Source organism: Nonomuraea sp. NPDC047897 (assembly GCF_043204415.1).
Lineage (GTDB): Bacteria > Actinomycetota > Actinomycetes > Streptosporangiales > Streptosporangiaceae > Nonomuraea.
This window is the reverse complement of record NZ_JBIDCC010000004.1, coordinates 332,294-387,631: the sequence shown is the minus strand read 5'-3', so window position 1 is coordinate 387,631 and position 55,338 is coordinate 332,294. Positions and strand designations below refer to the sequence as shown.

Annotated in this window: 58 protein-coding genes (2 of these 58 only partly in view); 35 read left to right on the top strand and 23 right to left on the bottom strand. The window is 71.5% G+C overall.

Annotated features, from left to right (window positions below; genetic code table 11):
* The 3 genes in view from ACGF0J_RS11850 to pyrE are tightly spaced (at most 48 nt apart) and all read left to right on the top strand, a layout consistent with a single transcriptional unit that may run on beyond the window.
* Positions 1-1,161, top strand: partial view of an MFS transporter gene (locus tag ACGF0J_RS11850; RefSeq protein ID WP_393144669.1) — the 3' portion only. Its footprint begins 306 nt before the window's first position; 1,161 of the gene's 1,467 nt are visible here — the last part of the coding sequence; its start codon lies beyond the left edge, outside the window; the stop codon is at positions 1,159-1,161.
* A gap of 48 nt (positions 1,162-1,209) precedes the next feature.
* A complete protein-coding gene (locus ACGF0J_RS11845; RefSeq protein ID WP_393144667.1) occupies positions 1,210-2,358 on the top strand; it encodes a cytochrome P450 in 1,149 nt (382 codons plus the stop codon).
* Between the two features lie 20 nt (positions 2,359-2,378).
* On the top strand, positions 2,379-2,912 hold the full coding sequence (gene pyrE / locus ACGF0J_RS11840; protein ID WP_393144665.1) for an orotate phosphoribosyltransferase: 534 nt from the start codon (positions 2,379-2,381) through the stop codon (positions 2,910-2,912).
* Positions 2,913-2,915: 3 nt separating this feature from the next.
* Here pyrE and ACGF0J_RS11835 read toward each other — a convergent pair whose 3' ends face one another.
* Both ACGF0J_RS11835 and ACGF0J_RS11830 read right to left on the bottom strand, forming a co-directional pair.
* Positions 2,916-3,338 (bottom strand): hypothetical protein, encoded by a 423-nt coding sequence (locus ACGF0J_RS11835; protein ID WP_393144663.1) that lies wholly within the window; start codon positions 3,336-3,338, stop codon positions 2,916-2,918.
* Positions 3,339-3,370: 32 nt separating this feature from the next.
* Positions 3,371-4,081 carry a DedA family protein gene (locus ACGF0J_RS11830; RefSeq protein ID WP_393144661.1) on the bottom strand — a complete coding sequence of 237 codons (711 nt, stop codon included), beginning with the start codon at positions 4,079-4,081 and terminating at the stop codon, positions 3,371-3,373.
* 158 nt (positions 4,082-4,239) lie between these two features.
* On the opposite strand from ACGF0J_RS11830, the gene fbaA reads away from it, so the two are divergent.
* The 3 genes from fbaA (at position 4,240) to ACGF0J_RS11815 (ending at position 7,090) form a co-directional block, all read left to right on the top strand.
* On the top strand, positions 4,240-5,262 hold the full coding sequence (fbaA, locus tag ACGF0J_RS11825; RefSeq protein ID WP_393144659.1) for a class II fructose-bisphosphate aldolase: 1,023 nt from the start codon (positions 4,240-4,242) through the stop codon (positions 5,260-5,262).
* Positions 5,263-5,296: 34 nt separating this feature from the next.
* On the top strand, positions 5,297-5,707 hold the full coding sequence (locus ACGF0J_RS11820; protein WP_393144657.1) for a DUF3151 domain-containing protein: 411 nt from the start codon (positions 5,297-5,299) through the stop codon (positions 5,705-5,707).
* Between the two features lie 99 nt (positions 5,708-5,806).
* Positions 5,807-7,090, top strand: coding sequence for an adenylosuccinate synthase (locus ACGF0J_RS11815; RefSeq protein WP_393144655.1), 1,284 nt, complete (start codon positions 5,807-5,809; stop codon positions 7,088-7,090).
* Positions 7,091-7,153: 63 nt separating this feature from the next.
* On the opposite strand, the gene ACGF0J_RS11810 is transcribed toward ACGF0J_RS11815, so the two are convergent.
* Positions 7,154-7,804, bottom strand: coding sequence for a GNAT family N-acetyltransferase (locus ACGF0J_RS11810; RefSeq protein WP_393144653.1), 651 nt, complete (start codon positions 7,802-7,804; stop codon positions 7,154-7,156).
* A 202-nt stretch (positions 7,805-8,006) separates the two neighbouring features.
* Between ACGF0J_RS11810 and ACGF0J_RS11805 the strand changes: the two genes are divergently transcribed.
* The 6 genes from ACGF0J_RS11805 to ACGF0J_RS11780 all read left to right on the top strand — a co-directional run bounded on the left by ACGF0J_RS11805 (position 8,007) and on the right by ACGF0J_RS11780 (position 11,998).
* Complete coding sequence (locus ACGF0J_RS11805) at positions 8,007-8,912, top strand: glycerophosphodiester phosphodiesterase family protein (RefSeq protein WP_393144651.1); 906 nt, start codon at positions 8,007-8,009, stop codon at positions 8,910-8,912.
* Positions 8,913-9,161: 249 nt separating this feature from the next.
* Positions 9,162-9,392 (top strand): hypothetical protein, encoded by a 231-nt coding sequence (locus ACGF0J_RS11800; protein WP_393144649.1) that lies wholly within the window; start codon positions 9,162-9,164, stop codon positions 9,390-9,392.
* A 124-nt stretch (positions 9,393-9,516) separates the two neighbouring features.
* Complete coding sequence (gene tnpA / locus ACGF0J_RS11795) at positions 9,517-9,939, top strand: IS200/IS605 family transposase (protein ID WP_393144647.1); 423 nt, start codon at positions 9,517-9,519, stop codon at positions 9,937-9,939.
* Complete coding sequence (locus ACGF0J_RS11790) at positions 9,932-11,113, top strand: RNA-guided endonuclease InsQ/TnpB family protein (RefSeq protein WP_393144645.1); 1,182 nt, start codon at positions 9,932-9,934, stop codon at positions 11,111-11,113. The genes tnpA and ACGF0J_RS11790 overlap by 8 nt, the downstream gene beginning before the upstream one ends.
* A 219-nt stretch (positions 11,114-11,332) precedes the next feature.
* Positions 11,333-11,803, top strand: a complete 471-nt coding sequence (locus ACGF0J_RS11785; protein WP_393144643.1) for a hypothetical protein — start codon at positions 11,333-11,335, stop codon at positions 11,801-11,803.
* A gap of 9 nt (positions 11,804-11,812) precedes the next feature.
* Positions 11,813-11,998 (top strand): hypothetical protein, encoded by a 186-nt coding sequence (locus ACGF0J_RS11780; RefSeq protein ID WP_393144641.1) that lies wholly within the window; start codon positions 11,813-11,815, stop codon positions 11,996-11,998.
* A 4-nt stretch (positions 11,999-12,002) separates the two neighbouring features.
* Here the strand turns inward: ACGF0J_RS11780 and corA are convergent, their stop codons facing one another.
* A complete protein-coding gene (corA, locus tag ACGF0J_RS11775) occupies positions 12,003-13,064 on the bottom strand; it encodes a magnesium/cobalt transporter CorA (RefSeq protein ID WP_393144639.1) in 1,062 nt (353 codons plus the stop codon).
* Positions 13,065-13,407: 343 nt separating this feature from the next.
* Here corA and purD point away from each other — a divergent pair, with 343 nt between their 5' ends.
* From purD to ACGF0J_RS11755, 4 genes are all read left to right on the top strand, one after another.
* Entirely contained in the window at positions 13,408-14,628 is a 1,221-nt protein-coding gene (gene purD, locus ACGF0J_RS11770) for a phosphoribosylamine--glycine ligase (RefSeq protein ID WP_393144637.1), read from the top strand.
* The gene (locus ACGF0J_RS11765) at positions 14,625-15,461 is read left to right on the top strand and encodes a phosphoribosylaminoimidazolesuccinocarboxamide synthase (protein ID WP_393144635.1); all 837 of its coding nucleotides are present in this window, start codon (positions 14,625-14,627) and stop codon (positions 15,459-15,461) included. Before purD ends, ACGF0J_RS11765 begins: the two co-directional genes overlap by 4 nt.
* Before the next feature lie 79 nt (positions 15,462-15,540).
* Entirely contained in the window at positions 15,541-16,806 is a 1,266-nt protein-coding gene (gene murA / locus ACGF0J_RS11760) for a UDP-N-acetylglucosamine 1-carboxyvinyltransferase (protein WP_393144633.1), read from the top strand.
* Between the two features lie 201 nt (positions 16,807-17,007).
* Positions 17,008-18,297 carry a GTP cyclohydrolase IIa gene (locus tag ACGF0J_RS11755; RefSeq protein WP_393144631.1) on the top strand — a complete coding sequence of 430 codons (1,290 nt, stop codon included), beginning with the start codon at positions 17,008-17,010 and terminating at the stop codon, positions 18,295-18,297.
* 248 nt (positions 18,298-18,545) lie between these two features.
* Here ACGF0J_RS11755 and ACGF0J_RS11750 read toward each other — a convergent pair whose 3' ends face one another.
* Positions 18,546-19,004, bottom strand: coding sequence for a rhodanese-like domain-containing protein (locus ACGF0J_RS11750; RefSeq protein ID WP_393144629.1), 459 nt, complete (start codon positions 19,002-19,004; stop codon positions 18,546-18,548).
* Between the two features lie 165 nt (positions 19,005-19,169).
* On the opposite strand from ACGF0J_RS11750, the gene ACGF0J_RS11745 reads away from it, so the two are divergent.
* From ACGF0J_RS11745 to ACGF0J_RS11735, 3 genes are all read left to right on the top strand, one after another.
* Positions 19,170-20,141 (top strand): EamA family transporter, encoded by a 972-nt coding sequence (locus tag ACGF0J_RS11745; protein ID WP_393144627.1) that lies wholly within the window; start codon positions 19,170-19,172, stop codon positions 20,139-20,141.
* Positions 20,142-20,212: 71 nt separating this feature from the next.
* Positions 20,213-20,797: a TetR/AcrR family transcriptional regulator gene (locus ACGF0J_RS11740; RefSeq protein ID WP_393144625.1), complete on the top strand. Its 585-nt coding sequence runs from the start codon at positions 20,213-20,215 to the stop codon at positions 20,795-20,797.
* On the top strand, positions 20,794-21,171 hold the full coding sequence (locus ACGF0J_RS11735; protein WP_393144623.1) for a hypothetical protein: 378 nt from the start codon (positions 20,794-20,796) through the stop codon (positions 21,169-21,171). The genes ACGF0J_RS11740 and ACGF0J_RS11735 overlap by 4 nt, the downstream gene beginning before the upstream one ends.
* Positions 21,172-21,202: 31 nt before the next feature.
* Here the strand turns inward: ACGF0J_RS11735 and hisC are convergent, their stop codons facing one another.
* The 6 genes from hisC to ACGF0J_RS11705 all read right to left on the bottom strand — a co-directional run bounded on the left by hisC (position 21,203) and on the right by ACGF0J_RS11705 (position 29,213).
* Positions 21,203-22,261 (bottom strand): histidinol-phosphate transaminase, encoded by a 1,059-nt coding sequence (hisC, locus tag ACGF0J_RS11730; protein ID WP_393144621.1) that lies wholly within the window; start codon positions 22,259-22,261, stop codon positions 21,203-21,205.
* Between the two features lie 187 nt (positions 22,262-22,448).
* Positions 22,449-23,114, bottom strand: a complete 666-nt coding sequence (locus ACGF0J_RS11725) for an NUDIX domain-containing protein (RefSeq protein WP_393144619.1) — start codon at positions 23,112-23,114, stop codon at positions 22,449-22,451.
* 141 nt (positions 23,115-23,255) lie between these two features.
* On the bottom strand, positions 23,256-25,046 hold the full coding sequence (locus ACGF0J_RS11720) for a DUF4434 domain-containing protein (RefSeq protein WP_393144617.1): 1,791 nt from the start codon (positions 25,044-25,046) through the stop codon (positions 23,256-23,258).
* 43 nt (positions 25,047-25,089) lie between these two features.
* Positions 25,090-26,178, bottom strand: a complete 1,089-nt coding sequence (locus tag ACGF0J_RS11715; RefSeq protein ID WP_393144615.1) for a glycosyltransferase — start codon at positions 26,176-26,178, stop codon at positions 25,090-25,092.
* 19 nt (positions 26,179-26,197) lie between these two features.
* Positions 26,198-27,460: a nucleotide sugar dehydrogenase gene (locus ACGF0J_RS11710; RefSeq protein WP_393144613.1), complete on the bottom strand. Its 1,263-nt coding sequence runs from the start codon at positions 27,458-27,460 to the stop codon at positions 26,198-26,200.
* Positions 27,461-27,575: 115 nt separating this feature from the next.
* Complete coding sequence (locus ACGF0J_RS11705) at positions 27,576-29,213, bottom strand: glycosyltransferase family 4 protein (RefSeq protein WP_393144611.1); 1,638 nt, start codon at positions 29,211-29,213, stop codon at positions 27,576-27,578.
* A gap of 101 nt (positions 29,214-29,314) precedes the next feature.
* Between ACGF0J_RS11705 and wecB the strand changes: the two genes are divergently transcribed.
* Complete coding sequence (gene wecB, locus ACGF0J_RS11700; protein WP_393144609.1) at positions 29,315-30,445, top strand: non-hydrolyzing UDP-N-acetylglucosamine 2-epimerase; 1,131 nt, start codon at positions 29,315-29,317, stop codon at positions 30,443-30,445.
* 67 nt (positions 30,446-30,512) lie between these two features.
* Positions 30,513-32,549, top strand: a complete 2,037-nt coding sequence (locus ACGF0J_RS11695) for a glycosyltransferase (protein ID WP_393144607.1) — start codon at positions 30,513-30,515, stop codon at positions 32,547-32,549.
* A gap of 19 nt (positions 32,550-32,568) precedes the next feature.
* On the opposite strand, the gene ACGF0J_RS11690 is transcribed toward ACGF0J_RS11695, so the two are convergent.
* Complete coding sequence (locus tag ACGF0J_RS11690; protein WP_393144605.1) at positions 32,569-33,240, bottom strand: hypothetical protein; 672 nt, start codon at positions 33,238-33,240, stop codon at positions 32,569-32,571.
* Between the two features lie 310 nt (positions 33,241-33,550).
* On the opposite strand from ACGF0J_RS11690, the gene ACGF0J_RS11685 reads away from it, so the two are divergent.
* Positions 33,551-35,500 carry an NAD(P)-binding protein gene (locus ACGF0J_RS11685; RefSeq protein ID WP_393144603.1) on the top strand — a complete coding sequence of 650 codons (1,950 nt, stop codon included), beginning with the start codon at positions 33,551-33,553 and terminating at the stop codon, positions 35,498-35,500.
* Positions 35,501-35,546: 46 nt separating this feature from the next.
* Here the strand turns inward: ACGF0J_RS11685 and ACGF0J_RS11680 are convergent, their stop codons facing one another.
* Complete coding sequence (locus tag ACGF0J_RS11680; RefSeq protein ID WP_393144601.1) at positions 35,547-36,350, bottom strand: SDR family NAD(P)-dependent oxidoreductase; 804 nt, start codon at positions 36,348-36,350, stop codon at positions 35,547-35,549.
* Positions 36,351-36,505: 155 nt separating this feature from the next.
* On the opposite strand from ACGF0J_RS11680, the gene ACGF0J_RS11675 reads away from it, so the two are divergent.
* Genes ACGF0J_RS11675 through ACGF0J_RS11660 form a run of 4 tightly spaced genes read left to right on the top strand, consistent with a single transcriptional unit; the run spans position 36,506 to position 40,080 of the window.
* Positions 36,506-38,752 (top strand): nitrate- and nitrite sensing domain-containing protein, encoded by a 2,247-nt coding sequence (locus ACGF0J_RS11675; protein WP_393144599.1) that lies wholly within the window; start codon positions 36,506-36,508, stop codon positions 38,750-38,752.
* The gene (locus tag ACGF0J_RS11670; protein WP_101789944.1) at positions 38,749-39,156 is read left to right on the top strand and encodes a roadblock/LC7 domain-containing protein; all 408 of its coding nucleotides are present in this window, start codon (positions 38,749-38,751) and stop codon (positions 39,154-39,156) included. Before ACGF0J_RS11675 ends, ACGF0J_RS11670 begins: the two co-directional genes overlap by 4 nt.
* Positions 39,153-39,527, top strand: a complete 375-nt coding sequence (locus ACGF0J_RS11665; RefSeq protein WP_393144597.1) for a DUF742 domain-containing protein — start codon at positions 39,153-39,155, stop codon at positions 39,525-39,527. The genes ACGF0J_RS11670 and ACGF0J_RS11665 overlap by 4 nt, the downstream gene beginning before the upstream one ends.
* Positions 39,508-40,080 (top strand): ATP/GTP-binding protein, encoded by a 573-nt coding sequence (locus tag ACGF0J_RS11660; RefSeq protein ID WP_393144595.1) that lies wholly within the window; start codon positions 39,508-39,510, stop codon positions 40,078-40,080. The genes ACGF0J_RS11665 and ACGF0J_RS11660 overlap by 20 nt, the downstream gene beginning before the upstream one ends.
* 10 nt (positions 40,081-40,090) lie before the next feature.
* Here ACGF0J_RS11660 and ACGF0J_RS11655 read toward each other — a convergent pair whose 3' ends face one another.
* The 6 genes from ACGF0J_RS11655 to ACGF0J_RS11630 all read right to left on the bottom strand — a co-directional run bounded on the left by ACGF0J_RS11655 (position 40,091) and on the right by ACGF0J_RS11630 (position 45,774).
* On the bottom strand, positions 40,091-40,468 hold the full coding sequence (locus tag ACGF0J_RS11655) for a DUF742 domain-containing protein (protein WP_393144593.1): 378 nt from the start codon (positions 40,466-40,468) through the stop codon (positions 40,091-40,093).
* Entirely contained in the window at positions 40,465-42,717 is a 2,253-nt protein-coding gene (locus tag ACGF0J_RS11650; RefSeq protein ID WP_393144591.1) for a nitrate- and nitrite sensing domain-containing protein, read from the bottom strand. The genes ACGF0J_RS11655 and ACGF0J_RS11650 overlap by 4 nt, the downstream gene beginning before the upstream one ends.
* A 63-nt stretch (positions 42,718-42,780) precedes the next feature.
* On the bottom strand, positions 42,781-43,467 hold the full coding sequence (locus ACGF0J_RS11645; protein ID WP_393144589.1) for a DUF998 domain-containing protein: 687 nt from the start codon (positions 43,465-43,467) through the stop codon (positions 42,781-42,783).
* A gap of 197 nt (positions 43,468-43,664) precedes the next feature.
* Positions 43,665-45,095: a xylulokinase gene (gene xylB / locus ACGF0J_RS11640; protein ID WP_393144587.1), complete on the bottom strand. Its 1,431-nt coding sequence runs from the start codon at positions 45,093-45,095 to the stop codon at positions 43,665-43,667.
* Positions 45,096-45,182: 87 nt separating this feature from the next.
* Positions 45,183-45,371: a hypothetical protein gene (locus tag ACGF0J_RS11635; RefSeq protein WP_393144585.1), complete on the bottom strand. Its 189-nt coding sequence runs from the start codon at positions 45,369-45,371 to the stop codon at positions 45,183-45,185.
* A gap of 115 nt (positions 45,372-45,486) precedes the next feature.
* On the bottom strand, positions 45,487-45,774 hold the full coding sequence (locus ACGF0J_RS11630) for a hypothetical protein (RefSeq protein WP_393144583.1): 288 nt from the start codon (positions 45,772-45,774) through the stop codon (positions 45,487-45,489).
* 452 nt (positions 45,775-46,226) lie between these two features.
* Between ACGF0J_RS11630 and ACGF0J_RS11625 the strand changes: the two genes are divergently transcribed.
* The 3 genes from ACGF0J_RS11625 (at position 46,227) to ACGF0J_RS11615 (ending at position 48,088) form a co-directional block, all read left to right on the top strand.
* Positions 46,227-46,850, top strand: a complete 624-nt coding sequence (locus ACGF0J_RS11625) for an XRE family transcriptional regulator (RefSeq protein ID WP_393144581.1) — start codon at positions 46,227-46,229, stop codon at positions 46,848-46,850.
* Complete coding sequence (locus tag ACGF0J_RS11620; RefSeq protein WP_393144579.1) at positions 46,847-47,341, top strand: NUDIX domain-containing protein; 495 nt, start codon at positions 46,847-46,849, stop codon at positions 47,339-47,341. The genes ACGF0J_RS11625 and ACGF0J_RS11620 overlap by 4 nt, the downstream gene beginning before the upstream one ends.
* A 237-nt stretch (positions 47,342-47,578) precedes the next feature.
* Positions 47,579-48,088 (top strand): VOC family protein, encoded by a 510-nt coding sequence (locus ACGF0J_RS11615; protein ID WP_393144577.1) that lies wholly within the window; start codon positions 47,579-47,581, stop codon positions 48,086-48,088.
* Between the two features lie 129 nt (positions 48,089-48,217).
* On the opposite strand, the gene ACGF0J_RS11610 is transcribed toward ACGF0J_RS11615, so the two are convergent.
* Positions 48,218-48,865 carry a winged helix-turn-helix transcriptional regulator gene (locus tag ACGF0J_RS11610; protein WP_393144575.1) on the bottom strand — a complete coding sequence of 216 codons (648 nt, stop codon included), beginning with the start codon at positions 48,863-48,865 and terminating at the stop codon, positions 48,218-48,220.
* Positions 48,866-48,956: 91 nt separating this feature from the next.
* Here ACGF0J_RS11610 and ACGF0J_RS11605 point away from each other — a divergent pair, with 91 nt between their 5' ends.
* On the top strand, positions 48,957-49,244 hold the full coding sequence (locus ACGF0J_RS11605) for a DUF4287 domain-containing protein (protein ID WP_393144573.1): 288 nt from the start codon (positions 48,957-48,959) through the stop codon (positions 49,242-49,244).
* 133 nt (positions 49,245-49,377) lie between these two features.
* Here ACGF0J_RS11605 and ACGF0J_RS11600 read toward each other — a convergent pair whose 3' ends face one another.
* Positions 49,378-49,878, bottom strand: a complete 501-nt coding sequence (locus ACGF0J_RS11600) for a CGNR zinc finger domain-containing protein (RefSeq protein WP_393144571.1) — start codon at positions 49,876-49,878, stop codon at positions 49,378-49,380.
* Between the two features lie 117 nt (positions 49,879-49,995).
* Between ACGF0J_RS11600 and ACGF0J_RS11595 the strand changes: the two genes are divergently transcribed.
* The 5 genes from ACGF0J_RS11595 (at position 49,996) to ACGF0J_RS11575 (ending at position 53,225) form a co-directional block, all read left to right on the top strand.
* Complete coding sequence (locus ACGF0J_RS11595; protein ID WP_393144569.1) at positions 49,996-50,850, top strand: alpha/beta fold hydrolase; 855 nt, start codon at positions 49,996-49,998, stop codon at positions 50,848-50,850.
* A 131-nt stretch (positions 50,851-50,981) separates the two neighbouring features.
* Positions 50,982-52,070 carry a serine hydrolase domain-containing protein gene (locus ACGF0J_RS11590; protein ID WP_393144567.1) on the top strand — a complete coding sequence of 363 codons (1,089 nt, stop codon included), beginning with the start codon at positions 50,982-50,984 and terminating at the stop codon, positions 52,068-52,070.
* Positions 52,071-52,246: 176 nt separating this feature from the next.
* Complete coding sequence (locus ACGF0J_RS11585; protein WP_393144565.1) at positions 52,247-52,486, top strand: hypothetical protein; 240 nt, start codon at positions 52,247-52,249, stop codon at positions 52,484-52,486.
* A gap of 95 nt (positions 52,487-52,581) precedes the next feature.
* Positions 52,582-52,707 carry a hypothetical protein gene (locus tag ACGF0J_RS11580; protein WP_393144563.1) on the top strand — a complete coding sequence of 42 codons (126 nt, stop codon included), beginning with the start codon at positions 52,582-52,584 and terminating at the stop codon, positions 52,705-52,707.
* On the top strand, positions 52,677-53,225 hold the full coding sequence (locus ACGF0J_RS11575; protein WP_393144561.1) for a MarR family winged helix-turn-helix transcriptional regulator: 549 nt from the start codon (positions 52,677-52,679) through the stop codon (positions 53,223-53,225). The genes ACGF0J_RS11580 and ACGF0J_RS11575 overlap by 31 nt, the downstream gene beginning before the upstream one ends.
* Here the strand turns inward: ACGF0J_RS11575 and ACGF0J_RS11570 are convergent.
* Entirely contained in the window at positions 53,173-54,282 is a 1,110-nt protein-coding gene (locus ACGF0J_RS11570; RefSeq protein ID WP_393144559.1) for a hypothetical protein, read from the bottom strand. The two genes, ACGF0J_RS11575 and ACGF0J_RS11570, sit on opposite strands and share 53 nt — an antisense overlap.
* 94 nt (positions 54,283-54,376) lie before the next feature.
* Positions 54,377-55,338 carry the 3' portion of an amino acid permease gene (locus tag ACGF0J_RS11565; protein WP_393144557.1) on the bottom strand. 448 nt of this gene lie beyond the right edge of the window, so the window shows 962 of its 1,410 coding nt (coding positions 449-1,410); its start codon lies beyond the right edge, outside the window; it ends in the stop codon at positions 54,377-54,379.

Genomic DNA, 55,338 nt, shown 5'->3' with positions numbered 1-55,338 from the left:
TCGGCCGGTTGCGGGCTGGCGCCGAACCCCGGCGCGCTGGTCGGCATGCGCGTCGTGCAAGGGCTGGCCGGCGGGCTGATGATCCCGCAGGTGTTCGGCATCATCCGCGCGTCGTTCGAGCCGGCCGCCCGCGCCAAGGCGCTGGGCGCCTACGGCGCCGTGCTCGGCATGGCCTCGGTGGCCGGACCGCTGCTCGGCGGGATCCTGGTCGAGACCGACCTGTTCGGTCTCGGCTGGCGGGCGATCTTCTGGGTCAACGTGCCGATCGCCCTCATCGCGTTGGCCGTGGGGGCCCGCGCCCTGCCCGAGTCCCACGCGCCGGGCCGCTCCCGGCTCGACCTGACGGGCGCGCTGCTCGCCGCCGTCGCCGCGGTGCTCCTGCTCCTGCCCCTGATGCAGGGACGCGAGTGGGGCTGGCCCTGGTGGGGCTTCGCCATCCTGGCGCTCTCGGTCCCCGTGGCGGCGCTGTTCCTCGCCCGGCAGAAGCGCCTGGCCGCCCACGGCGCGCAGCCCATCCTCGACCCGGCCCTGCTTCGCGTCCGAGCCTTCGCCGGCGGCCTGGCGGTCTCGCTGCTGTTCTTCGGGGCGATCGGCTCCTTCTTCCTCCTGCTCTCCCTCTACCTGCAGCTCGGGGCCGGGTACACCGCCCTCGACACCGGGCTGGTGATCCTGCCGTACGCCATCGGCTCGCTCGTCACCTCCGGGATCGGGGTCCAGTTCGCGCACCGTTTCGGCCGGGTACTGCTCGCCGGCGGCGCGCTGACCCTGGCCGTGTCCCAGGTCGTGCTGCTCCTCGTCCTCGGCGACGGGACCGAACCCGCCTACTGGAGCTTGGCCGCGCCGCTGTTCCTGGGCGGGCTCGGCCTGGGACTCACCGCCCCGTCCCTGATCAACGTGATCCTCGCCGGGGTGCCCGTCAGGGACGCTGGCGCCGCGGGCGGCGTCCTCACCACCGTCACCCAGATCGGCAACGCGCTCGGAGTCGCCGTCCTCGGCGTCGTGTTCTTCACCCGGCTCGACGACTCCCTCGCGGCCGGCGCCGCGAGCCTCCCCGCCCACGGCGACGCCCTCGCCGCGATCCTGCTCTGGCAGATCGTCTGCTACGTCGGCGCAGCGGCGCTCATGTTCCTGCTCCCCCCGCGCGCCGCCTCCCATGAGTGACACCCGCCTCGCCGCCCCGTTCCGGAGACCACCCGTCAGGAGACCGAGATGACCGACGCGCCCATCGCCACCACCGACCCGTTCGCCGTCACCGTCCGCGGGATCGGCGAGCCCCATCCCGCCCGTGCCGCCCTGCGCGCCGCCGGCCCCCTCGTCCGGGCCGAGGCCCCGGCCGGTGGCCCGGCGTGGATCGTCACCGATGACGCCCTGGCCAGGGAGGCCCTCGTACACCCCCACATCGTGAAGGACCCCGCCTACGCGCCGGCGCACTGGGACCGGCGGACCGCGGGCCTGGAGCCCACCGCCGCCGAGCAGCCGTCGCTGACCACCTTCGACGGCGCCCCGCACGCCCGGCTGCGCCGGGCGCACGCTCCGCTCTTCACCGCCCGCCGGATGCAGGACTACACCGGACGGATCACGGAGCTCGCCCGCGACCAGCTCGCGGACGTCGCCGCGACGGGCGGGGCGGTCGACCTGATGACCGACTTCACCACCCGGTTCCCGCTCACCGTGGTGTGCGACCTGCTCGGCGTGCCCCTCGACCGGATCGACCAGGCCATCGCGGCCTGCCGGGGCATGCACGGCACCGAGGCCGAGGTGGGGGCGGCGATGGCCGCCTTCGGGCAGTTGGCCGCCGCCGCGCTGGAGGAGGACCGGGACGGCCTGGCCGCCGAGCTGCGCGCCAGGGTCCCCGACGAGATCACCGAGACACAACTGCACTATCTGATCTTCACGCTGATCTACGCCGGGCAGCTCACCACCGACCCTTCGCTCGGCTTCCTCCTCGCCCATGTCCTCAACGCGCCCGCCTCGGCGGAGACCACGGCCGAGGAGGTCGTCCGGGAGACGCTGCGCCTGCACGCGCCGGCGCCCTTCACCCTCTGGCGGTTCACCGCCACCGAGCTCGATCTCGCCGGGGTCCGGCTGCCCGCCCGCTCCCCCCTGCTCATCGACATCCAGGGGATCAACACCGATCCGGGCCGGTCGATCGGGCCGGACCTCACCTTCGGCGCCGGCCCCCACTACTGCACCGGCGCGCACCTCGCCCAGCTCGAACTGCGCGCGATCGTCGAGGTTCTGCGGAGCGACTTCCCCGGCGCGCGCCTCGCGGTGCCGTTCGCCGAGCTCCGGCAGACCGACCTCGGCGGCATCCAGGGGAGCCGGCTGACCGCTCTCCCGGTGCGCCTGCGGGACTGAGGGTCCATAAGCTTGGGCGCATGACGGATCGCGACAACCTGCTGGCCGAGATCAAGAAGAAGGCCGTGGTGCACGGCAAGGTCGTGCTCTCCTCGGGACGGGAGGCGGACTTCTACCTCGACCTGCGCCGCATCACGCTCGACGGCGCCGCCGCGCCCCTGGTCGGCCGGGTCATGCTGGACCTGACCGAGGACCTCGCCTTCGACGCGGTGGGCGGGCTGACGCTGGGCGCCGACCCGGTGGCCGCCGCCATGCTGCACGCCGCCGCGGCGCGGGGGCGCGAGCTGGACGCGTTCGTGGTGCGCAAGGCGCAGAAGGCGCACGGGCTGCAGCGCAGGATCGAGGGTCCGGACGTCGCCGGGCGGCGCGTGCTCGTGGTGGAGGACACCTCCACGACCGGGTCGTCCCCACTGACCGCGGTGGAGGCGCTGCGTGAGGCGGGTGCGGAGGTCGTGGCGGTGGCCACGATCGTCGATCGGGGGGCGGCGGAGCGCATGGCCGGCGAGGGCCTCGACTACCGCAGCGCGTACACCCTGGCGGACCTCGGTCTGTGAGCGTCAGGGGCCGCGGACGGTGAACGCCTCGCGTTCGCCGGGGTCGCCCGGGGGGCGCGGCGTGCCGTTCTCGGTGACGCGGACCGTGGCGGCGTCGGCGAGCACCACGTCGAGCTCGGGCTCGAAGTAGCGGACCTCCTCGCCCCGGCCCATGTCGCGATGGTGCAGCACGTCTCCGCCCGGCACGCGGACCGTGACGAGCGGGCAGGTGTCGGCCACGCACTCGATGCGGACGGTCGGCACCTGCGCGCCGGCCGAGGGGGCCTGCGTGGCGGCGGCGGTCCGGGCTCCTGGCCGCTCCGGCGTGCCGGACGTCGTGAACAGCGCGCGCCCGCCGACGACCAGCAGCGTGACCACCACGGCGGCTGCCAGGACGGCGAGCGCGAGGCGGGCGAGGCCCATCGGATCTGACCTGTGGCGTCCCACACAGGGGAGGGTACCGCGCGCGCGGGCCCGCGCTAGGGGTTCTCGGGGCCCGCCGGGAGGCGGCCGTGCTCGCCGGTGGGCACCAGGACGGCCTTGGGCGCCCGGCGGCGCTTGACGACCTCGACGAAGATCGGGATGACCGAGACGATCACCACGAGGAGGACGCCGGGCAGGATGTACGCGTCGATGCGCCGGGGATCGACCCGGTTGCCGAGATAGTGGCCGAGCACGATCAGGCCCTCGGTCCAGACCACGCCGCCGACGACGTTCCACACGAGGAAGCGGCGGCTCGTCATCTCCAGCACGCCGGCCACCGGGTTCATGAACGTGCGGACGATCGGCACGAACCGGGCCAGCACCACCGCCTTGGCCGGGCCGAACCTCTCGAAGAACTCCTCCGCCCGGTCGACGTGCTCCCGCCTGAACAGCCGCGAGTCGGGCCTGTCGAACATCCGGCGCCCGAAGCGGGCTCCCAGGAAGTGGCCGAGCTGGGCGCCCGCGATCGCGCACAGCGGCGTGCCGAGCAGCAGCACCGGCAAGGAGAGCGGCTCGATGCCCATGCCGTACGCCACGGACGCCGAACTGAAGATCCCCGCGGCCACCAGAAGCGAGTCGCCCGGCAGGAAGAAGCCGAGGAGCAGACCCGTCTCGGCGAAGACGACGGCCAGGACGCCGACCGTCGCGAACGCGCCGAACAGGGTGAGCCACCACGTCGGGTCGAGGACATTCAGCAGCCAATCCACAGGCCGAGCCTACCCGTCACACAGCGTGACCAACGGTCAGCGCGCTGGTGGTCGTGGCGGGTGTCGGGGAGCACCCCGGCGGGCGTTGTGTCTACCACACGGGGTACCGGACGGGGATACTGGGCTGCGCGGAGCCTTACTTCACAGGGAGACGAATCATGCCGATAGCCACTCCAGAGGTTTACGCCGAGATGCTCGACCGGGCCAAGTCGGGCGGATTCGCCTACCCGGCCATCAACGTCACCTCCTCCCAGACCCTCAACGCGGCGCTGCGCGGCTTCGCCGAGGCCGAGAGCGACGGCATCGTCCAGGTGTCCACCGGTGGCGCGGAGTTCCTGTCGGGCGCCTCGGTCAAGGACATGGTGACCGGCGCCACGGCGCTGGCGGAGTACGCGCGCGTGGTGGCCGCCAAGTACCCGGTGACGGTGGCGCTGCACACCGACCACTGTCCGAAGGACAAGCTGGACGGCTTCATGCGGCCGCTCGTCGAGATCTCCCTCGAACGGGTGGCCAAGGGGCTCGACCCGCTGTTCCAGTCGCACATGTGGGACGGCTCGGCCGTACCCCTGGAGGAGAACCTGGAGATCGCCCAGGAGCTGCTCGACAAGTGCGCCCGCGCCCGGATCATCATGGAGATGGAGATCGGCGTGGTCGGCGGCGAGGAGGACGGCGTCGTCGGCGAGATCAACGAGAAGCTCTACACCACCACCGACGACGCGCTGGCCACGGCCGAGGCGGTGGGGCTCGGCGAGCGGGGCCGCTACCTGCTGGCGGCCACGTTCGGCAACGTGCACGGCGTCTACAAGCCCGGTCACGTCAAGCTGCGCCCGAGCGTGCTGAAGGAAATCCAGGAGGCGGTCGCCGCCAAGCACGGCCAGGACAAGCCGTTCGACCTGGTCTTCCACGGCGGGTCCGGCTCGACGCTGGAGGAGATCCACGAGGCGATCTCCTACGGCGTGGTCAAGATGAACATCGACACCGACACCCAGTACGCCTTCACCCGGCCGATCGCCGACCACATCTTCCGCAACTACGACGGTGTGCTGAAGGTCGACGGCGACGTCGGCAACAAGAAGACCTACGACCCCCGCTCGTACGGCAAGGCGGCGGAGGCCGGGATGGCGACCCGCGTACGGGAGGCGTGCGAGCACCTCAAGAGCGCCGGGACGAAGATCTCCTAGCCACGCTCGGGGCCCGGCGGGTATGACTTGTCCTATGGATAACCTTCTCGCCGGGCCGCCCCCGACGCACCTGCCGGATCTGCCCGAGGCCAGGGAGGCGCTCGAATCCGGCGCCAAGGCCTCCGACGTGGCCGCCCGCTTCCCCGCCTATCCGGCGGCGTGGGCGGCGCTCGCCGAGGAGTACTTCGCGCAGGGGCACGCGGTCACCTCCTACGCCTTCGCCCGCACCGGCTACCACCGCGGGCTCGACCAGCTACGCCGCAGCGGCTGGAAGGGGCACGGGCCGATCCCGTGGGCGCACGAGCCCAACCGCGGCTTCCTGCGCTGCCTTTACTCCCTGGCCAGGGCCGCCCAGGCCATCGGCGAGAAGGACGAGGCCGAGCGGTGCGTGCAGTTCCTCAAGGACAGCGACCAGGCCGCCTATGACGCGCTCGCGGGGGACTAGCCCTTGGGACAGATAGGCACAGTCGGGTAGTCTCTGCACGCAAGAGCCCCTGTCGCGCTTGCGCCAGGGGTTTACTTTTGTGCTCGGGAGACTAGAACCATGCCGGCTGTCGTTCTCGTGGGCGCCCAGTGGGGCGATGAGGGCAAGGGCAAGGCCACCGACCTGCTCGGTGGCGACGTCGACTACGTCGTCCGCTATCAGGGTGGCAACAACGCGGGCCACACCGTGGTCATCGGCGACCAGAAGTACGCGCTTCATCTGCTTCCCACGGGAATCCTGTCGCCCGACGTGGTGCCGGTGATCGGCAACGGCGTGGTGATCGACCCGCGTGTGCTGCTGGAGGAGATCGACGGGCTCGCCGCCCGCGGCATCTCCGCCGAACGGCTGCTGATCTCGGCCAACGCGCACCTGATCATGCCGCACCACCGGGCGCTGGACAAGGTCAGCGAGCGCTACCTCGGCAAGGCCAAGATCGGTACGACCGGCCGGGGCATCGGCCCGGCGTACGGCGACAAGATCTACCGGATGGGCGTGCGGGTCCAGGACCTGCTCGATCCGGGCATCCTGGCCAAGAAGATCGAGGTCGCGCTGACCGAGAAGAACCAGGTGCTGACCAAGGTCTACAACCGGCGCGGCATCGACGCCGACGCGGTCGTGGAGGAGTACCTGGGCTACGCCGAGCGGCTGCGCCCGCACATCGCCGACACGTCGCTGGTGCTGGGCAAGGCGCTGGACGAGGGCAAGTTCGTGCTGCTGGAGGGCGGTCAGGGCACGCTGCTGGACATCGACCACGGCACCTACCCGTTCGTCACCTCCTCCTCGCCGACGTCGGGCGGCGCCTGCGCCGGGTCCGGCATCCCGCCGACGCGGCTGTCGAAGGTGATCGGCATCGTGAAGGCGTACACGACCCGCGTCGGCTCGGGCCCGTTCCCGACGGAGCTGACCGACGACATGGGCGAGTGGCTGCGTCAGACGGGCGCCGAGTTCGGCACGACGACGGGCCGCAACCGCCGCACCGGCTGGTTCGACGCGGTCATCGCCCGGTACGCCACCCGGATCAACGGCGTCACCGACTACTTCCTGACCAAGCTGGACGTGCTGTCCGGGCTGGAGCGGATCCCGGTGTGCGTGGCGTACGAGGTGGACGGGGTGCGTCATGAGGAGATCCCGATGACGCAGACCGACTTCCACCACGCCAAGCCGGTCTACGAGGAGTTCCCGGGCTGGCAGGAGGACATCACGGGCGCCAAGACGTTCGACGACCTGCCGCCGAACGCGCAGGCGTACGTGCGGGCGCTGGAGGAGATGAGCGGGGCCCCGATCTCCGCCGTCGGCGTCGGCCCGGCCCGTGACGCCACGCTGGTGCTGCGGCCGCTGACCTGACGGCGGGGCCGTCATCAGGCGGTGCGGACGGCGGCCGTCATCGGGCGGTGCGGACGACGGTCGTCATCGGGCGGTGCGGACGGCGGCCGTCATCGGCGTGTGGACGCTCCATCCGAGCGTCTCGTAGAGCGAACGGCCGGCCTGGGTGGCCACCAGGACCCCGGTGCCGGCGCCGCTCGCGGCCGCGTGCGCGGCCAGCGCCTTCATGACGATGGTGCCCAGGCCGCGCCGCCGGTGGTGGTGGGCCGTCTCGACCTGGTCCACGACGGCCGTGGCGCCCGCGAGGGCGAGCTGGCCGCGGGCCGCCATCTCGCCGGCGTGCGTGAGGAGCCGGGCGACCGTGACGCCGGCGCGGGTGGTGACGGCCAGCGTGTAGCCGGGCGGCGCCGCCACCGGCGTCTCCTCCAGCTCGGCCGTCATCATGAACTCCGGCTCCCGCACGTCCCACGACGGCGGCAGCCAGCGCTGAACGGTTTCGGCCGGGGCGCACAGCTTGAGCCAGGTGGCGGGGGTGTCCACCACGGCCGTCAGGTGGCGCAGCGTGGCGGGGGTGGGCGCCGGGACGATGTGGCGGGCCAGGTGGCCGGGGAGGCCGACGTCGACGCGCAGGCCCCATGGCTCGCGCACCGGGCCCGGGGTGCCGCGGGAGATCACCCAGCCGTCCACCCATGCCCGCACGGTCTCGGGCCGGACGGTTCTGACTGCCTGCGTCATGGCGATCAGCGTAGGGCAGCGATATGACATTTATCCATGCAAGGGGTGTCTGTCCGGCAAAGCACGCCTCACCCCCCATGCTTCCCGATGCGGGACGCGCTGCCGCCACGTAGCGATCAGCAACCTCTCCGACGTACTACCACAAAACGGGCGCGGCGTGGCGGCCACCGCGGGGGGACGGGTGCCAGGGTAAGGTCCCGGTGTGCGCGCTGAGATACACGGTCATCGGGGAGCGAGGGGCCTGTGGCCCGAGAACACGCTGCCAGGTCTGATCCGCACGATGGAGCTCGGGGTGCACGCGCTCGAGCTGGACGTCGCGCTCACCGCCGACCGGCGGCTCGTGCTCACGCACGATCTCACGGTCTCGCCCGTGACGAGCGCCGACACGCGGCCGGTACGGCCGGACGACCCGAGCTTCCCCTACGTCGGCAAGCCCATCAACTCCCTCACGCTGGCGCAGTTGCGCACCCTCGACGTGGGGGTCCGGCTGCCGCGCCGGCCCGACGACCCCTTCGCCCCCACCCAGCTCCCGATTCCCGAGACCCGGATGCCGACGCTCGGCGCGGTGCTCGGGCTGGTCAACGCCTACGAAGCCGACGGCGTGCGGCTGCACGTGGAGCTCAAGTCCGACCCCACCAGGCCCGAGCTGACGACCGACCCCGAGCTGTTCACCCGCCTCGTGGTGGAGGAGCTCGAACGGCACGGCCGGCTGGACAACGCGGCGATCCTGAGCTTCGACTGGCGGGTCATCGGCCACGCGGCCGCCATGGCGCCAGGCACGCCCCGTTTCGCGCTGATCGAACTCGACACCCTGCACTGGCACGACGACCTGGGCGACGACATCCCGGCCGCGGCCCGCGCCGCCGGCGCCACCACCCTGTCCCCCGAGCACGTCATGGTGGACGAGCCCCTGATGGCCCGGGCGGCCGCGGCCGGCCTGGACGTGGCCGTGTGGACGGTCAACGACCCGGCGCTCGGCGCGCGCATGCTGGACCTCGGGGTGACGGGCATCGTCACCGACTACCCCGACCGCATGCGTGACCTGTGGCAGGACCGCGGTCTCCCCCTCCCGGCCCCCGTGCAGCCCCTCCGCCCGGTCACCGTCTGACACCCCCCGCGAAACGCGGCAAGGGCCCCGCCGGTCTGGCGGGGCCCTCGTCACGTGTGCGCACCGGTGTGCGTGTCGCCTCTCGGCGAGTGGCACAACGCGGCTCCAGCCGAACGGTATTCCGCGAAGGCGATAGGTGAGGCCCGGGGACACTGGGCACACCGGCCACGACTCATGCAACCACAGGTGGCCCGGGATTGTTCCCGCCCGCCACATCACACGGCCTTCACCCGGGCGCCACTCGACCAGGTGTCGTTTACTGAGGAGACGGCGGACATCGCGGCCCGCATGATCGCCGCGCTGCTGGCCAGCGACGAGGGTGCGCTCGCGGTCCTGCACACCCTGCCCGCGGTCTTTCCCTGGGTACGGCACCTCACCACGGAGGAGACGCGAGAGTTCGTACGGGAACTCGTCGACGCCACACGAGACGCGGTCGACCTTGACGTCCATCAGAGCCTCCCGAGGGGACCGGCGGCTTGAGCCGTCGGGGGAATCGGGAGCGGGAGGGCCGTCAAGGCCCGAGCGTGCCCTGACCTGTCAGATTCGGGCATCAGAGATGTCCGTTCATCGTGCGTTAGATACATGACACTGTGATAGTGATCGTGTGACTCGTCAGGTGCGCACCTCCCCCGGCGCGGCGTACGACCTCGGGTACCACGTCGTGTGGTGCCCGAAGTACCGCCGCCCGGTCCTCGGCGGGCGGGTGAAGACCCGCCTGGAGGAGCTGATCCGCGCCAAGGCCGACGAGCACGGCTGGGAGATCGTGGCCCTTGAGGTGATGCCCGACCACGTGCGTCTGTTCGTCAAGCCGCACCCGAAGAACTCCCCGTCATATGTGGCCAGCCAGTTCAAGGGGTTCACCTCCCACCACCTGCGCGCCGAGTTCGCGCACCTGCGCTCCCAGGTGCCCACGCTGTGGTCACGGTCCTACTTCGTCGCCACCGTCGGCACCGTGTCCGCCGAGACGGTGCGGCGGTACATCGAGACGCAGGATGAGCGGGCGCCCAAGGCGGGTGGCCGTGCGTAGGTCTTACAAGTTCCTCATGCGTCCGACCGCGCACCAGCAGGCCGCGCTCACCGCGTGCCTGGACGACCACCGCGCCCTGTACAACGCGGCGCTTGAGGAGCGGCGCGAGGCGTACAAGCGGTCCAAGGTGTCGATCCGGTACGGCGACCAGTCCGCCCAGCTCAAGGAGATCCGCGCCTACGACGCGGACCAGGCCCGTTGGTCGTTCTCGTCCCAGCAGGCCACGCTGCGCCGGTTGGACAAGGCGTTCCGCGCGTTCTTCGACCGCGTCAGGAAAGGCGCGACGCCCGGATACCCGCGCTTCAAGGGCCGGGGCTGGTTCGACACAGTCGAGTGGCCCAAGGACGGCGACGGCTGCCGGTGGGACTCCCAACCCGAGCATCCGGCCGCCACGTTCGTGCGCCTGCAGGGCGTCGGACACGTCCGCGTGCACCAGCACCGCCCGGTCAAGGGCCGGGTGAAGACGATCAGCGTCAAGCGTGAAGGGCGCCGCTGGTACGTCGTCCTGTCGTGCGACGACGTGCCCGCCGAACCCCTGCCCGTCACGGGTGCGGTCGCGGGGATCGACCTGGGTGTGGCGTCGCTGGTCACCACGAGCGACGGCGAGCATCTGGCCAACCCGCGTCACCTCGCCGCGACCGCCGATCGTCTCGCGACGGCGCAGCGCGACCTCGCCCGCAAGAAGCGGGGCTCCAAGCGTCGTCGCAAGGCGGTCGCCCGCGTCGCCGCGCTGCACGCCAAGGTCCGGCGGCAGCGCCTCGACCACGCGCACAAGGCCGCCTTGGCGCTGGTCCGTGGCTATGACGTGATCGTGCACGAGGACCTGCGGATCGCGAACATGACCCGCTCGGCGTCCGGCACGATCGACGCCCCCGGCCGTAACGTCGCGCAGAAAGCCGGTCTCAACCGTTCGATCTTGGACGCGGGTTGGGGGGTGTTCCTGACGATCCTCGCGCACAAGGCTGAAAGCGCCGGTCGAGAGCTGATCGCAGTCGATCCCCGCAACACCTCCTGCACGTGCTCGCGCTGCGGGCACTGCGCGAAGGAGAACCGTCTCACCCAGGCCGCGTTCGCCTGCACGGCGTGCGGGCACACCGCGCACGCCGACGTGAACGCGGCGACCAACATCCTGAGGGCAGGGCTTGCCCTTCGCCAGGCCGCCCAAGCGGCTTAGCGAGAAGCCGCTCCCTTCAGGGAGCGGAGGAGTCACGCCACGTTGCACCGGGTCATCGTCGAGTGGCGGGCCACCGCCCGCATCCTGGCCGACTCCACGTTGACCGAGCGGTGACCATGACGGCCGAGACCGCCTGGTAGCCCCAGACCTGCCCCGGGATGCCCGCGATTTCGCACGGCATCGGGTCCATCAGAACGCATTCTGAATTACGATGGCGATGTGAGCGCGACCCGTGCCGATGCCGTCACCTTCTCAGACCTGTCCCGAAACCCCAGAGCCGTGGCCGAACGCGCGGCACGCCTGGGCCGGGTACGGATAACGCACCGTGACGCCCCGGACTTCTACCTCACGGCGGCGGACCGCGAAGAACAACGTGAGGCCACGCTGTCCACGGCCACTAGGCTGCTCCTCGCGTTCCTCAAGCACGATCCCACCGCGCGAGCGCTGGTCATCGCCATGCCGGAGGTCTTCCCATGGGTGCGCCATCTCACCTCCGACGAGTTGCGCGCCTTCACCCTCGAACTGGTCGGAGCCCTCTCCGACGCCGCTGAACTCGATGTCGACGACAACGCCCAGGAGGTCATCGCGGGCTGGCGGGCGACCGCGCGCATCAAGGCCAGCCCCGCCGACTACGCCGCAGCTCGCAAGGGGACAAGCGGCGACTTCGGTCCGGTCCAGGTCTCCCCGTGAGCCCGAAGCGTGGGGACCGGGTCACGGTTCCACCACCCGACGACGAATGGGACGTACGGTTCGGCACGCCGTGACCTCGAACAGTGGGAGTTCGAGGTCACGAGTGGCGGACGGATTCGCTACGCCATCGATGACGCCACGCGCACCGTCTGGGTGATCTACGCCTCGCCCCGCCACCCGAAGGACACCGACTGACCTTTCAGAGCCAGCCGTTGCGGCGGAAGCCGCGGTGCAGGAGGAGGCAGGCGGTGACCATGACGGCCAGGACCGCCGGGTAGCCCCAGACCTGCTTGGTCTCGGGCATGAAGTCGAAGTTCATCCCGTAGATGCCGGCGATCATCGTGGGCACGGCCAGGATGGCGACCCAGGACGAGATCTTGCGCATGTCCTCGTTGGCCAGGGCGTTCGAGCGGGCCAGCGCGGCCTGGAGGATGGAGCTGCACAGCTCGTTCGACGACTCCACCTGCTCGCACACCCGGGAGAGGTGGTCGCCGACGTCGCGGAAGTACTCGCGCATGTCGGAGGGGATGACGCGGCGCTGGGGCAGCGCGGAGAGGGGGCTCTGGAGAGGAGTGACCGCCCGCTTCAGCTCCAGCATCTCGCGCTTGAGCTGGTAGATCCGGTTGATGTCGCGGGAGCTGACGTCGGCGAAGACGGTGGCCTCGACCTCTTCCAGCTCCAACTGCATGAGGTCGGCCACCTGGAGGTAGCGGTCGACGACGTGGTCGGCGATGGCGTGCAGCACGCCGGCGGCGCCGCGCCGCATCAGCTCCGGGCGGTCCTCCAGGCGCTCGCGCACCTCGGTGAGGGGGCAGTGCTCGCCGTGCCGCACGGTCACCACGAAGTCGGCGCCCAGGAACACCATGATCTCGCCGGTCGCGATGATCTCGCTGGAGGCGGTCAGCTCGTCGTGGTCGAGGTAGGCGATGGTCTTGAGGACCATGAACAGGGAGTCGCCGTAGCGCTCGACCTTGGGGCGCTGGTGGGCTTTGACGGCGTCCTCGACGGCCAGCGGGTGCAGGCCGAACACCTCGGCGAGCCATTCGACCTCGGGGGCCTCGGGCTCGTGCAGCCCGACCCAGAGGAAGGCGCTCGCGTCGTCGGACAGGGCGTTGTGCTCGCGGACGAGGCGCAGCGACTCGGGGATGCCGACGGGGTCGGTCTTCTTGCCGTCGATGTAGGCGCCGTACTCGACGATGGAAGCGGGCACGCGGACGACCGGCTCAGGCTTGGGGAGCTGACGGGCGGCGTGCAGCTGCACGGGGTGACGGTTGATGCGACGGAAAAGCGTGGACGAGCGCATGGCGGTCCCTTTCCGCCCGACCTGGCACGCTCCACGCGCGACGAAAGGTCACCTCAATCAACACAAAGGCGTGGAGGCACGATCAGGCTGCCGGATTGGAGTGGTCGGGGGTATGTGCGGCGTACGCGCGGGGGCACGTACTGCTGGGATCACCAGGTTTCATACCGGACCACCTCCAATCATCATGAGACGCCATACAGCCGCACCAACTTACCACAGGAACCTGAAGTCAACCTGGTAACACCGGACGGCCGGCCACCCACGGAGCCGCCGATCGGTGAGAGCTGCGAGAATAGGGCGCGTGCGCGTTCTAGTCATCGGATCCGGCGGGCGTGAGCACGCCCTGTGCCGTTCACTCAAGCTCGACCCGCAGGTTGGCGAGCTCCACTGTGCCCCCGGCAATCCGGGCATCGAGGAGATCGCGACCGTCCACGCGGTGACGCCCACCGACCCCGGACAGGTGGCCGGGCTGGCCACCCGGCTGAGGGCCGACCTGGTCGTCGTGGGGCCCGAGGCCCCGCTGGTCGCCGGGGTGGCCGACGCCGTGCGGGCCGCCGGGATCGCGTGCTTCGGCCCGTCGCGTGACGCGGCGATGATCGAGGGGTCCAAGGCGTTCGCCAAGGAGGTCATGGCGGCGGCCGGCGTGCCGACGGCTCGGGCCAGGACGTGCGTGACCGAGCAGGAGGCGGCCGCCGCGCTCGACGAGTTCGGCGCGCCGTACGTGGTCAAGGACGACGGGCTGGCCGCCGGCAAGGGCGTGGTGGTCACCGGCGACCGCGAGCGGGCGCTGGAGCACGCGCGGGCGTGCGAGCGGGTGGTGATCGAGGAGTTCCTCGACGGGCCGGAGGTGTCGCTGTTCGCGCTCTGCGACGGCACCACCGCGGTGGCGCTGCAGCCGGCGCAGGACTTCAAGCGCGCCTACGACGGCGACGAGGGCCCCAACACGGGCGGCATGGGCGCCTACACGCCGCTGCCGTGGGCTCCCGAGGAGCTGACCGAGCAGGTGATGCGCGAGGTCGTGCATCCGACGATCGGCGAGCTGGCCCGGCGCGGCACGCCCTACCAGGGCGTCCTCTACGTGGGCCTGGCGCTGACGGCCAAGGGGCCGAAGGTCGTCGAGTTCAACGCGCGTTTCGGCGACCCGGAGGCGCAGGTGCTGCTCGACCGGCTGGAGACGCCGCTGGGCGGGCTGCTGATGGCCTGCGCGACGGGCACGCTGGGCGAGCAGGCGCCGCCCGCGTTCCGCGCGGGGTCCGCGGTGATCGTGGTGGTCGCCGCCGAGAACTACCCCGAGGCGCCGGTCAAGGGCGATGCGATCAAGGGGCTGGAGCCGACCGGGCACGCGTACGTGATCCACGCCGGCACCCGGCGGGTGGACGGCGAGGTGGTCTCCGACGGCGGGCGGGTGCTCGGCGTGGTCGGCACCGGCGCCGACCAGGAGAGCGCGCGTCGCCACGCGTACGAGCTGGTGTCGCGGATCGAGCTGCGCGGCTCCTTCCACAGAACGGACATCGCACGATGAAGCACCTGCACTCCGGCAAGGTTCGCGACCTTTACGAGACCGATGACGGTCTGCTGCTGATGGTCGCCTCCGACCGGATCTCGGCGTTCGACCACGCGCTGGAGCCCGACATCCCCGACAAGGGCGCCATCCTGACGCAGCTTTCGCTGTGGTGGTTCGAGCGGCTGGCCGATGTGGTCCCCCATCACATCGCCGGTCCGGGGCCCGACGCGCGCAGCATGCTGTGCCGGCCGCTGCGGATGGTGCCGGTCGAGTGCGTGGCGCGCGGCTACCTGGCCGGCTCGGGGCTGGCCGACTACCGGCGCGACGGGATGGTGTCGGGCGTCCGGCTGCCGGAGGGCCTGGAGGACGGGTCCCGGCTGCCCGAGCCGATCTTCACGCCGTCGACGAAGGCGCCGGTGGGCGAGCACGACGAGCCGATCCCGTTCGAGCGGGTGGTGGCCGAGGTCGGCGAGGAGACCGCCGAGGAGCTGCGCCGCATCACGCTCGCCGTCTACACGCGCGGCGCGGAGATCGCCCGCGAGCGGGGCATCATCCTCGCCGACACCAAGGTCGAGCTGGGCTGGGACTCCGACGGTGTGCTGACGCTCGGCGACGAGGTGCTGACTTCCGACTCTTCGCGGTTCTGGCCGGCCGACGAGTGGCGGCCGGGACGCCAGCAGCCGTCCTTCGACAAGCAGTTTGTCCGGGACTGGCTAACCTCACCCGAATCCGGATGGGACAGATCCTCCGGAACTCCTCCGCCCCGGTTGCCGGACAAGGTGGTCGAGCAGACGCGGCAGCGCTACCTGGAGGCCTACGAACGGATCACGGGCACGTCCTTCAACGGATGATTCGGCCGGGGCAGGCGGTGCGAGCGGCTACTGTTGGCCCGGTCTGAAGGCCGACTGATACTTCCGAGGAGCCGCCCGAATGGTCCGTTACCGCGTGCGCGGTGGCAACGCCCTGCGTGGAACCGCCTTCATCCAGGGCGCGAAGAACGCCGTGCTGCCCATGATCGGCGCCGCGCTGCTCGTCCCGAAGGGGCGCACCGTGCTGCGGAACGTCCCGATCATCGAGGACGTCCGCCGCGCGGTCGAGCTGGCCGAGGCCGTGGGCGCGCACGTCGAGCTGCACGAGGCCGAGCGAACGCTGGTCATCGACGCCTCGCGGCTGCACAGCCCCGTGCTGCCGGCCGAGATCGCCCGGCGCTTCCGCGGCTCGGTGCTGTTCACGCCCGCGCTGCTGCACCGGCTCGGCGAGGCGATCGTCGAGGGCGTCGGCGGCTGCAACCTCGGCAGCCGCAACCTCGACTTCCACTATCTCGGGTACAAGCGGCTCGGCGCGGTCGTGGACGAGGGCGAGACCGTCATCCACGTCAAGGCGTCCGGCCTGACCGGCGCCACCCTCTACCTCGACACCCCCTCGCACACCGGCACCGAGAACCTCATCATGGCCGGCGCGCTGGCCCGCGGCACGACGGTGATCGAGAACGCCGCGCTGGAGCCCGAGGTCCTCGACGTCATCGACATGCTCACCAAGATGGGCGCGCGCATCAGCGGCGGCGGCACCGGGTTCATCACCGTGGAGGGCGTGGAGGAGCTGCACGCCGTCGAGCACACCGTGATGCCCGACCGGCTCGACGCGGGCGTCTTCGCGATGGCGGCGGCGATCACGCAGGGCGAGGTGAGCCTCGTCGGCACCGGCCTCGACCTCGGGGTCGTCCGCTACAAGCTGGAGCAGATGGGCGTCGACTTCGCCCGCCAGGGCGCCGTGCTGAACGTGCGCTGCGACCGCCCGCTGCGGCCCATCAACATCATCACCGACACCTACCCGGGCTTCGCCACCGACCTGCAGTCGCCGATGATGACGGTCGCGGCCCTGGCGGACGGACACAGCTACATCCACGAGCGCATCTTCGACGGCCGCTTCGCGCTGGCCGGCGAGCTGAACAAGATGGGCGCCGACGTGGCGGTGGAGGGCAGCCGGGCGATCGTGCGCGGCGCCACCCCGCTGACGGGCACGCGGGTGACGGCGCACGATCTGCGCTCGGGCATCGCATTGGTGCTCGCCGGACTCGCCGCGAAGGGCGAGACGGTCATCGAGTCGGGATACCTCATCGACCGCGGGCACGCGCATCTCGCCGAGCGAATGCGGGCTCTTGGAGCGGACATTACACGAGAGATTTCTGCGGGTTGAAAATCACCGGCAAATCCCCGCTGAGCTGCTCATACTCCTTCTAGCCCAGTCGGGACGGCCGACTTTCCGGAAAAGTCGGGCGTGACATTACGGCCCTCGCGAGCGATCGTTCCAAAAGAGAGCACTGCAACTTACGGCAGGATGGGACGAACATTGGTCGAGAGGGCCGAAGAATCAACACGAGTGTCACGCCCGAGCGCTATGACACCGGACCTCACTATCGGCGTGGTCGGACCCCACGATCTGGTCGAGCGCGTCATGTTGATGGGGCACGCCGCGGCGCCTCTGCCCTGTCGCCTTGTGGCGGCCGCCTACCGCGATGAGCAGGAGGCGCCCGACAAGGTGACGCGGCTCGGTCCCGGTGTCGACGCGTGCCTGTTCGCCAGCCCGGTCCCCTATGACCTGGCCCGGCGTTCCGGCGTGCTGACGATGCCCGCGACCTACGTGCAGCTCGGCGGCGCCGCCTTGGTCGCCGCGCTGGCGAAGGCCGCGCTGGATCCGCGCATCGACCCGCAACGGGTCAGCGTCGACGTGGTGTCCCGAGCCGACGTCGAGGAGGCGTACACCGACCTCGGCATCCCCGCCGGGGACGTGCACAGCCGCGACGAACCCGGAGCCACCGGGACGATCGCGGCCTACCACGAGCGGCTGGCCCGCCAGGGCGCGACCACGGGGGCGCTGACGTGCCTGCCCGCGGTCGCCGACCGCCTGCAGGCGGCGGGCGTGCCGGCCGTCCGGATCAGGCCGACCTCGGCGGCGGTGCGCACGGCGCTGCACACGGCCGCGCTGCTGGGGGCCCACCACCGGCTGGAGGAGTCACAGCTCACCGTGGTGCTGGTGGAGGTGCCGACGCTCCGCGAGCCGGTGCGCCGCGCCGCGCCGCGGTACTGGCGCGACGAGCTCCGGCTGTCGCTGCACCGGCTGCTCGTGCAGGAGGCGAACCGCATCAACGCGACCGTCTGGCCCATCGACGACCACAGCTACCTGGTGCTGGCCACCAGGGGCTCGGTCGCGGCGGCCACCGACGGTTTCAGGGTGCTGCCGTTCGCGTCCAGGATCCGCGAGGAGCTGGGACTGGCGGTCGAGGTGGGTGTGGGGATGGGGCGTACGACGCACGACGCGGAGGCGCACGCACGGGCCGCGCTGGCACGCACGCAGGCGGGCAAGCAGGCCCAGGGGTTCGCTGTGGACCGGGAGGGCCGAGCCCTCATTCCGGCCCCCAGGATGCCCCCTACGGGCGCGACGGCGCTCAAGCCCAAGGGCGTGGAGGTGCTGGCGCGGCTGGCGGCCAAGCTGGAGGGTGGGGACACGGTCGTCGACGCGGAGGGCGCGGGCAAGATGCTCGGGGTGACGCCGCGTACGGCCAGGCGGTTGCTGCGCACGTTGGTTGACGAGGGACTCGCGTGGCCGCTACCGCCGAACCGTACGCCGCAGCCGGGGCGGCCGCGGCAGCTCTACCGGCTCATCGTGGAGAAGCTCGGTCCGCGCTGACCGCCCCTTTGTACAGGTCCGCCGCCCTCCTTCCCCTTCCGCGGGCGGCGGGCCGTACAATTCCCCCGTTAGTGACCATTGTGACAAATGGGAGTTTGCGGCATTAAAGTCCCATTGGTGGGCGGGGGTTTTGTGGCCCGTCTTGCGGAGTTCTTGGTTGACCGTTCCGGATGCGGGTATGTATTCGACGCCCCCGATCGACGGGATTCGGACGGGGGCGCCAATTCCCTCCACCCTGGCGCGACGTCTCAGCACGCGCAGGCGGCACCCGTCGCCGGGGCCGTCAACGGGTCGACGGGGCGGCGTTCGACCCCCGAGGCCGTCTCGACCGGAAAGCCCTCCCTGGCCCAGTACTCGAAGCCGCCCAGCATCTCCTTGACCGGATGGCCCAGCCGGGCGAACTCCAGGGCGGCCCGCGTGGCGCCGTTGCACCCCGGCCCCCAGCAGTAGGTCACCACCGTGGCCCCCACGGGCACCACCGCCGCCGCCCGGGCGGCGATCTCGGCGGTGGGCAGGTGGACGGCGCCCCGGACATGGCCCTGCCGCCAGCTCTCCAGGCTGCGGGAGTCCACGACCACGAGGCCGGGCGCACCCGCGGCCAGGTCGGCGGCCACGTCCGAGACGTCGGTCTCGAAGGCGAGCCGGGCGGCGTAGTGGGCGATCGCGGCGGCGTTGCCGGCGGCGGGGACGGCGGTGACTGCGGACATGGTCTCCCCTGACGTCAGGTGTGGGATGCGCGGACAGGGGAAGCCTGGCAGGCCCGGCCCGGCCCCTGACAGTGGCGTGAAGGACTGTCGGCGCTAAGATCTCGCCACATCTGTGACCGATATCCGCGTGTCGCACCACGGGAACGACCGATAGTGTCATCAGTCATGCACCAAAACACTGCTGACCGCCCGTCGCCCCTCATGATGTGGGGCGCGCTGGCCGTCGTCTACGTGGTGTGGGGATCGACCTACCTCGGCATCGCGGTGGCCGTCGAGTCCATCCCGCCCCTCCTCAGCGGCGCCATGCGGTTCGTCGTGGCCGGGCTGCTGCTCGGCGGGTTCGTGCTGGCCCGTTCCGGCACCGCCGCGTTCCGGATGACCAGGAGGCAGTTCCTCGGAGCCACCGTGGTCGGGGTGCTGCTGCTCACGTTCGGCAACGGCATGGTCGCCGTGTCCGAGCAGTACATCTCCACCGGTCTCGCGGCGCTGCTCGTGGCCTCGGTCCCGCTGTGGCTGGTCGTCTTCCGGATCGCCGTGCGCGACCGGCCGAGGACACTCACGCTGGCGGGCGTGCTGGTCGGGTTCGCCGGGGTGGCAGCGCTGTCGCTGGGCGGAGCCCAGGCGGGCAGCACGTTCGGGATCGTGGTGATCCTGTTCGGGTCGCTGTCGTGGTCCGTCGGGTCGTTCCTGTCGAGCCGCATCGCCATGCCGGCCGACCCGTTCGCGGCCAGCGCGGTCGAGATGCTCGTCGGCGGGCTGGGCCTGACCCTGCTCGGCACGGCGGTGGGCGAACGGGTGGACCTCCAGGCGATCACCGGGGCGTCGTGGGCGGCGCTCGCCTACCTGGTGGTCGTCGGATCGCTCATCGGGTTCACGGCGTTCTCGTGGCTGCTCGGCCACGCCCCCATCTCGCTCGTCTCGACCTACGCCTACGTCAACCCGGTGGTGGCCGTCATCCTCGGCGCTCTCGTCCTGAACGAGCAGGTCACCGGGCAGATCCTGGTGGGCGGCCTGGTCATCCTCGCCGGTGTCGCCCTGGTCATCTCCACCGAACGCCGCGGCCGCCCGGACCCCGGCGACGGCCCGTCCCCCAGCGAGCCGCCCGTGGCGGCACGCCCCCACGTCACGCGCGAGTAGCGCCGCACACCGGCGCTCCCTACGGCGGCGAGGCTTGATAACCAAACAGGTCGTCCCGTAAGGTAATGCCCATGGCAACTGACCGGGCGGCAGGCCGTCCACGCGACCGACGCACCCACGAAGCCATCGTTCGCGCCACCGAAGAAATGATCATGCTGCACGGCTACGCCGGCACCTCGATCAACGCCGTCGCCTCCCGTGCCGGCGTCGGCAAGGACGCCATCTACCGGCGATGGCCCGGCAAGCCGGAGCTGGTCTACGAAGCCCTGTTCACCCAGGTCGACACCGGCCCCGTCCCCGACACCGGCACGCTGGCCGGGGACGTCGCCCAGCTCACCCAGGCGCTGGTCGAGGAGTTCGCCACACCCGCGGCCACGGCGGCGCTTCCCGGCCTGCTGGCCGACTTCGCCGCCGACCCCGCCCTGCGGACCCGTCTGCGGTCGTCCTTCCTGGCCCCGGCCCGGACCCGGATGGTCGAGATCTTCGACCGCGCCGCCGCACGCGGCGAGATCGCCGGCACCGCGCAGATCGACCTGATCCTCGACACGCTGGCCGGCGCGGTGTTCTTCCACGTGGGCCTGATGGGCGAGCCGCGCACCGCGGGACTGGCCGCCCAGCTCGCGGACATCGTCACCAACGGGATCGCGACCCGATGAACGGCCATCTCCTCGCCGCCGGCATCACGGCGGCCGTCGTCGCCGCGGTGCACCTCGTGGCCGGACACGTCGACCCGGTCCGGCCCCTGCTGGCCTCCGCCCTTCCTCAGGTGCCCAAACGCACCCTGCACGCGGTCTGGCACCTCGTCAGCGCCGACCTGGTCCTCGCCGCGGTCGCGCTGCTCTATCTGGCGCTGGTCCAGCCCCCGGGCACCCCACTGGCCGGGTTGCTGCTCGCCGTGCACTTCGCCGCCTACACCATGGTCTTCCTGGCCATCACGTCGACATTCGGCGGGGCGACACGCCTGCTGCGCCTTCCCCAGTGGCTGCTGCTGCTCCCCGTCGCCGTGCTCGCCTGGATCGGGTCGACCTGACGGTCGATCCTCAGGCAGCGCGCCCCGGGACCTACGCCAGGAAGTCCGCCGCGGCCTTGAGGAAGGCGTCGTTGGCCTCCGGGTCGCCGATGGACACCCGCGCGCCCTCACCGGCGAACGGCCGGACCGCCACGCCCTCCACCGCGCAGGCCGCCGCGAAGTCGAGCGTCCGGTCGCCGAGGCGGAGCCAGACGAAGTTGGCCTCGGTGGGCGGGACCGTCCAGCCCTGGGCGATGAGCGCCTCGCGCACCCGCGTGCGCTCCTTGACCACGCGGTCCACCCGCTCCAGCAACTCCTCCTCCGCACGCAGGGACGCGACGGCCGCGACCTGGGCGAGGTGGTTGACGGCGAACGGGATGATCGTCTTGCGGATGGCCGCCGCGACCGGCTCGTGCCCGATCAGGTAGCCGACCCGCAGCCCCGCCAGCCCGTACGCCTTGGAGAAGGTGCGCAGCACGCACACGTTCGGCCGGTCGCGGTAGAGGGTGAGCCCGTCGGGGACGTCCGCGTCGCGGACGTACTCGCGGTAGGCCTCGTCCAGCACCACCAGCACGTCGCCGGGCACCCTGTCGAGGAACGACTCCAGCTCCGCGCGGCGGACCGAGGTGCCGGTCGGGTTGTTGGGGTTGCACACGAACACCATGCGGGTCCGCTCGGTGATCGCCTCGGCCATCGCGTCGAGGTCGTGGTCCTCACCGGTGAGCGGCACCCGTACGGACGTCACCCCGGACAGGTCGGCCAGCAGCGGGTACGCCTCGAAGGAGCGCCAGGCGTAGACCACCTCCGCGCCCGGCTCCCCCACGGCCTCGAAGAGCTGCTGGGCCACGGTCACCGAGCCGGCGCCGAGCGCGACGTGCGAGGCGGGCACGCCGTAGCGCTCCGCGACGGCCTCGGTCAGCCCGAGCGCGCCGGGGTCGGGGTAGCGGTGGATCTGGCGGGCCCCCTCGGCGATCGCCTCGACCACCGACGGCAGCGGGTCGTAGGGCGACTCGTTGGAGCTGAGCTTGTAGGACCGGCCGTCGGCGGCCGCCACGGCCTTGCCGGGCTTGTAGGCCGGCATGGTGTCCAGGATCGTGCGGAAACGAGGCATGCCCACACTCTAGGAGCATCCCCCGCCCTTGCCGCCACCCCCATCCCCCGACTCCGCCGCAGCGCAGACGACGAGATCGCCTTGGACGAAGTGACGAGTCACGGCCGGACGAAATGACGAGTCGCGGACGGACGAAGTGACGAGTCACGGGCGGACGAAGCGACGATCGGAAAGGGGCATGCCCGCCTCACTCCTTGAGGGAGCGGAGCATGGGCGGGTGGAGGAGCTCGGCGGGGCCGCGGCGGTAGAGCTTGGCGGGGCGGCCGCCGTCTCGGGTGGTGGTGGCGCCCGTCTCCACCAGGAAACCCTCGGCCTTGGTGACCTTGCGGTGGAAGTTGCGCGGATCCAGCGCGCGATCCCAGACGATCTCGTACACGCGGCGCAGGTCGGCGACCGTGAACTCCGGGGGGCAGAAGGCGGCCCCCAGCGAGGTGTACTCCAGCTTGGCCCTGGCCCGTTCGATGCCGTCGAGCATGATGCGCCGGTGGTCGAAGGCCATGGCGGTGAGGTCGCCGGCCGGCTGCCAGCTCATGTGGGCCTGCTCCGAGGCGGGCAGGTCGGGGGCGAGGCCGAGGTAGGCGACGCTGACGACGCGCTGGCGGGGGTCGCGGTCGGGGTAGCCGTAGGTCTGGAGCTGCTCCAGGTGCACCGGCGCGCCGGGCAGGCCGGCCCGCTCGGCGAGGATGCGGTGCGCCGCGGCGGGCAGATCCTCGTCGAGCTTGACGAAGCCGCCGGGCAGCGACCAGCGGCGCAGGAACGGCGGGTTGTCGCGGCGCCAGACGAGCGCGCACAGGGCGTGGCAGCGGACGGTGAGCACGACCAGGTCGACACTGACCGGGACGCTCGGAAGCATGTCACGCACGTTACACGCCGCGGCCGCCGGCCGGGGCCGCCGTCGCACAGGGGACCCGCCCCATCGGCGCGCACGGGACCCGCCCGGTCAAGGCCGCCGGCGCGCACGGGAGCCGCCCCGCCGCGTTCCCGGGCCGGGCGGTCATGTGGCGAGCCGGACGCGGAGCGGCTCCGTGGTCTCCTTGCCGGAGGGGAGCCGGACGCCGATCCGCACCCACTCGCCCGCCGGCACCTGCCCCCAGTCGAACGGCACCCACGCCGTCTGCATGCCGTCGGGCAGCTCCTCCAGCGGGTCCTCGTCCAGCCAGCCCGTGGCGGCGACGGCCAGCTCCGTGGCGCCGCCCTGCCAGGTCACGGTGACGGTGCCGTCCTTGAGGTGGTAGCCGCGCACCTCGACGCCGTCCTGGGCGCCGCGTCCGCGCCGGATGGCGTCGACGGCGATGGGACGGTTCCAGTCCTTGGTGACCTCCTGCTGCAGCGACGGCGAGCCGCAGGTCATGAAGTCGCTCCACATGTACGAGACGATCTTGTGGACGTACCGGCCGGCCATGGTGACGGCCTGGTCGAGCCGCTTCTTGTCGGTCTTGCCGCGGGTGCCCTGGGCGGCGCACGGCTTGTCGCCGGACGGCTCGAACGACTCGACGTTCGCCCACAGCTCGACCTCGTGGCCGGCCTGCAGCATCTCCTCGCGGGCCTGCGCCATCTCGCGGTAGTAGTCGCGGGTGGAGCCGTGGTAGGCGGTGCCGTACGTGGTCTCGCCGACGACGGGGCGCAGGCGTTCGTCCACCTCGTCGCCGCGCTGGTCGGGCCAGAACAGGCCGACCTTGCCGGTGCCGCGGCTGTCCTGCGGCGCGATGATGCCGACGCCGGTCTTGACCAGCGCCTTGAAGCCCTCGGCGACCTGGGCGGGCGTCTGGCCGAACGGGACCCGTTTGCGCGCGTCGAGGTAGGGGCTGATCAGGATCGGCTTGCCGGGCAGCTCCTGCTCCACGATCCGGTGCTGCTCGGCGTACACCTGCAGGGTGGGGTTCCCGGCCAGGGAGGCGGCCATCTGCACCTCGAACGGCTGGTAGACCCCGCCGAGGGAGGTGCGGTCGGCGAAGCGCACGCCGTAGTCCTGCAGGATGCGGCGGGTCAGCGTGCGCAGCGTCTTCTCGTGCTCGGGATTGGCCCTGATGGGCGTCTTGGGGTCGCGCGGGGCGAGCGGGAGCGCGGGGAAGACCCGGATGCCGAACTGGTCGCCGAGGGCGAGCAGCTCGGTGAGGCTGTCCTCCGCCGCGCCCGCGATGACGATCAGGTCGTACGGCTTGGGCGTGCCGAGGTCGCAGCTCGACGGGTCGGAGCCGTCCATGGGCGTCAGCACCCGGTAGTAGACCCGCCTGCCGGCCGCGACCGAGCGTTCGATCTCGGCGCAGCGGAACAGGTCGCGGCCGAACGCCTGGTCGGTGCGGTAGACGTAGGTGCGGGCGATCCGGTTGTCCGGGTGGCCCCGCTTCAGGTCGCGCTCGGCCGCCTCGTGGCAGGACAGGCCGTCCTCCACGCAGTCCTTGTAGAGCGGGTCCCGGGTGCCGTCCTTGGCCAGGATGCGGCCGTCGTCGTCCACGGTGCGGTACTGCAGGCCGTAGCCGATCCGGATGACGGTGTCGCCGCCGACGCTGTGGATCTCCTGGAGCTGCTTGCGCCAGGTGCACCGGTTGGACTGCGGCGTGATCCAGTAGCCGGTGACGGCGTACGGGTACTTCTCGTCGGTCTCGTAGGTGCCGCAGTCGTCGGTGAACTCGGGGACCTGGGGGGTGGGCTCGGTGGCCGTGGGGCTGGGTGTGGCGGCCTTGCGGCTCACCGGCGCGGGCGGCGGATCGCCGGGCAGCACGATGAAGACGGCCGCCACGGCTGCCAGGACGGCCGCGGCGAGCAGCACGAAGAGCCAGCGCACGTTGGGGAACCTACCGCTCTCGGGATCTGCCGGACGTAAGCCGCTATCTCACGACTCCGGCCCACGCCTCCAGCTGGGTGACGAACCTTTTGGCCGAGTTCGGCCAGTGGTGGTTGGCGCGGGCCGCCGCGTACCCGCGGGCGCCCTGCGCGTGTCGCTCGCGTACGTCGTCGCGCAGGGTGAGCACGGCCTGCGCCACGGCCTTGGGGTCCTCCCAGGGCACCACGACGCCGCTGGAGTAGCGCTCGACCAGTTCGACGGCGCGGGGCGACGGCGTGGTGATCACGGGGATGCCGTGCGCCATGTACTCGACGATCTTGGTCGGCATCGAGTGGCGGTAGTTCGGCTCGTCGTGCAGCAGGGACAGGCCGGCCAGCGCCCCGTCGAGCCGCTTCAGCGCCTCGTCGTTCGGCATGAAGTCGCGCCACTCCAGCAGGCCCTCGGTGACGGCCTGGTTGAGCAGCGGGCGGCTCTGCGGGTCGGCGTAGCCGATCAGTTCCACCGCCACCCGGTACGGCTGGAGCAGCCGGGCCACCTCGATCGCCTCCATGACGCCGCGCGCCCGGGACAGCCAGCCGAGGTAGACCACCCGGTCGTCGCCGGGCGGGGTGACCGAGTCGGGGACCCAGGTCTCGTTCGGCACGATGAGGTGGGCGTGCTTGAACCTGCCGGCGTAGGCGGTCTCCGCCAGCAGCAGGTGCATCTTGCGCTCGGCGGTGCTCTCCAGCATCCGGGCGAGGAAGCGGACGGGCGGGCGCAGGAGCGAGGGCAGCCACGGCTTGAGCGACAGCGTCGCCGGGGTGTCCTCGTGGACGTCCCAGACCACGGGCGGGCTGTTGCGCACGCCCCACACGGCGAACAGCAGCTCCGGGTCGTGCACCAGCACGAGGTCCACCTTGCCGCGCATCTTCTTGAACAGCCTGCGGGCCGCCCAGACGGCCGCCACCCGCTTGCGCTGGGCGGCCCTGGGCAGGTCGACGCCGGTGACCCACGGGCGGGGCACCACGCCGTGGGCCGTGAAGGACGCCGCATACGTGACCTCATGACCGGCATCCACGAGGGCGCGGATCTGCCGGTGCAGGATCCTCGCGTCCTCGGGGTTATGCACCACCGTCATGACGAGCACGTGCACTGCGCGCAGCCCTCCGTCGCTACAGCCGCTCGATGCGTTCACCCTCGGCGAGCACGCCGCGGGTGTCGAGCACGAGCCTGGCCTTCGCCTCGACCATGTCGAGGTCGAACGCGGCGTGCTGCTGCAGCAGCAGCGTCACGTCGGCGCCGACCACGGCCTCGGCCAGGTCATCTTCACGTGGCACGGGTGTGCCGTCGACCGCCCACTCCTTGACGTACGGATCGGCGAACGACAGGTCCGCGCCCAGTTCCAGCAGCGCGCGCGCCACGGGGAGGGCCGGTGTCTCACGTTCGTCGGCGATGTCCGGTTTGTAGGTGACGCCGAGCATAACCACTTTGGCGCCGTTCACGGGCTTCTTATGCCGGTTCAGCAGCCGCTGGACGCGGGCCACCACGTAGGACGGCATCCGCTCGTTGATCTCCTGGGCCAGCTCCACGAACCGGAACGGGTAGCCGAGCTTGCGCACCGTGTACGACAGGTACGACGGGTCGACGGGGATGCAGTGCCCGCCGACGCCCGGACCGGGCAGGAACTTCTGGAAGCCGAACGGCTTGGTGGCCGCCGCCTCGATCGACTCCCACAGGTTGATCCCCAGCTCGTCGCAGAAGATCGCCATCTCGTTGACGAGCGCGATGTTGACGTGCCGGTAGGTGTTCTCCAGGAGCTTGGCCATCTCGGCCTCGCGGGTGCCGCTGACGGGCACGACCTGGTCGATGAACTGCCCGTAGAAGGCGGTCGCCCGGTCGCGGCAGGTCATGGTGTAGCCGCCGACGACCTTGGGCGTGTTGCGCAGGCCGAACTTGGGGTTGCCCGGGTCGATGCGCTCGGGCGAGAACGCGAGGTGGAAGTCCTCGCCGGCGGTCAGGCCGGAGGTCTCCAGCAGCGGGCGGGCCACCTCGTCGGTGGTGCCCGGCCAGGTGGTCGACTCCAGCACGACGAGCGTGCCCCTGGTGAGGTTGCGGGCGACGCTCTTGGTGGCGCCCTCGACCGCGGACAGGTCGGGGCGGTGGTCCTCGTCGAGCGGGGTGGGCACGCAGATGACGATCGTGTTGCTCCGGGACAGCACGGACTCGTCGAGCGTGGCGCTGAAGCCGCTGGCCAGCATGTGCTCGAGGTCGGCGTCGGACAGGTCATCGATGTAGGACTGCCCGGCGTTGAGCGCCTCGACCTTCGTGGGGTCCACGTCCACGCCGACGACCTTCAGCCCGGCGGCCACCGCCTCCTTGGCGAGCGGCATGCCGACGTAGCCCAGGCCGATGACAGCCAAGTCGATTGCTGTCACAGCTGTGCCTTTGGAACCGGGAAACAACACTTCATGGTCGCAAAGGTTATCTCAAGTCCACCAAGCTCATGCCTAATGCGCACGAACCCATCGCAACGGACAGACATCTTCATGGTCATCGTTCGGTAAGGCTCTGGTAGAGCGAACGGTAGGTCTGGGCGACGCGGCTCCAGGTGCGCTTGGCCGCGACCTCGGCCCGGCCCGCCTCCCCCATCTCGGCGCGCCTGGCGGGGTCGTCGCGCAGGCCGGCGATGGCCTTGGCGAGCTCCGCCGGGTCGCCCGGCGGCACCAGCAGGCCGGCGCCGTCGGAGCCGACGAGCTCCGACAGGGCGGGCAGGTCGCTCAGCACGACGGGCTTGCCGAGCGCCATCGCCTCGACCGGCTTGAGCGGCGTGACAAGCCGGCACACCCGCAGGTCCTCGCGGGGGCAGGCGAAGATGTCGATCGCCTCCTGCGCCTGCAGGGCCTCGTCGGGGCCGACCCGGCCCGGCAGGATCGCGCTGGTCAGCGACAGCTCCTCGACGAGCTCCAGCAGGTTGGCCCGCTCGTTGCCGTCGCCCACGATGAGCACCCGCACCGGCGCGCCCTGGTCGCGCAGCAGCGCCGCGGCCCGCAGCAGCGTCGCGAAGCCCTCGTAGGCCACGATGCTGGACACCGAGCCGACCACGATCTCGTCGTCGCCGATCCCCATGGCGTGCCGGAACGACGCGCCGTCGTAGCTGGCCGACAGCAGCGCGTCGTCCACCGCGTTCGGCGCCAGGAAGATCCGCTCGCGCGGCACGCCGCGCTCGACGATCTCCGCGGCCATCGTCTCGGCCAGCGTGACGACCGCGTCGGCCTCGCGCATCAGGAACGCCTCGCGCTCGCGCTGGAGCACGTGCCGCTCGCTGCCCACCCGGACGGGGTCGCGCGAGGCCCAGGTCTCCTCCAGGAAGCCGCGCACCTCGTAGACGTACGGGGTGCCGGTCCGGTCGCGCACGGCGTGGGCCACCGAGCCGTTGCGGTGGTCGGTGGCGGCGTGCAGCACCTGGGGCCGCAGCTCGGCGACCAGGTCGGTGACCGCGTCGGCGCCCTTGACCATGCGCCCGCGCATCTCGAACGGCATCTCGCCGAGGCCCTCGGGCAGCAGCCGGTGGTAGGGGATGCCGTCGATCTCCTCGTACGGCGAGACGTCCGCGAACCCCTGGAACAGCGGCCAGCCCCAGCTCGTCACCACGTGCGGGTCGAGCCCGGCGGCCTGTTGGGCGGTGACGATGCGGTGGGTGCGGACCGTGTAGCCGGCCTGCGTGTACGGCAGCGCGTTGGTGACGCAGTGCAGCACCCGGCCCGGGACCCGCTCGCCGACGGCCGTCCTCGGGCCGGGCGGGATCGGGTCGGGGCTGATCGCGGCCAGCTCACCCCGGTAGTAGGCGGCCCGGCGCTTGACGAACGGGTATTTGGTGTGGGCCTCCAGCACCTGGGCGGCCATGGTGACCCGGCCCTCGTTCCAGTGCGCCTTGGCCTCGTTCCACGGCGCCCTGATCACGCGCATGCCGAACTTGCGCACCGCGCGCCGGGCGCGCCGGGCGGCCGGCCAGGCGACCCGGCCGACGACCGGCCGCAGCCGTGGCGGCAGGGCTTCGGCGGCGGCCTGCGCGACCCGTACGGGATCGGACTTCACCTTGGTGTAGACGACCCGGGAGACGAGAACCGGGTGCTGGACGAAGCCCTTCAGCAGCCCGCCGACCCCCGCTCTGGCGGTCTTCGCGGACATCTGGGAGGAATGGGAGGAGTCTGGACGACTGGCGTCGTTTACCACGCGGTGACCGTACCATAGGCAGCGTTTTTCCCCTTCCGCTATGAAAGGCGAGGTCAATGAGGGAGAACCCCCTGGTCCTGCACGTTCTGGGCGCTCGTCCCAATTTCGTGAAAGCGGCCCCGGTGGTGCGAGCACTCGGCGAGCTCGGCATGCGGCAGGGCATCATCCACACCGGTCAGCACTACGACGCGCTGATGTCGGACGTGTTCTTCGCCGACCTCGGCCTGCCGGAGCCGGTGGCCAACCTCGGCGTCGGCTCGGGCACCCACGCCAGGCAGACCGCGGCCCTGCTCGTCGGCCTGGAGGAGGTCGTGCTGGAGCAGGACCCCGACCTGGTGGTCGTCTACGGCGACGTCAACTCCACGCTGGCCGCGATCCTCGTCTGCGCCAAGCTGGGCGTGCGCACCGCGCACGTGGAGGCGGGTCTGCGCTCGTTCGACCGGGGCATGCCCGAGGAGGTGAACCGCATCGTCACCGACTCGCTGTCCGACCTGCTGTTCGCCACCTCCCCCGACGCGCTGTCGCACCTGGCGGCCGAGGGTGTGCCCGCCGCCAAGGTGCACCTGGTGGGCAACCCGATGATCGACAGCCTGTTCGCGGCGCTGCCGTCGCTCGACCCGGCTCCCGTCGTGCGGCGGCTCGGCCTGCCGGAGCGCTACGCCGTGGCGACGCTGCACCGGCCGGCGAACGTCGACACCCCCGAGGCCGCGCGGGAGCTGGTCTCGGCGGTGCTGGAGGTCTCGCGGCAGGTCCCGCTCGTGGTGCCGATCCACCCGAGGGGGCGCACCCGCCTGGCGGAGGCCGGGCTGGTGGACGGCCCGTCGGTGAAGGTCGTCGACCCGCTGGGCTACGTCGACTTCCTGTCGCTCGTCCGGGGCGCGGCGCTGGTCGTCACCGACTCGGGCGGCGTCCAGGAGGAGACGACCATGCTGGGCGTGCCGTGTCTGACCGTGCGGCCCAACACCGAGCGGCCCGTCACGATCACGCACGGGACCAACCGCCTGGTCACCCCCGCCCTGCTGCCGGCCGCGGCGGGCAAGGCGCTGGCCGACGGCGCCGCGACGCCGTCGGGTGAGCTGCCGCCGCTGTGGGACGGCGCCGCCGGGCCCCGGATCGCCCGGGTGATCGCCGCCTGGCTGAAGGGGGACAACCTGTCGCCCGCGTCCCAGGGCACGCGTTCCGAATAACTCCCCCATGTCGTACGGCCTCCCCCGTAGCATGACAAACCTCCGCTAAGCGATAGGGCGCATCACCATGGCCGAAACCCCCGAAGAACCCACCTACCAGCGGCTCGGCCCGGTCAACTGGCTCCCCGAGGAGCGCAAGGTCGTCGAGCGGTACGAGGCGGAGCTCACGGAGCTGCGGCGGCGGCTGGAGATCGCCGAGGCCAAGGCCGCCTACGCCGCCTGGAAGCTGGCGGCCACCCAGGCCAAGCGGACCTTCAAGCTGGGCGAGGCCATCGGGACCAAGAAGCCCGGCAAGGTGCTGGAGGCCGTCCGGGCCAGGGAGCGGGCGCCCAAGCCGCCCCGGCCGGTCACCGAGGCCATCGAGGCGGCCAACAGCCGGCCGCCCCTGGTCGAGGTGCCCGCGGTGAAGTGGCCGGCCGGGCCGGTCAACCGGCCGGACCTGCGCGTCGCGGTGATCCTCGACGACTTCTCCCGGATGGCGTTCCGCTACGAGTGGGACCAGATCGAGTTCGGGCTCAAGGACTGGCCGGAGATCTTCGCCGAGAAGCGGCCCGACCTGCTGTTCTGCGAGTCGGCCTGGCACGGCAACCAGGGGCGCTGGCGCTACCAGATGACCGGCACGAACGCCCCCAAGGAGCCGCTGCGCGACCTGGTGGCCTGGTGCAGGGCCGAGGGCATCCCGACGGTCTTCTGGAACAAGGAGGACCCGCCCAACTTCGACTTCTTCATCGACACGGCCAAGCTGTTCGACTACGTCTTCACCTGTGACGGCGACATGCTGCCGAAGTACCGCGAGGTGCTCGGGCACGACCGGGTGGACGTGCTGCAGTTCGCCGCGCAGCCGCGCGTGCACAACCCGGTGCAGCGCAGGGAGGGGCGGCTGCACGACGTGGTGTTCGCGGGCATGTACTTCCGCGACAAGCACCCCGAGCGCCGCGAGCAGATGGAGGTCGTCCTCGACCCGGTCCGCGAGCTGGGCCTGCACATCTTCGCCCGCAACGGCGAGGTGGACGAGAAGTACGCCTGGCCGGAGAAGTACCGCCCGCACATCGTCGGCGAGCTGCCCTACGACCAGATGCTCGCCGCGTACCGGATGTACAAGGTCTTCCTCAACGTCAACTCGGTGCTCGACTCGCCGACCATGTGCGCGCGGCGCGTCTTCGAGCTGTCGGCCTGCTCGACCCCGGTCGTCTCCGGCTGGTCACGGGCGATCGAGGAGACGTTCGGCGAGCTGGTCCCCATCGCCCGCGAGCCGGTCGAGTCGTACAACCAGGTGCTGCATCTGATCAACAGCCCCGAGCTGCGGGCCAGGATGGGTCACCTGGCGATGCGCGAGGTGTTCGACAAGCACCTGTTCTCCCACCGGGTGGACCAGATCCTTCAGCTCCTCGGCCGGCCCGTGCGGCCGAGGTCGCGCTCGATCTCCGTGGTGCTGCCCACCAACCGGGCGTCCCAGATCGAGCACGCGATCTCCTCGGTCGCCAAGCAGATCCACCGGCCGCTGCAGCTCGTCATGGTGCTGCACGGTCTCGACATCGACCCGGTCGTGGTCGCCGACAAGGCGCGCATGGCAGGCATCACGGACGTCGTCGTGCTGCCGGTCGCGGCCGAGCTGTCGCTCGGCGCGTGCATGAACCTCGGCATCGCCGCCGCCGAGGGCGAGCTGATCGCCAAGATGGACGACGACAACCTCTACGGCGAGCACTACCTGTCGGACCTGGTCAGGTCCTTCGACTACACCGACGCCGAACTGGTCGGCAAGGGCGCCCACTACTCCTACTTCGAGGGCAGCAACACCACCATGCTCCGCCTGCCGGGCCTGGAGCACCGCTACTCGTTCCTCGTGCAGGGCGGCACCTTCCTCGGCACGGCCGGCATGTTCCGCTCGTACGGCTTCGCCGACATCACCCGCGGCGAGGACACCCATCTGGTCCGCCGGCTCAAGGAGGACGGCGTCAAGATCTACTCGGCGGACCGGTTCAACTTCGTCTACTGGCGCAGCGCCGATGCCAGCATGCACACCTGGCAGGCCGACCACATCAAGCTGACCCGCAACGCCCAGTTCTCGTTCGTGGGCCGGCCGGACGACCACGTGCTGATCTAGGCCCGGCCCTCCCGGCGCGCTAGCCGGCGGCCTGGGCGAGCTTGCGGTCGGCGAGGCGGCCCAGCTCGTACAGGCCGGACGGCTCGACCTCGCGGCCCACCACGAGCAGGCTCATGACGACGGGGCCGCGCCGCAGCACGACGGTGCCCACCTGGGTGTCGTCCGCGCCGCCCGAGGTGGTCGTGAGGTAGGCGCGCGACTCGTCGCCGCGCCTGGGCATGTCCAGCTCGCGGGTGCGGTAGGTCACCTTGACGCCGTCGACCCGCGCCTCGTAGGTGGCGCACTGCCGTGGCAGGGGCGGAGGGAAGGCGGGCGAGGGCAGCTCGACCAGCGCCTGGGTGATCGAGCCGGTGTCGGAGGCGTAGGCCACGACGGCGGCGGGCGCGCCGGCCAGCGTGGGCCGGGTGGCGTCGAGCTGGGCGGCGCCCGCGCACTCCGGGCGTTCCAGCTTGGCCCGTCTGGCGGCCTCCACGCCCTGCCTGGTCGCCGCCAGCGAGCCGAACGCGCCCGTCTCGGGGCCGTGGACCACCCGCATGCCTCCGGGGGCGGGCAGCAGGGCTGCGCGCAGCCGCCCGGCCGCCGCCTGCGCCGCCGCCGGACCCGCCGGGGTCACCGAGGTGGCCGGGGTCGCCGGGGCGGTCCGTGCCGCCGGTGTCGCCTCGCCGGAGGAGCAGCCCGCCAGCAGGGTCATGCCGGCGCATATTCCGGAGATGACCGCCGGGATGGATTTCCGATTTCGTTCGTACGGCATAGCGACGAACGCTAGAGGAACCGGCTGTCGGCGAGCCGGACAACGGCGCTATTCGCCGAATTCCGCGCTATCTCCTTCTTCTGGCCGTTGCGGGCGACAAGCGCTTCCTCGCTGGTCAGGGCCCACGGGCCGGATACGGCATTTCAGGCACCGCCCAAAAGGACATTCGCCGGAACAGGCCACGCAAAATGTTCGTCGAAGCACTGCGCGGCGTACCGTGACAATTGCCCACCGTGCCCAGGATCTCCGCATGGGCGACATCGACCCGCGCCACGCGCGCGATCTCGGGATGAGCCGGCCGATCTCGCGTCGCGACTTCTTCGACGGGGTCGCGGTGGCCGCGATCGGCACGGCCGGGGCCGGGACGGTCGGGGCGGTCGGCACCGGTCACCCGACCGCCGGGCGCACGTCCCCCGAGCCCGGTGGTCACCCGTCGTTCCCGCCGCGCCGCACCGGGCTGCGCGGCGACACCGCGGACTCGCTCGCCGTGCCGCACGCCCTGCGGGACGGGCGCTTCTGGGAGCACGCCGGCGACCCCGAGCCGACCGGCGAGAGCTACGACCTGGTCGTGGTGGGCGGCGGCGTCAGCGGGGTGAGCGCCGCCTACGAGTGGCTGCGCCACGAGCCGCAGGCCCGCGTGCTCATCCTCGACAACCACGACGAGTTGGGCGGCCAGGCGCGGCGCGCCGAGTTCCGGCCGGCCGGCCGCACGGGCGCGCTGATCGGCCGGGCCGGCGCGCGGGCGCTCGCGGCGCCCGCGATGTGGACGCCCGAGGGCAAGGACCTGCTGGCGCGGCTCGGCGTGACCGTGCGGAGGCTGCGCCGCCACGTGGACGAGGACCTGTACCCGGGCCTGGGGCTGCACGAGGGGGTGATGTGCGACCGGGAGACGTTCCCCGTCGAGGACCTGCACCGGCTGGTCCCCGGCGTGCCGCCCGAGCGCTGGGTGGGCCGGCTGCCGATCGCCGACGAGGCGCGGCGGGACCTGCTCGCCCTCGTCACGGACCCGCCCGACTGGTGGCCCGGCCTGCCGGCCGAGGAGAAGGAGGAGCGGCTGGCCGGCCTCACCTACTCGCGCTTCCTGCTCGACGTGTGCGGGGCGCACCCGGACGTGGAACGGTTCCACCGGACCCTGCCGAGCGCCCGGTGGGGCTACGACACGCGGGCCTTCGGCGCGATCGACGCCTGGGGCTGCGGCTATCCGGGATTCCAGGGGCTGGGGCTGGACCCCGGCAAGCCGTCGCGGTTCTGCTCGCCGACCGTGAAGAAGGAGTGGGGGGCAGGCGACGCCGACGTCCCCTGCCTGCCCGAGGGGCTGCAGGCGCTGGTGCGGATGATGGTGGGCCGGATGATCCCCGGCTTCGCCACGGCCACCACGATGGACGGCGTCACCACGGCCGGCTACGACTACGGGCGGCTGGACGTGCCGGGCAACCGGGTGCGGTTCCGGCTGTCGAGCCCCGTCGTGTCGGTACGCAACGACGGCGACCCCGGCAGCGCCACCTCGGCCACGGTCGGCTACTTCGACGGGCATCGTGTCCGCACGGTCACCGCCGGGGCCGTGGTCATGGCCTGCTGGTCCGTGGTGGTCCCGTACGTGGTCGACGCCCTCCCCGACGCGCAGCGGGCGGCGCTCGCGGAGGCGGTCAGGATCCCGCTGCTGGAGGCGACCGTGCAGGTGCGCGACTGGCGGGCCTGGCGTCGCGCCGGGGTACGCCGGGTGCGCTGGACCGGCGCCTACTGGTGCCTGACGGAGCTGGACCACCCGGTAGGCGCGCCGGACTACGACCACCCCCGCGGCCCCGGCGAGCCGGCCACCGTCCACCTGGTCGCCGCGCCGTGCCGGTCGGAGCTGGGTCCCGCCCGGGGTGCGGCCGCCGGGCGGCGGGCGCTGCTCAGGACCCCGTACGACCATCTGGAGTACACGATCCGCGACCAGCTCGCCCGGCTGCTCGGGCCGGCCGGTTTCGATCCGGCCGCCGACGTCGAGGCCGTGACCGTGCACCGGTGGGGGCACGGGTACGCGCCCGAGTACTGCCGGCCGTGGCACGACTTCTACCCCGACGGCCCGTTCCCGGCCGACACCGCCCGGCGGCGCTTCGGGCGCATCGCCGTCGCCGGCGCCGACTCGGCGCCGGCGGCCCGCGCCGACGCCGCCGTCACCGCCGCCTACCGGGCCGTGGCGGAGCTGCTGGGGTGAGGCCGCCCCGCCGTGCTCCCCGCTCCCGCCGGCGGCGGGGCGCCGCTCACGCCGCTGAGGCGCGGGTGCCGTCCACGGCGCAGGCGCTGGCCTGCCAGAGGCGCTCGGCCAGGTCCGGGTCCGACATGGTGGCGGGTACCTCGGCGGGCCGTTCCCCGTCGAAGTAGCGTCCGGCGTGCCGGGCCCCGTCCTCGTGCGTGGCCAGGTGCGTCAGCCGGCGCGCCCCGTGCTCCGGCGGCTTGGCGTAGCCGGGCACGAGGAGCATGAGGCGCATGAGCAGGGCGCCGGACGCGAACCCGGTCCTGATCACGCCGGGGTGGAAGCAGGTGGCGGCCAGGCCGCGGGCGGCCAGGGCGACGGTGAACAGGGCGTTGGCCTGCTTGGTGTCGCCGTACTGGAGCCAGCCGTTCCATCGGCGGCGTTCCCGCGACAGGTCGGTGACGTCGAGCCTGCCGGTGCGGCCCGCCCGCGAGGAGGTGGTCACGATCCTGTCGACGTGGTCGGCCAGCTCGCGCGTGAGCAGGAACGGGGCGAGATGGTTGACCTGGACCATCAGCTCGTGCCCGTCGGGGGTGGTCTGCCGCCTCGGGCTCATCACGCCGGCGTTGTTGACCAGCACCCCCACGCGCTCGTAGCGTTCGCGCACCTCGGATGCCAGCCTGCGCACGTCGTCCAGGGACGTGAAGTCGCAGGTCAGCACCTCGGCCTTGGCGCCCGGCAGGCCGCCGGCCACCTCCTTGAGCCGCCGCTCGTCCCGGCCGACCAGCACCACGCGGTGCCCGTGGCGCGAAAGCCCCGCCGCCGCGGCGGCGCCGATGCCGGAGCTGGCACCGGTAATCACACTAATCATCCCGTTCCTCCCACTGCGCCGGAACCTTAAACGGTGCTAGTCTCCTATGCGATCTTCCGGAGGTGTATTTACACAAAGGTGGAAATGCCCCTCGACTTCGAGGTTGGGACATGGGCTCGCGTAACCGGTCAATTCGGTTCAAGATCTTCTTATTGTTGCTGCTACCCCTCCTGTCTCTGAGTGCGCTCTGGGGGTTCGTGCTGAACCTCACCGTGGGCGACGGTCAGGCCCTGCTGCAGGCCGACAGCATCTACCGGACCGTCGGCGTCACCTCGACCGAGCTGGGACTCCAGCTTCAGGCAGAGCGTGCCCGGTCAGCGGTCGCCATCACCACGCGCCAGCTCACGGAAGATCTCGGCGCCCAGCGAACCCGCACCGACCAGGCCGTCGCCGCCTTCAAACGCGCCTCCGCCGAAGCGGGCAGCGCCGCCGACGGCACCCTGCGCGCCTCCGTCCGCGCGCTCGAACAAGAACTCGACCGGCTCGGCGCCGTCCGCTCCGACATCGACAACGGCCGCAGCAGCCGCCTGGCCGCCCTCAACGCCTACAACCGCGTGCTCGACGTCCTGTTCAGGGTCTACGACCAGATGGTGTCGCTCCCCGACCTGGCCATCTTCCAGCAGGCCACGGCCATGCAGGCCATGGGCAACGCCCGCGAGGTCATCGCCAGGGAGCACGCCCTCATCAGCGGCGCGCTCCTCGACCAGCAACTCACCGAGGCCGAGGCGGCCGCCTTCACCGAGTACGCCGCCACCCGCGCGTTCCTGCACACGCGCGGCACGGCCGGGCTCGACCTGGCGCTGCGCCGGCCGTACGAGAAGATCTTCGCCGGCTCCACCTTCCGCAGCTTCGGCCTGATGGAGGCGAGGATCGTCGCCACCGGCGCGCCGCCGCCCGACGCCGCCGCCTGGAACGCCGCCGCCGAGCAGGTCATGAAGCAGCTCGACCAGATCAACTTGTCCGCCACCCAGGAAGTGGCCGACCGCACCACCGACGCCGCCATCACGATCCTGGTGCGGATCGCCGTGGCCGGCGGCATCGGGCTGATCGCCGTGCTCGCCTCGATCATCATCTCCGTACGGTTCGGCCGCCGGCTCGGCGCCGAACTGGCCGGGCTGCGCTCCGTCGCCCTGGAGCTGTCCGAACGGCGGCTGCCCCTCCTCGTCGAGCGGCTGCGCCGCGGCGAGGACGTCAACGTCAAGAAGGAGCTCAAGCCGCTCAAGGTCAGCGGCTCGGCCGAGATCACCGACGTGGCCCGCGCGTTCGGCTCCGTGCAGCGCACCGCCGTCCAGGCCGCGGTGGGCCAGGCCGAGCTGCGCCGAGGCGTGGGCCAGGTGTTCGTCAACCTCGCCCGGCGCAAGCAGGGGCTGCTGCACCGCCAGCTCCAGCTCCTCGACCGCATGCAGCGCCGCACGCACGACCCCGACCGGCTGGAGGAGCTCTTCCGCCTCGACCACCTGACCACCCGCATGCGACGGCACGCGGAGAGCCTGATCATCCTGTCCGGCGCCGAGCCGGGACGGGCCTGGCGCAAGCCGGTGCCGGTGCTCGACATCGTCCGCGCCGCCATCGCCGAGGTGGAGGACTACACCCGGATCACCGTCGAGGCCGTGCCGCCCGGCGCGATCGACGGCACCGTCGCCGCCGACCTCACCCACCTCGTCGCCGAACTGGTCGAGAACGCCGCCATCTACTCCCCGCCCGACACCCCCGTGCAGGTCCGCGGCGACATGGTGAGCAACGGCTACGCCATCGAGGTGGAGGACCGGGGGCTCGGGCTGTCGGAGGCCGAGTACGGCACGTTCAACGCGATGCTCGCCAACCCGCCCGAGTTCGACCTGGCCGACAGCGACAGGCTCGGCCTGTTCGTGGTCGCCAGGCTCGCCCAGCGGCACGGCGTCAACGTGCTGCTGCGCCGCTCACCCTTCGGCGGCACCACGGCCATCGTCCTGGTGCCGCGTCGGCTCGTCACCGAGCAGCCGGCGCTCACCGCCGGCGACGCCACGCCGGCGCTGCCCAGCCGCACCCGTGCCGCGACCGGAGGCGGCCAGAGCGACGAGGACGCCGACCGCGGTGACGAGGCGGCCGCCGAGCCGGCCGCGCGCACCAGGAAGGAAGGTGACAGCGTGTCCCCGCTGCCCACCCGCACCCGGAAGAAGGCGCTCGCCGTGCTGAGCGGCGGGGTGAGCGGCGGGGTGAGCGGCGGCGGCACCCACGCCGGACTGCCCACCCGGGTACGGCAGGCGAACCTGGCACCCCAGCTCAGGGCGGAGCCGCCGCCCGAACCGGAGCCGGAGGAAAAGACCGAACGCTCTCCCGACGAGGTACGCGATCTGTTCTCCGCGTTCCAACGGGGAACCCAACGCGCCCGACAACAAGCACAAGAAGAGGGGGAGGCATGACCGTGCCGACGACCAACACCGGTGAGCTGAACTGGCTGCTCGACGACCTGACGACCAGGGTCGCGGCGGTGCGGCAGGCGGTGATCCTGTCGACCGACGGCCTCGCGGTCGGCTACTCGAAGGGCCTGAGCCGGGAGGACGCCGAACACCTGTCGGCCGTGGCCGCCGGCTTCCAGAGCCTGGCCCGCGGCACCGGACGCCACTTCGGCGGCGGTGACGTCCGGCAGACCATCGTCGAGATGGAGTCGGCGTTCCTGTTCGTGACCGCGGCGGGCCAGGGCACCTGCCTGGCCGTGCTCGCCGAGGCGAACGTCGACGTGGGCCACATCGCCTACGAGATGGCGATGCTCGTCAAGCGGGTCGGGCAGCACATCTCGACCAGTCCGCGAGCGGCCACGTCATGACGGAGACCCCGCAGTGGCTGGATGAGGAGGCGGGACCGGTCGTCCGGCCCTATGCTCTCATCCGCGGCCGTACGAGGTCTTCCGGCGACATGTTCGACCTCATCGCGACCGTACGCGTCGTCGATGAGCCGCCCGGCGACGCGCCGAGTGACCTGGGCCCCGAGCAGCAGACGATCCTGCGGATGGCGCGGAGCCCGATCTCGGTGGCCGACGTGGCCGCCGAGCTCGACCTGCCCATCGGCGTCGTTCGGGTGCTGCTGGGCGACATGCGTGACCACGGCCTGATCTCGGTGACGTCCCCCTCAGCGGCGAGGCCACGTCCGAGTTCGGGCATTCTCAAGGAAGTGATCAATGGACTCCGGGCTCTCTGAGGACCCCGTAGCGCTGAAGATTCTCATCGCCGGAGGCTTCGGCGTGGGCAAGACCACCCTGGTGGGATCGATCAGCGAGATCAAGCCGCTGCGCACCGAGGAGGTGCTCTCCGAACGCGGGATCGGCGTGGACGACATCGACGGCGTGGAAGCCAAGACCACCACGACCGTCGCCATGGACTTCGGCCGCATCACCATCCGGGAGGGGCTGGTCGTCTACCTGTTCGGCACACCCGGCCAGGAGCGGTTCTGGTTCATGTGGGACGAGCTGTCCCACGGCGCGCTCGGCGCCGTCGTGATCGCCGACACCCGCCGGCTGACCGACTGCTTCCCGTCGGTCGACTACTTCGAGCAGCGCGGCACGCCGTTCGTGGTGGCCGTCAACTGCTTCGACGGGGCCGACCGGCACAGCGTGGACGACGTGCGGATCGCCCTCGACCTGGACGACCACGTGCCGGTGATGCTGTGCGACGTGCGGCGGCGCACCTCGGCCAAGGAGGTCATGGTGACCCTGGTCGAGCACTCCCTGCGCACGCTGACCGCGGCGGGCTGAGCCGGCCGGGTTACAGGGCCTTGAGACCGTTGATCACTTCGCGGAGCAGGTCCTCGGCGGCCGCCGTGTTCTTGGGCATCGGCGGCCGTACCGTGACCAGCCCGTAGTGCAGCAGGTCGCCGAGGAGCACGCGCACCACGGCCACCGGCAGGTCCAGCTCGGCGGCCAGCTCCACCACCGGTCGCGACTGCCCGGTGACGCCGGCGAGCAACCGCCGGTGCTGGACGCTGAGCTCCGCCTTGGCCGGCACCGGCAGCCCGCTCCCGACGACGCTCGCCAGCAGGTCGATCGCGGACGTCGCGGAGGACCTGGTGCGGCCCCGTGCCACCGCGTACGGCCGCACCACAGGTCCGGCCTCCTCGTCGACCCACTCGTGCTCGCGGCTCACGATCGAGATCCCCCATCCTGGTCGCTGTCCTGACGCCCCCGTTGCCAGCCTGACTGAAGGGACGAGAGCAGCGCCCTGGCCTCCTCGGGCGAGCGCTCGTCCGGCGCAGCCGCCACCGGCGGCTGCCTGAGCTGCTGCGGCAGGTTGGCCTGCCGCTGGCGGCGGGGCAGCGCCGGATCCGGCTGCTGCGCCGTGCCCCGCTTGGTGGTGCGGACGCGGCGCGGCAGGCCGCCGGGGCCGGTCGGCTGCTCCACGCCGTTCGATCCGGCGCCGTGGCCGCCCGCGCCGCCGTTCGTGACCTGGTCGTGCGTGCCCGGCGGCTCGTTCCTGACGACCGAGACGGACACCGACTCCAGCTCCGGCATCTGCACGGGCATGGGCAGCATCTCGACGAGCGTCGGCGGCACCAGCACGATCGCGGTCGTCCCGCCATACGGCGACGGCTTCACCGTCACCGAGATGCCGTGCCGGGCCGCGAGCATGCCGACCACCGCGAAGCCGAGCTGCTCGGTCTGCGACGGGTCGAACTCGGGCGGGCTGGCCAGCCGCTCGTTGACCGCCTGGCGCATCTCGGACGGCATGCCGAGGCCCCGGTCCTCGACCTCGACGGCGAAGCCCCGGCCGACCAGCTCGCCGCGGACCGACACCTCGTTGCCCGGCGAGGAGAAGGCGGTGGCGTTCTCGATCAGCTCGGCGAACAGGTGCATGAGGTCCGCCACGGCGGTGCCGGCGAAGCCGTACTCGGGCATGGGGTAGACCCGCACCCGGGTGTACTCCTCGACCTGGGCGGCCGCGCCGTTCAGCACGTCCTCGACGGGGATGACGCCGCGCCAGCGGCGTCCGGCGGTGCCGCCCGACAGCAGCACCAGGCCCTCGGCGTGGCGGCGCATGCGCGTGGTGAGGTGGTCGAGCCTGAACAGGCGCTCCAGCGCCTCCGGCTCCTCGGTCTCGCGCTGCATGTCGTCGAGGAGCCTCAGCTGGCGCTGCAGCAGCGACTGGCTGCGCCTGGCCAGGTTGCGCAGCGCCTCGGAGACGCCCTCGCGCAGCCGGGCCTGCTCGACCGCCGCGTCCACGGCGGTGCGCTGCACGCTGTCGAACGCGGCCGCGAGATCGGCGATCTCGCTGGTGGCTTTGTCGGCCACCCTGATGGGCGGCGCCTCGGCCTCCACGTCGACCCGCTCACCTCTGCGGAGCCGTTCCACGACGCCCGGCAGCCGGATCTCGGCGAGGTCCAGCGCGCCGCGCCGCAGCGCGCCGAGGTCCAGGGCGACCTGCCTGCCGACCCGGATGGAGACGATGACGGAGAACACCACGGCGATCAGGCCGACGGCGCCCGCCACCGCGGCGCGCACGATGATCGCGATGCCCGCCGGCTCGATCCGGGCGAGCAGCTTGTCGCCGGTGCGCCAGACGACCTCGGTGTAGTCGGTCAGCACGGGGTCGGCCAGCTCACGCCACATCTGCATGTTGACGGGCTCGCCCGAGATGTACGACTGCATCGCGCGTTGCATGGTGGCGAAGCGGGTGGACGCCATGATCTTCTCGAACGGGGCCCGCATCTCGGCGTCCAGGTTGGCCATCGCCGTGGGGAACAGGTGCTCGCGCACGCCGTGGTAGTGGGCGAGCATGTGCACCTCCGCCATCGACAGCTTGCCGCCGGAGGCCACGATGAGGGCGTTCTCGCGGCTCATCATCTCGCGCACCTCGTCGGCGGCGATCAGGCCCTGGGACAGGCGGGCCAGCTCGACGTCGATGCTGAGGGTGAAGGTGGAGTACAGGATGTGCACCCGGTCGGAGATCGCCGAGTACTCGGTGACGAGGGCGGCGGCTGCCATCTTGCCGCCGTCCACCTGCCGTCTGATGTCGGGCAGCCGGTCGATCGCCTCGAACGCGTCGGCGAGCCTGCCGTTCATCTCCGGCGTCATGGCCGACCGGACGCCCTCGTCGCGGGCCGACTCGGCGAGCTTGGTGCGCACCCGGTCGGTCTTGGCGCGGGCCGCCGCCAGCGGTGCCGGGTCGCTGACGACCCCGCCCAGGCGTTCGGCCGAGGCCAGTCGCTCGGCCTGCAGGTTCCCGACGAGGCCGTCGGCGTAGTTGATCACGCCGGTCCAGATCGTCTGGGCCTTCAGCAGGTTGAAGGCGTCACCGAAGGTGCTGCTCGCGGCGAAGCCCCACAGGGCGACAAGGGAGACCAAAGGGATGACGAGCAGCGTCGCGATCTTGAATCTGATGGATCTGCCCGATGCCATTGGTACCTGCTCCCGGATAGAAGATCGCCGGAGAGAATAGCACCGAAACGGGCCCGTTTAAGATCAACTAGCGATAAATCTGTGATATGTCGGGAAATTGACGGCTTTCGTGGCGCGCGTGCGGGTCCACGCCAGCCGCGCCAGCCAGCAGGCCAGCACCCCCAGCACCGCCACCTCGGCACCCAGCAGCAGCCGCTCCACCAGCCCGATCAGCATCCGGTCCCCCGGCAGCGCCACGTACGTCATCGCCAGCACACCGAACCCCCCGGCCAGCGCCAGCCACTCCACCACCCGCGCGACCGGCTTCCAGTCCGCGTGCGCCGCCAGGCGCGGCACCAGCATCGCCGCCGCCACCGGCAGGCTCACGAACGCCGCCACCGACACGTACCGGTGCACCTGCGCCGTCAGGTCCAGGTCCGTGCCGAGCGGCGAGGTCGGGAGCACGGCCGCCACGACCAGCGCCCCCGACCAGACCATCAGCAACCGCTCGGGCAGCCCCCGCACCGGCGCCCCCGCCGCGCGCAGCCCCGCCAGCAACGCCAGCGACCCCAGCCCCATCACGGCCATCGCGACCTCCGTGACGCCCCCGCGGTCGGCCACGGCGTACTCGCTCACGGTCACGTTCAGCGGATCCAGGTACGGGTCCGGGCCCACCTGCCCGATCACCACGGCCACGACCGAGAAACCGATCGCGGCACACGCGATCCACGCCCACATGCCCGGCGACATCCGCGCCATCAATCCGCTCATGCCCTAACCCTCCCGCCTCACCCCCCTTCGCCACCATCGGGCCCAACCCCCACCCCACCCCTGACTCACCCCCTAGGGGTCGGACGCTCGGCGGCTTCGGACGGGGGGTGACCGGAGTCAGAGGGTCCGGTCGGGGATGTGGCGGCGCGGGCCGGGGACAAGGGGTCCGGTCGAGGATGTGGGGGCGCGGGCTGAGGTCAGGGGGTCCGGTCGAGGATGTGGGGGCGGGTGACGGCGTAGCGGGCGCGGATGGCGGGCACGGGGTCGGCCTCGTGGACGACCGGCTCCTGGACGGACCAGTGGACGTCGCCGTCGAGGAGCCAGGCGGCCTGGTAGGCGGCGCCGTCGGCCACGTACTCGCCCGGAGGCGGCACGAGGACGGGACGGGCGAAGACGGTGGGGGCGATCCGGCGGACCGCCTCCGAGCGGGCCCCTCCGCCGATCAGCAGCACCCGTTCGGGCGTCATGCCGAGCGCGTCGAGGGCGTCGGCGAGGCCGCAGAGCATGCCCTCGATCGAGGCGCGGGCGAGGTGGGCGGGGGTGGCGGTGGCCAGGGTGAGGCCGTGGACGGAGCCCGTGGCGGTGGGGCGGTTGGGGGTGCGCTCGCCTTCCAGGTAGGGGACGAGCGTGAGGCCGTCGGCACCCGGCGGCGCCTGGAGCGCCAGCTCGCCGAGGCGGTCGAGGTCGACGCCGGTCAGGCGCGCCGCCGCGTCCATGATCCGGGCGGCGTTGAGGGTGCACACCAGCGGCAGGAAGCGGCCGGTGGCGTCGGCGAACCCGGCCACGGCCCCGCTCGGGTCGGCGCTCGGCGCGTCGGAGACCGCGAAGACGGTGCCGGAGGTGCCGATGGACACCACGACGTCCCCGGGCCGGGCCCGCACTCCCAGCGCGGCGGCCATGTTGTCGCCGGTGCCGGGGGCGATCCGCATCGGGGCGTCACTCCCGGCGGGGGTCGCCGCGTCGGCGACCGGGCCGAGGACGCGGGGCAGCAGCGGCACCGCGCCGAAGGCGGACTTCAGCAGATCGGTGCGGTAGGCGCCGGTGGCCGGGGACCAGTAGCCGGTGCCCGAGGCGTCGCCCCGGTCGGTGGTGAGCAGGTCGAGCGGTGGCGGCGGCGCGTCGGCCCAGGACGCGAAGGGCGACGTCAGCGCGCCCGCCAGCCGCCAGGTGAGCCAGTCGTGCGGCAGGCAGACGGCGGCCGTGCGGCGGGCGTTGCCGGGCTCGTGCTCGGCCAGCCAGCGCAGCTTGGTGACGGTGAACGACGCGACGGGCACGCTGCCCACCGCCTCGGCCCAGGCGCCGGGCCCGCCCAGCTCGGCCACCAGGTCAGCGGCCGCGCCGGCCGAGCGCGTGTCGTTCCAGAGCAGCGCGTCACGCACCACATGGCCCGACTCGTCGAGGCAGACCATCCCGTGCTGCTGGCCGGCCACGCTGATGGCGGCGACGTCGTCGAGGCCGCCGGCCTCCTCGACGGCGCGCAGCAGCGCGGCCCACCAGTGGGAGGGGTGGACCTCGGTGCCGCCGGGGTGGGCGGCCCTGCCCTGCCGTACGAGCCGCCCGGTGGACGCCTCACGGATGACGACCTTGCAGCTCTGCGTCGAGGAGTCGACGCCCGCGACGAGTGTCATGCGGCCGCGCCCGGCAGACCGCCGTGGACGGGACGGTGAGTGTTAACGCTACCCATGCTCCGAATGCTGCACGAGCGGGCGGCCGGATCACAAGCCCGACGGATCGCGCCCCACGCTGATCTCCTCGGCGATGCGACGGATCTCCACCGCGTCGAGGCCCGGCGCCTTGGGCAGCCGGCGCCACAGCGCGTCCATCACCACGGGCACCGGCTGGCCTGCCAACTGCCCCGCGATCCCGTGGACCGCCCTGAAGAGCGCCTCGTCCGTGTCACGCATCCCGGCCCCCCGACTTATCAGACCTCGCTCCGACTACCCGCAGAACCGTACGCCGTGCCGCCGACAGTTTCCCGCTGGCCGTCCAGCGTGTTCCGCACGGCTCCGCAGATTTCGCTCAGGAAGCGGGCCGCTTGAGGGCCCGGTGGTTGTGCAGCAGCGCAACCTGGTGCGCGAGCGCGGACGCCAGAGACGGCACGTCCGGCCGCTCGACATGCTGCTCGACGCCGTCAGAGCGCATGATGGGTGTGACCTCACGCCGGAGCGTGGCGGTCCACGTGGCCCGCTCCGGGCTGTCGAGGATGCGGTGGATCTCCCACCCCGGATAGGTGGTGCGCAGGACGGCGAGCTGCTGCACCGCGCGGCACGCTTCCGTCCCGATGGGGAGGTGCTGCGGCGTTGTCACTGCGGCACCTGTAGGTTCTCCGCGATTCCCTCTTGCGTACGGAGCCGCGCGGCAGCTCGGTGGCGTCGTCGGCGTCGACGGTCTTCGCCAACCCGGCGGCAATCTCGGCGTTCGTCAGACGACGGCGGCGGGTCGCGTAGCAACAACCAGTGCTACTACTCCAGACAGTCCAGTCAGGGTAGGCGGCGCGCAGTCCCGCCATTAGGTTGGTGCCGACGCTGCTCATGCACGCAGCATCCACCCAGGTAGATGGACATCGCTCCGACACCCCTAGACATCTGCCGACATCTTCGAGTCAACTAGTTGCCAGATGATGTCCTAGGACAGGATGCCGCCATGGTGAACGAACGCCTGCGCCGGACGATGCTCCGTGCGGGTTGGACCCCCAGCAGTTAGCGGATGCCGCCGAAGTCAGCGTGAAGTCCGTTGAGCGCTGGTTACACGGTACGTCCGTGCCATACCCCAAGACCCGCTTCCGGGTGGCGGCCATCCTGGAAGAGGACGAGTCGTACCTATGGCCCGACTCCGTCGACCGGGCATCGCTCGTGGGCGCCGAGCTGATAGCCAGCTACCCGCGGCGCAACGACGTACCGCGTCACCTGTGGACTGAGATTCTGCGCAACGCCGAGCGCAACGTCGACCTGCTCGCGTTCGCCGGCCTCTTTCTGGCCGAAGAGCACCCGGACTGGATTCCGACGCTGGCGGCCAAGGCGGAAGCCGGCGTGCGGGTCCGGCTTCTGATCGGTGACCCGAAGGGCCAGCAGCTCGCATCACGCGACACGGAGCACCAGATCGGCGGAGGCGTCGCCGGCCGGGTCGCCGCAGTGCTCGCCTACTACGGACAGCGCATGCCTCCGGCCGCCCAGATCCGGCTACATTACACACCGCTGTACAACAGCATCTACAGGTTCGACGACGAGATGCTCGTCAATGTCCACGTGTACGGGATCCTCGCGGCGTTCACGCCCACCATCCACATTCGCCGCGTGGATGGGGCATGGTTCAACACCTACCTGGAGTCGTACGAGCGGGTATGGGCGTCAGCCCGACCGTGGGAGCGGGGAGCAGCAGTGTGACGAAGAAGACGAGACGTATCGACTACTGGCGCGACCCGGAGGCTCCGAAGCCGACCAGCCGCAAAGCGTCGGCGAGCGTGTTCGTCCAGGACGAGCGAGGCCGGGTGCTGATGCTTCGCCGTACGGACAACGACCTGTGGACCATCCCCACGGGCGGCGTGAGAAAGGGCGAAACAGTCGCCGAGGCCGGCGTGCGGGAATGCCGGGAAGAGACGGGCCTCGACATCGAGGTAACCGGGCTCGTCGGCGTGTTCTCCAGCCCTGACCACGTCATCGTGTACATGCACGGCAAGAAGGTGGACGAGGTACGGCAGCCAATCAACCTGTGCCTGCGAGGGCGCATCGTCGGCGGCGAGATCCAGCCGGAGCCCACCGAGGCGCAAGAGGTCCGGTGGGTGGAACCGGAGAAGCTCAGCGGCTACAACATCCATCCCGCGATTCGCCTTCGGATAGAGCACGGCCTGCATGGGACAGATCCGTACATCGGGTAGTGCCGCCAACACAGAAAGCACAACATCTGTAGTGCTCTCCTCCGCACGGCTGCGCGTGGGATGCGCGCGAGCGGCTTTTCGATCTTGAGTCGAGGGGGCCACGAGGGGGGCCACGGACCGTGACCCCCCGTCTGACCTGTAACTCCCTCCCCCAGCCCCCGCCCGTGGCCCGATCGAGGGGCCAGTTTATTTGAACTTTCATATACTTGGTGGTGCGTCCTGAGAGGGGAAGTCGCCATGCCGGTCCAGCGCCTCAACCACGCCGTCCTCTACGTCCGCGACGTGGAGCGCAGCGTCGCCTTCTACCGGGAGGCACTCGGCTTCGAGGTCGTCATGAGCCTGCCGGGCGCCGCCTTCTTGCAGGCCGCGGGCTCGTCCAACGACCACGACCTGGGCCTGTTCGAGATCGGCGCCGGAGCGGGCCCGTCGCCCGCCGGACGTACCTCGGTGGGCCTGTACCACCTCGCCTGGGAGGTCGACACGCTCGACGAGCTGGAGCGCGTCGCCGCCAGGCTGCGGGAGATGGGCTCGCTGGTCGGCGCGTCCGACCACTCCACCACCAAGGCGCTCTACGCGCGCGACCCGGACGGCCTGGAGTTCGAGGTGTCGTGGCTGGTGCCGGCCGCGCTGATCGACGAGCAGGTGCTCGCCGGCCGCACCAGCATCCGCCCGCTCGACCTCGCCGCCGACAAGCAGCGGTTCGGCGGCCGGACCCGCGGCGGCGTGGGCGTCTCGATCCCCGCCTAGCGCCCCGACCGGAAGCGTTCACCGCACCGGAGCTCGGGAGATCATCGACGCCGTCCTTCTCGGCTTTTCCGGCCGACTCGCTGGATGAAGGACGGACGGGCGCAGCCTGGTGTCGCGACCTGCTGTTGGTCAGAAGCGGAACATCTCGGCGAACCGGTCGAAAAGCGCGCGATCGCCTTCCACGCGCACGCTGCCGTCGGCGAGCACCTCGTCCGCGGTCCTGCCGCCGCTCATCAGGTCGCGGATCGGGTGACCGGCGAGCCGTTCGATGACGAGGTCGGGGGCGGGGTGCGGGCCGACGCCCGTCGTCAGTTCCCCGTCGGTGATCTGGAGGCGAAGCGTGAAGTCACCCATGCGGACCTCGTAGCCGACGGTGCCGCCCGGAGCCGCTTCGGGCCGATAGGAGGTGCGGAAGGACATGGCGACCGCCTCGGCGGTGACGACCTCGCCGGGGCGGGGTTCGGTCAGCGACCGAGCGCCCCAGCGACCCAGCGCGATCAACGCCGGTTCGAGATCGCGCCCGTAGTCGGTGAGCTCGTAGACGACCGCCCGTTCGGGGTGCGGGAGCGCGCGGCGGGTCGCCAGTCCTGCCTCTTCGAGGTGTTTGAGCCGAGCCGACAGGATGTTGGTCGGGATGGCGGGCAAGCCCTTGTGCAGGTCCGTGAAACGCTGAGGCCCGGCGAACAGGTTGCGGATGATCAGCATGCTCCACCGCTCGCCGACCATCTCCATCGCGCGGGCCAGGCCGCAGAACTGCCCGTATTCCCGAGACGCCATGATGCCGACTCTATCTCATGATTCAGTTGACAAACCATACTTGCAAAAGACAAGCTTGCCGCTCGCAAGGGTCCACAGAAGGGAGGAACGCATGTCGTTCCAGGCGTACCTCGACAACATCGAGGACAAGACCGGACTGACACCGCGTGAGTTCATCGCTCTGGCGAAGGAGCGCGGCTTCGACGACCCGTCCGTGAAGGCCGGAGTGATCATCGACTGGCTGAAGCAGGACTACGCCCTCGGACGCGGGCACGCGATGGCTCTGGTGCACGTGATCAAGAAGGGGCCGAGGATCGACGCCAGACACGTCGGCAGCTCCGGTTCCCACCGCGACGAATCCGACACGCTATGGCTGGACGGCAAGAACAACCGGCCTTGACGAGCCGAGCCGACCACCCGCCGCCAGGCGGCCGGGCTGGCGCTCGCACGACGCGCCCTCGGCCGCCCGGATCAGGCGGCACGAGCGTCCCGGACGGGCGGTGTGCCCGAGCGATTCCCGGGCCCGCTTCTGATCACCGTCCGGGAGCGGTTCGCGAGTTGCGCTGGCGCTGATTGAAGCGGCCGACCTTGGCGCGGTTGCCGCACACATCCATCCGGCACCAGCGGCGACTGCCGTTCTTGCTGGCGTCGAGGAACCACAGCACGCAGCGTGGATTGCCGCAGCGCCGCACCCGATCGGGGCGCTCGCCGAGCACGCGCGCCAGGTCGGCGGCCGCCGTCCAGGCCGCGTGCCAGGACGGATCGCCCAGGACCAGCACCTCGTACGGCCCGCCGTCGCCGACCTGAGGCCGCCGGCCGCCATGGGACAGCACGGCGTTGATCGGCGCCGAGCCACGCCCTTCGAGCAGGTCGCGCATGGCCGACCGCGCCCGCGTGAGCCGGTCGCGCACCCGCTCGGCATCATCGCCGCCCGGCAGCCCGTGATCGGCCAGCCAGGCCCGGACTCCCTCCGGCGTGTCGAACTGGTCGACCAGCGTCGCGTCCTCCACCCAGACGGTGTCCACCAGGTCCAACCCCACAGGCTCGCCAAGGAGCGGCCGGATCCTCAAACTAACCCCTTAAGCCGATTTGACCGGTTAACACCAGCCATGCTATCACTTAACCATCAAAACGGAGATAGGGAGTTAGTCATGACCATCAGGTACCGCACCGAGGTGATCGACGGGCTGGACGTCTTCTACCGGGAGGCGGGCGACCCCTCAGCGCCCACGCTCGTCCTCCTGCACGGCTTCCCCACCTCGTCGATCGTCTACCAGGAACTGATCGCCGAGCTGGCCGACGAGTTCCATCTGATCGCGCCCGACTACCCCGGCTACGGGCACAGCTCGGCCCCCTCCGCCCAGGACTGGGAGTACACCTTCGACCACCTCGCCGACGTGGTCGACCGGCTGCTCGACAGGATCGGCGTGACCCGCTACGCCGTCTACGTGCACGACTACGGCGCGCCCGTGGGCTTCCGCCTCGCACTGCGCCACCCCGAGCGGATCACCGGCATCGTCACCCAGAACGGCAACGCCTACGAGGAGGGCCTGACTCCGTTCTGGGAGCCGATCCGGGCCTACTGGGCCGAGCCGTCCGAGGAGAACGGGGACGCCCTGCGCACCCTCCTCACCCGCGCGGCGACGCACTGGCAGTACACCCACGGCGTGCCCGACCCGGGGCGGGTCAACCCCGACCTGGAGGTCTTCGACCAGGCGCTGCTCGACCGGCCCGGCAACCAGGAGATCCAGCTCGCCCTGTTCCTGGACTACGGCACCAACCCGCCGCGCTACCGGGAGTGGCAGGACTACCTGCGCTCCCACCAGCCGCCGCTGCTGGCCGCCTGGGGGCGCAACGACGAGATCTTCGGTCCCGACGGGGCGCGCGCCTTCGCCCGCGATCTCAAGGACGCGCGCATCCACCTCCTGGACGCCGGCCACTTCCCCCTGACGACCGAGCTGGCGCAGAGCTCCGCCCTGATCCGCGACTTCCTCCGCTCGCTGTGAAACCGCGGCGCGGCGGGCCCGGAGGTGCCGCCGCGGGCCCGGACGTGCGGGCCCGCGGTAGGGACAACCCCCCTCCGGGAGGCCCGCACGCGTGACTGTCCTGGAGGACGGCGCACGGCAGATTCATGGGCATGTCGAAACTCCTCCCCGCCCTCGTCGCCGGCAGCCTGATCCTCGCTCCGGCCGTCCCCGCCTTCGCCGACGCCTCGGCGCCCTCGGTCAAGTCGCGCCTCGATGTCCTCACGACGCGGGACGGCATGCCGGGCGCGCTGAGCCACGTACGCGCCTCCGACGGCAGGACCGTGACCGTGAAGTCGGGGACCGCCGAGCGCGGGACCGGCAGGCCCATGATCGGTCCGCGGGGGCGGCTCAGGATCGCGAGCATGACCAAGCCGATCATGGCGGCCACCGTGCTGCGTCTCGCCGAACGGGGTGAGATCGACCTGGACGCCCCCGTCGAGCGCTACCTGCCCGGCGTGGTGCGGGGCACCGGCGACGGCGCCGCCATCGACGGCAGGGACATCACCGTCAGGATGCTCCTCCGGCACACCAGCGGCCTGCCGGAGTTCGTCCATGCCGTCGATTGGACGAAGCCGCTCCCCGACTACCTGCGGATGGCGCTCTCGCTCAAACCGACGCAGCGGGGCACGTTCGCCTACTCCAGCACCAACTACCTGCTCGCCGGAATGGTCGTGAGCGCGGTCACGGGTAAGGACTTCCGGCAGGCCAGCAGGGACCTCGTCCTCAAGCCGTACGGCATGCACGACACGTACTGGCCGGCCAGGGCCGACCACGGCCTCCGCGGCCCCCACGCGCACGCCTACGGCGTGCACCCCGGCCGGCCGCAGGGCGGCGTGGTGGACCTGACCGACCAGTTGCCCACCTACGAGTTCGGCGCCAGCGGCGGCTTGGTGTCCACCCCGCAGGACCTCGACCGGTTCTGGCGCAGTGCGCCGCTGGGCGCGATGACGGGCAGGACCGTCCCCGTCGAACAGCCCGGCTGGCCCGCGGGCACGACCTACGGCCACGGCGTGGCCAGGACGAGGACGAGCTGCGGCCACGCCTTCTTCCACGGCGGCGACCTGCCGGGCACGTCCGTGATCAGCGGCCGTGACCGCGCGGGGCGCACGGCCACCGTCTACGTCACGAGCGTCGCGGGGACGGACAGGCAGCTCCGGCACCTGCTCGACGCCTTCGACGCCGCCCTGTGCTCCCGGTGACCCGCTGATGCGGCGGCGGCCCGCCGACGTCGGCGGGCCGCCGCGTGGCCGGGCACTCCGACGTCGGGGAACCACCGCGTGGCCGGGCACGCCGGCGCGGGCGGGCCGCCGCGTGGCCGGGGACGCCGGCGGAGGTACCGTGGGGGTGTCCGACTCCCGCGCTTTGGAGAACGGCCATGTCGCGCGACCCTGATCACGTGCTCGACGCCATCGACGGTGCCGTCGACGAATGGGAGACGTTGAGCGCCGACGCCATGCGGTGGGCGCCTCCGGAGAACAAACAGCCCGACCTGCTGGGCGAGGTGGGCGAGATCCTCGCCCCGCTCACGCACGCGGTCACCGAGGTGCTGCGCCCGCTGGGCGACGCCGTGACGCGCGTCCTCGACTTCCTTCTCGACGACGACGACGAACGCTGACGGCGCGGGGGCCGCCCGAGGCGGCATCCACTCGACACCATCGACTCGCTCCGTCGTCCTCAGTCGGCTTACGGCGCGCCCGGTAAGCTCGACGCGTGAGCTCCGAAACGGTCCGCACGCGCCTGCCCATCGCCGTGGAGTCGATCGAGCCGCGGCCGGTCCTCGACGCGCCGGCCGACCGGTCACACCAGTGTGTCCCGCTCCCGGAGCCGGTCTCCTGATCCCCGACGGGCCGGGCCCGGGCTCGGCGTCCCTCGGCACGCTGCTGCGTCACGTCCACGAGCTCATGGACGCCGCCATCGCCGACCTGTACACCGACCTCGGCCTGCCCGACTACCGGCCGCGTTTCTCGCCGGTCGTGCGTGCCCTGTCCGGCCGTGGCCCGATGGCCATCCGCGACCTGGCCGGCGCCATCGGCGTCACCCACTCGGCGGCGAGCCAGACTGTGCACCAGATGCGGCGGTCCGGGTTCGTCACGCTGGAGCGGGGCGCCGACGCCCGCCACCGCATCGTCCATCTCAGTGAGCGGGCCCGCGCGGCGCTGCCCGCCATCGAGACGGAGTGGGAGGCCACGGCCCGTGCGGTCGCCGCGCTGGAGGCGGAGCTGCCCATGCCGCTCACCGACGTGCTGGCCGCGACCGTGGAGGCGCTGCGCCGCCGGCCGTTCCGCGAGCGGATCACGAGCGCTACGCGGCAGGCAGGCCCAGGTGCCGGGCGATGGCGGCCGTCACCGGAGTGACCGTGGGCAGCGGCGGCCCGGCGTAGTGGCCGGGCTTGTGGGTGCGCAGCAGCAGTTCGCCGCTGCGTTCCCACTGGAACCCGGCGCGCTTCAGCAGCCGCGCGAAGACCTCGTCCGTCCGGCCCGGGTCGCGCGCGGCGAGCCGTTCGATCGGTACGGGCGAGACGGCGTCGCCGCGCAGGTAGGCCGTCAACAGGTCGCGGTGCTCGCGCCTGACGACCAGGCGCGGGTCGGCGAAGATCCGCTCCAGCCGGCCGAAGTCGGCGTAGTAGCCGAGCCCCCGCTGCTCGTCGAAGATCAGCGCGACGGTCTCGGCGTCGGCGAGGCGCTCGGGCAGGTCCGGCTCGGCGGGCGGCGGGCCGCCCAGCCGCGCCGCCTGGTGGCCGAGATAGCCGCGCATCATGGCGGCGACGTCCGCGCCGGGCAGCACGACGAGGTCGGCGCCGAAGTACTCGACGAAGCACCGCCGCTGCTCGCGCTGCGTCTGGCGGGCCTGGGCGAGCAGCACGGGGTTGCGCAGCACCCAGGCGGGGTTGGCGAGGGCCAGGTGCGCCGCGACGCCGGTCATCATGTCGCCGGCGGCGGCGTCGTGCACCGCCGGGGTGCCGCTGAACAGCCAGTCGCCGCCGAGCGGGATCAGCCGGCCGACCGCGTACACGCCGGTGGCCAGCCCGCCGAAGGCGTCCTCGCCGAGGTTGGAGAAGGCCCGGTAGACCAGCTCGTCCACGAGGTTGAACAGCAGCGCGGCGGCCCCGTCGACGGCCCGCACCTCGTAGACGCCCTCGACCACGGTCTTCCAGCTCGTCAGCAGCTCGACGTCGGCCCGGTCGAGGCCGGCCACCTCCGCGAGGAACCGGTCGATGACCGTGCCGCCGCCCGCCAGCTCGTGCTGGTGGGCGAAGAAGTCGATCGGCAGGAAGGCGGCGGCCTCGTCGTCGGGCGGCCCGTCGGCGTGGAACCGGTCGAGCACGGCGCCGAGCTCGCGGCCGAACCTGCCCGAGGTGGCGAAGTGGATCAGCTCGGCCTTCAGCTCCACGGCCCGCGCAAGCATGCTCATCGTCACTCCTTGTGTCCGGAGTGACACTAACCGCTCCGGCGGCGTTTCCGGGGCGACTTCCCCCAACTCGGCAAACCCCTGCTGCGCGCCGGGCCTACGCCCGCGGCCCGGAGGAGGGCTCCAGCTCGGAGTGGCGGCGGCTGTAGGCGAAGTAGATGACCAGCCCGAGCAGGAACCAGACGGCGAACCGCAGCCAGGTCTCCGGGGCCAGGAACGTGATCAGCCAGATGGAGAAGACCACGCCGATGGCCGGCACCACCGGCATCCCCGGGGTCCGGAACGTCCGGGGCAGCTCGGGGTGCCGGTAGCGGAGCACGATCACGGCCACGCAGACCACCACGAAGGCCAGCAGGATGCCGATGTTGGTCAGCTCCGCCGCCTCCCTGATGGGCAGGAAGCCCGCGATCACGGCCGAGCCGACGCCGACGATCCAGGTGACGCGGGTGGGCACCCGCCGTACGGGGTGCAGCTTGGCGAACCAGTGCGGCAGCAGCCCGTCGCGGCTCATCGAGAACCACACGCGGGTCACCCCCAGCATGAACGTGAACATCACGGTCAGGATGCCGACGATGGCCCCGACCGCGATCACGGTCGCCAGCCCGGACAGCCCCACGGAGGCGAACGCCGAGGAGAAGCCGCTCTCGGGGTCGATCTCGCGGTAGTTCTGCATGCCGGTGAGCACCAGCGTGGCGAGCACGTACAGGATCATGGAGATGACCAGCGAGTAGATGATCGCCCTGGGCATGTGCCGCTGGGCGTCCTTCGACTCCTCCGCCGCGGTGCTCATCGCGTCGTAGCCGAAGACGGCGAAGAACACGGTGGCCGCGCCGGTGATGGCCCCGCCGACGCCGAACGGGAAGAACGGCGAGTAGTTGGCGGTGTTGATGTAGAAGAAGCCGACGACGATCACCAGCAGCACCACGGCGACCTTGATGGCGACCACGAACGTCTCGAACCTGGCCGCGCTCTTGATGCCGAGGTTCAGCAGGTACGCGATGAGCAGGCAGAGGATCACCGCGAACAGGTCCACGACGCGGCCCTCGCCGGTGCCGGGCG

What these genes read in the sequence shown, in the direction of transcription:
- wecB (WP_393144609.1), top strand. Translation starts at nt 29,315, where the DNA reads ATGAGGGAGAACCCCCTGGTCCTGCACGTTCTGGGCGCTCGTCCCAAT.
- ACGF0J_RS11685 (WP_393144603.1), top strand. Translation starts at nt 33,551, where the DNA reads ATGGGCGACATCGACCCGCGCCACGCGCGCGATCTCGGGATGAGCCGG.
- ACGF0J_RS11690 (WP_393144605.1), bottom strand. Translation starts at nt 33,240, where the DNA reads ATGACCCTGCTGGCGGGCTGCTCCTCCGGCGAGGCGACACCGGCGGCA.
- ACGF0J_RS11740 (WP_393144625.1), top strand. Translation starts at nt 20,213, where the DNA reads ATGGCAACTGACCGGGCGGCAGGCCGTCCACGCGACCGACGCACCCAC.
- murA (WP_393144633.1), top strand. Translation starts at nt 15,541, where the DNA reads ATGGTCCGTTACCGCGTGCGCGGTGGCAACGCCCTGCGTGGAACCGCC.
- ACGF0J_RS11695 (WP_393144607.1), top strand. Translation starts at nt 30,513, where the DNA reads ATGGCCGAAACCCCCGAAGAACCCACCTACCAGCGGCTCGGCCCGGTC.
- xylB (WP_393144587.1), bottom strand. Translation starts at nt 45,095, where the DNA reads ATGACACTCGTCGCGGGCGTCGACTCCTCGACGCAGAGCTGCAAGGTC.
- ACGF0J_RS11705 (WP_393144611.1), bottom strand. Translation starts at nt 29,213, where the DNA reads ATGTCCGCGAAGACCGCCAGAGCGGGGGTCGGCGGGCTGCTGAAGGGC.
- ACGF0J_RS11610 (WP_393144575.1), bottom strand. Translation starts at nt 48,865, where the DNA reads ATGGCGTCTCGGGAATACGGGCAGTTCTGCGGCCTGGCCCGCGCGATG.
- hisC (WP_393144621.1), bottom strand. Translation starts at nt 22,261, where the DNA reads ATGCCTCGTTTCCGCACGATCCTGGACACCATGCCGGCCTACAAGCCC.
- ACGF0J_RS11570 (WP_393144559.1), bottom strand. Translation starts at nt 54,282, where the DNA reads ATGAGCATGCTTGCGCGGGCCGTGGAGCTGAAGGCCGAGCTGATCCAC.
- ACGF0J_RS11725 (WP_393144619.1), bottom strand. Translation starts at nt 23,114, where the DNA reads ATGCTTCCGAGCGTCCCGGTCAGTGTCGACCTGGTCGTGCTCACCGTC.
- ACGF0J_RS11750 (WP_393144629.1), bottom strand. Translation starts at nt 19,004, where the DNA reads ATGTCCGCAGTCACCGCCGTCCCCGCCGCCGGCAACGCCGCCGCGATC.
- fbaA (WP_393144659.1), top strand. Translation starts at nt 4,240, where the DNA reads ATGCCGATAGCCACTCCAGAGGTTTACGCCGAGATGCTCGACCGGGCC.
- ACGF0J_RS11735 (WP_393144623.1), top strand. Translation starts at nt 20,794, where the DNA reads ATGAACGGCCATCTCCTCGCCGCCGGCATCACGGCGGCCGTCGTCGCC.
- ACGF0J_RS11755 (WP_393144631.1), top strand. Translation starts at nt 17,008, where the DNA reads ATGACACCGGACCTCACTATCGGCGTGGTCGGACCCCACGATCTGGTC.
- ACGF0J_RS11665 (WP_393144597.1), top strand. Translation starts at nt 39,153, where the DNA reads ATGACGGAGACCCCGCAGTGGCTGGATGAGGAGGCGGGACCGGTCGTC.
- ACGF0J_RS11660 (WP_393144595.1), top strand. Translation starts at nt 39,508, where the DNA reads ATGGACTCCGGGCTCTCTGAGGACCCCGTAGCGCTGAAGATTCTCATC.
- ACGF0J_RS11845 (WP_393144667.1), top strand. Translation starts at nt 1,210, where the DNA reads ATGACCGACGCGCCCATCGCCACCACCGACCCGTTCGCCGTCACCGTC.
- ACGF0J_RS11585 (WP_393144565.1), top strand. Translation starts at nt 52,247, where the DNA reads ATGTCGCGCGACCCTGATCACGTGCTCGACGCCATCGACGGTGCCGTC.
- ACGF0J_RS11645 (WP_393144589.1), bottom strand. Translation starts at nt 43,467, where the DNA reads ATGAGCGGATTGATGGCGCGGATGTCGCCGGGCATGTGGGCGTGGATC.
- ACGF0J_RS11590 (WP_393144567.1), top strand. Translation starts at nt 50,982, where the DNA reads ATGTCGAAACTCCTCCCCGCCCTCGTCGCCGGCAGCCTGATCCTCGCT.
- ACGF0J_RS11615 (WP_393144577.1), top strand. Translation starts at nt 47,579, where the DNA reads ATGCCGGTCCAGCGCCTCAACCACGCCGTCCTCTACGTCCGCGACGTG.
- ACGF0J_RS11765 (WP_393144635.1), top strand. Translation starts at nt 14,625, where the DNA reads ATGAAGCACCTGCACTCCGGCAAGGTTCGCGACCTTTACGAGACCGAT.
- ACGF0J_RS11635 (WP_393144585.1), bottom strand. Translation starts at nt 45,371, where the DNA reads ATGCGTGACACGGACGAGGCGCTCTTCAGGGCGGTCCACGGGATCGCG.
- ACGF0J_RS11605 (WP_393144573.1), top strand. Translation starts at nt 48,957, where the DNA reads ATGTCGTTCCAGGCGTACCTCGACAACATCGAGGACAAGACCGGACTG.
- pyrE (WP_393144665.1), top strand. Translation starts at nt 2,379, where the DNA reads ATGACGGATCGCGACAACCTGCTGGCCGAGATCAAGAAGAAGGCCGTG.
- ACGF0J_RS11650 (WP_393144591.1), bottom strand. Translation starts at nt 42,717, where the DNA reads ATGGCATCGGGCAGATCCATCAGATTCAAGATCGCGACGCTGCTCGTC.
- ACGF0J_RS11745 (WP_393144627.1), top strand. Translation starts at nt 19,170, where the DNA reads ATGCACCAAAACACTGCTGACCGCCCGTCGCCCCTCATGATGTGGGGC.
- ACGF0J_RS11670 (WP_101789944.1), top strand. Translation starts at nt 38,749, where the DNA reads ATGACCGTGCCGACGACCAACACCGGTGAGCTGAACTGGCTGCTCGAC.
- ACGF0J_RS11595 (WP_393144569.1), top strand. Translation starts at nt 49,996, where the DNA reads ATGACCATCAGGTACCGCACCGAGGTGATCGACGGGCTGGACGTCTTC.
- ACGF0J_RS11820 (WP_393144657.1), top strand. Translation starts at nt 5,297, where the DNA reads ATGGATAACCTTCTCGCCGGGCCGCCCCCGACGCACCTGCCGGATCTG.
- ACGF0J_RS11810 (WP_393144653.1), bottom strand. Translation starts at nt 7,804, where the DNA reads ATGACGCAGGCAGTCAGAACCGTCCGGCCCGAGACCGTGCGGGCATGG.
- ACGF0J_RS11815 (WP_393144655.1), top strand. Translation starts at nt 5,807, where the DNA reads ATGCCGGCTGTCGTTCTCGTGGGCGCCCAGTGGGGCGATGAGGGCAAG.
- ACGF0J_RS11680 (WP_393144601.1), bottom strand. Translation starts at nt 36,350, where the DNA reads ATGATTAGTGTGATTACCGGTGCCAGCTCCGGCATCGGCGCCGCCGCG.